The following is a 57,671-nucleotide window of genomic DNA, read 5'->3' as shown; positions in this document are numbered from 1 at the left end:
TTTCCCCGACCAGTGCCAGATCATGGGTAATAAATAACATCGACATCTGGTGACGTTGTCGTAATGACTCTAGCAAATCAATGATCTGTTTCTGAATAGTCACATCCAAAGCCGTGGTCGGTTCATCCGCAATCAAAAGCTTCGGTTCACAGGCAATAGCCATCGCAATCATGACCCGTTGCTGCTGTCCCCCCGAAAGCTGGCTGGGATAGGCATCAATCTTGGTTTCAGGTGCAGGAATACCAACCTCCCGGAGCAATTCCAATACCCGGGCTCTGGCCTCCTTGCGCCGCATGCCCAGATGAATACGCAGCACTTCGGCAATCTGATCACCGACCGTAAATACCGGATTTAATGAGGACATGGGTTCCTGAAAAATCATGGCAATGTCTTTACCACAAATTTTCCGGATTTCACCTGCTGATAGGTGTAGTAAATCCTTGCCTTCAAACTTGATCAGGCTGCGTTCTGCAATCTGGCTCTGACCTTTTGGCAATAGCCCCATCACCGCAAGAGAGGTCACTGATTTACCGCTGCCGGACTCCCCCACCAAAGCCACGGTTTTATTTTTAGGGATCGAAAATGAAATTCCTTTCACGGTTTCAATCCACTGTTTATTTTCGCCTTTAAAGCTGACCCGAAGATCTTGTACCTGTAATAGCGGTATTTCATTCTGATGTTGCATATTGTTCTCTCCGCTATTTCAACTTAGGATCTAGTGCATCACGTAAAGCATCGGTAAACATCGAGAATGCCGTGACCAGTATCGCCATTGCCATTGATGCGGCTGCCAGCTGCCACCATTTCCCCAGAATCAATTCACTTTGCGCTTCATTCAGCATACTGCCCCACGACACCACACCGACAGGCACACCAAAACCGAGGAAGCTCAGGATTACTTCCGATTTGATAAAAGACACCACCAGAATCGAAATCTGTACCAGTGCAATATGACTCACATTGGGAAAGATATGCACAAACATACGGCGTAAATGACTGACACCAATCGCCTTGGCAGCAAGCACATATTCACGCGACTTGTGTTTCATATACTCGGCACGAATCAGACGAAATACTCCAGTCCAGCCCGTCAAACCGAGAATAAGTACAATCGACAAAATGCCTTTTTGCTGGAGTACTGCGGCAATCGCCAGGACCAGCAACAAATAAGGAATCGAGGTAAAAATGTTGTAAAACCAGTTTAGAATATCATCGACCCAACCGCCAAAATAACCTGCAATCGCCCCCAAAAAAGTCCCGATCACCACGGCCAGCAGCGCCGACAACAAACCAACCAGAATCGACGTTTCCGCTCCTTTAATAGTTTTCAATAGGATATCCTGCCCCCATTTATCGGCCCCAAAGGGCAAGGTGGTTTTTAACTCCAGCTTTTGTTCAAGCAAATGCCCACCCAGTTGCTGATCAATTTGTTGCATATCTTCCGCCAAAGGATCCACCACGCCATAATGATCCACATAACCGCCTTGCTGTTCATTCTGGATCTCGCTGTTGAGCTGGCGGATGACATCTTTTAATGGGTCTACCGGATTTTCTGGTAGCGTTTCGTTAAGCTTCGCCGCTTCCCCAGTTGACGAGGCATCGGCATCTGCGCCTAAAAACGTTGGTGGTGCATAACTGACCGCCACTTCCTTATTCCAGTCCGATGCAATCACACCGGTCATGGATAAGGCCAGCAGGATGAAATAAAACAGCACCACAATAAAGGAAACCACCGCAATACGATCCGACTTCAATCGCTTTAATGCCAGTTGCCATAATCCTGTTGCAGCAGTGGATTCATCAGAAGATGCTTTGCTTTTAAAAATTGTACTTAGCATTGTGCTCTCCTCTACTTCAACTGAACACGAGGATCGAGGAGCTTATAAATCAGATCGGCGATCAGGTTAAAAATCATGGTCATCGCAGCGATATAGACCGTAATTGCCTTGATGACCGGAAAATCGCTACGCTCTACTGCGATAATGATTTCCCGTCCAATTCCCGGGATGCCAAAAAAACGCTCAATCAGGAAGGCACCAATTAACAAAGCCGGTAAACTTGCCATGACTTCGGTCACAATCGGGATGGACGCGTTACGCAGCACATGCACACCCAGTACACGCGATTCGCCCACACCTTTGGCACGTGCGGTACGCACATAATCCTGTTGAATCTCATCCAGCACAAAACTGCGATACAGCCGCAAGGTCGGTGCAATACTTACCACCAGCATAATTAGGATCGGTAATAAGGCGTATTGAAACAGGTTTTCACTGAAATGATCACTCCAGCCCTGCACCGGAAACCAGCTAAGCTGATAGGCCAAAACGTACTGGAAGACAATGATATACACCAGAATACTGATCGACATGCCAATGGTGCACAGCATCATCACCATACGGTCTGTCAGCGAGCCACGCACCGAAGCAACAGCCAGTGCCAAGATAATTGAAATTACGGTTTGTAAAATCGTCAGTGGAATCAATAACGTCAGTGATGGTCCTAAACGGGTCAGAATAATCTGTGAGACCGATTCACCGGTACTCCAGCTGACACCATAATCAAAGCTCAGAATCTGCTTGATAAAAATCCATAGCTGTACGTAGTAAGGTTGATCTACGCCCAACTGTTTACGGATGTTTTCGATTTGCTCCGGGTTAGACATCTTTCCTGCCAGAATGTATGCAGGATCACCCCCCACCCAGTTAAATAAAAAGAAAATCAGCAAAATAACACCCAACATGGTCGGGATCATTTGCCATAGTCTACGCACGACATAAGCAAGCATAATGGCAAATCCTTATTTGACCCGTTGACCGGTAATTTCATTAAAAAATGCTTTGTTATCAGGCTCTCGACCTAAAAAGTCTTTCACCAGTTGGGCTGCATCCTTTTGGCTGCCTTGTGACAGAATGGTTTGACGATAGCGTTGCCCGACGACCGGATTGTTCAGGTTGTCCCCAAAAGCAGATAACATGTCCAGCGCCAGTACTTCAGACCACATATAACCATAGTAGCCAGCCTGATAGCCCATCAAATGCCCGAACTGGCCTGGGAATTCGGTAGTAGGTACATAGCCTAATGCCGTGGCTGACTCCATTTTCTTCCAGACATCCATCGGCTGGACTTTCAAGGCATCGGCACCATGCAAAGCCATGTCGTATTGTGCATACAAGGTCTGACGTGCATAACGCATACCACGTCCATAATTATGGACCGATTTCAAACGGGCAATCAGGGCATCATCTACGCGTGGACAAGCTGGATCACAATAATCCGCCACTTTAGCTAAGGTCTCTTTGCGGCGAGCCCATTCTTCATACATTTGTGAAGGTGCTTCGACAAAATCACGCTCTACCGAGGTTCCTGACTGGCCTGAATAACGAGTTTTCGACAAGATGCCATGTAAGGCATGACCAAACTCATGCACAAAAGTTTCAAGCTCATCACTATTTAAACCTTTACGGTTAAAGTTGGTCACCAGTACAGAAATCGGTTTACGCTTGCTTAAAGTGCTGCCGCCATAGACGCCCCACACCGCTGCATGACCATATTTGCCTTCACGCGGGAATTTATCCATATACAGGCCACCCAGCACTTCGCCAGTTTTCTTGTCTGTCACATCGTAATATTCAACTTCATCCTGCCATGTATCAACTTTGGCGGGTTTAAACTCAATGCCATACAGATCTGAAGAAATCGCAAATAACCATTTTTGCGCGGCTAAAGTTGGAAAATAATCACGCAGTTTTTCCTGATCAATCTGGTATTTAGCTTTACGCAGCTTTTCACTCCAATAGCCCACATTCCAGCGATTGATGTCAGCCTTGTCCAAAGCGATGTTTAATGTTTTGGCTTTAAACGCCCGTAGTTCTTCTACTTCTTTTTGCTCGAGCGGAGCCACCACTTTATGTACATCCGTCAAGAAGCTATTCACGGTTTTTGGTGTTTTTGCCATGCGTTTTTTTAAGGCCAGATCAGCATAACTTGCCTGACCAAACAGCTGTGCCAGTTCATAACGCAAGTCGATAATCTGTTTCAGTAAAACCAGATTCTTTTCCGTACCACGACGAGTAAAGGCGGTTTGATAACGCTTACGGGCAGCATCGCTGTCTGCCAGTTCCATGAAAGGCTGATATTCAGGATATTCAAAGCCTAATAAATAATTACCTTTGTCATTTTTCTTTAACCCTGCAATATAACTGTCAGGTAAGCCCTTTAATTCCGCAGGGGTAAATTCCAGTTTTTCCGGATTATCACGGATATTGCGGGAAAACTCTTGCGAAAGTTTGGTTAGTTCATCAAAAATCGTTTTCACCCGAGCGCGCTTCTCAGGGGCTAATTGCACACCGGTATCTTCAAAGGCATCGAGGATGTCCTGACGATATTTGCGATCAATGGCATCTGCCGCCGTGGTATTTTTAATGCGCTGATACAGTTTCGGATTCTGATAAATTTCAGTTTGCAGCTGGTTCAATTTGACTTCACAATCTTCAGCAGCTTTACGCAGTTTTGCATCCGGATCAACATTACTATATAAGCTGATCGGTCCGGCAAAATCTTCAAAGCTTGCCATCAGTTGATCCCACTCAGCCAAGACTGGTGCGGCATCAGACTGCTGTTTTACTGTTTGTTTTTCAAGTTGAGCAATACGCTGTTGTAATTTTTCCAAGTTGGCATCACACCATTGCGCACTAGCCGCGGTTTTTAAAATAGGTAAGGTGGTTCTTTCAGCCCAGATATTCTGGCTCATGCCGACGGCCGTCATGGATAACAAAGCCAGACTCGATAATTTCAATATTTTTTTCGCCATTCTTTCTCTCCAATTTAATGTGTTGGTTATTTCTTGTCTTGAATATCAATATACATCCACTCTGCAGGCAATATAGGATGCTTTTTATAGCCCAGCACACGAGGCTGTGCGACCACAGTCCGATAACGGGTCGAGACGAATTGTACGGGTGAGTAAAACTCTAAAAGACGTGACATTTTGCGATATAACATATCGCGCTCAGGACCATCTTCCAGTTTCAGGGATTGTTCATATAAACGGTCATATTCTGGTAATTTAAAGCAGGTATGGTTAGTGGCATGAATATTATTACCATAGAACAACTGCATAAAATTATCGGCATCAGGATAGTCAGCAATCCAGGCAGAGGCTTTAAACATGGTCTTACACTGTTTTTCCGCCTTTAAACCTTCCGCGAAAGGAACGGGCTTGGACACCATATTAATTTTGATATTGGTCAGGTCTTTCTTTAATAGCTCGGCCATTTGCATACTACGGGCACTGCTGGTGGATGGCATAAACTCAATCACCAGCGGCTTGCCATCAGGCAGTCTGCGCCAGCCATCGGCCCCGACCTTATAGTGATACCGATCCAGCAACAGATTTGCGGCCTTTACCGAATAAGGAATACTGCTTTTATAATCAGGATCATGCCCCGCGACCCCATAAGGAATCGGTGTTTCCAGTTTTTTGGCATTTCCCTTGGCCAGAATCGCAATCATTTTGTCTTTGGAAATGGCCATTGACATGGCACGACGTAATGCAATTTTATCTTTGCCAAAACCACCAACAACAGGATTCTGGATATTCCAGTAAAGATAATCAATCGACGGATCCGGTATACGCGACAACTGGATTCCCTTCTTGGCCAGCTCGGGTTTTAAGCTGCCATCTTGCTGTAAGGCTTGTGCGGGCAACTCGCCGTCCAGTGTGAATAAATCCAGCCCGTCTTTCTGAAAAGCAAGCCATCCTGATTGTGATTCTTCAATGACACGGATATCAATGACCCCAATCTGCGGCATTTTTTTACCTTGCATCTGCTGGACGATTTTCTGCTCTTCTGGATTGCTGGCCTTAAAATTCCAGGTGAAACCGCGATAATCAGGGTTGGCTTTCAAAATAATCCGTGAACCTGGCGTCCAGTGTGCCAGCACATAAGGGCCTGTTCCGACGGGATGCGCCATGGCATAGCCTGTTGTTTTATCCCGATAATGTTCAATCACTTCACGGGCGACTGCCCCTGTCGGTTGATGGGCAAGCAGCATAGGGAAATTATGATTCGGTTCTTTCAGGCGAATCACTAAGGTATAACGATCCGGTGTCTGTAATCCGGTGATCGGCTGATCGTAGTTAAATTTTCCGGTTTTACTGGCCTGTTGAATTAAAGGATCAATCCCGGCAATTTTATCTTCAAATAACCAACTATTCGGTGAGCGTAAATTCGGGTCCAGTAAGCGCTTATAGGAATAGGCATAATCAGCTGCCGTGAGCTCTCGCGGTTTACCCTTAAAGACAGGATCAGGAGAAAAATAAATCCCTTTCTTCAGCCGTATGGTGTAGGTCAGTCCATCCGCACTCACTTCGGGTAAGGCAGCGGCAGTATTAGGTACCAATTGTGCTGGCGATGCCAGATAGTCATAGGTATAGAGGGTTTCAAAGACAGAATATAAAATATGGGCAGAATATAAATCTTGAGTCGCCACGGGATCAAAGCCCGTTTCTGCCACCGGAAAAGCATATCGCAAGACTTTTTTAGGATCGGCGGGGCTTTTGGCTTGTACTGAGCTGAAGCCTGAACCTAGGGTCGTCCCCAATACCAGTGCCAGTCCTGCACGCAAAATAGAAATTTTAAAATTTTGCTTCATCGTATACACATCACTTATTTTTGATTTGGTGAAGCAATATCAAGGTATTGCCAATTGGTATTCATAATAGGATGAGCCTTAAATCCCTGAACTTCTGGTTGAATCAACCAGTTGCGAATCCGTGTATCCTGTAAAATCCAGATATTATCCGCTTCAATTTGCCGACTCATTTTTTCATAGAATGGCATGCGTTTTTCAGGTGGTTGCTGCATGGCCTGCTTATATAAATTGTCATAAGCAGTAGATTGATAACAGGACTGATTACCGCGTCCAACATTGGGTCCATACAGTAACTGAGTGAAGTTTTCTCCTTCTGGATAGTCGGCATGCCATGCACCACTCCACATCATATATTGACACTGCGTGGCCGCTTTTAGGTTATCGGCAAAATTACTGACTTTAAAATCAGCACGTATCCCGATTGCGTCCAGATTTTTCTTCCATAATTCAGAGTACATCACTGAAGACGAGCCACTTTCAGTATTGATTTTTAAGGTTAAAGCTTTGCCATTAGGTAGGTTACGATAACCATCAGCACCCTTTTTATAACCGAAATGATCCAGTAATTTATTGGCCAATACAGGATTGTAGCCAATGCTACTGCGGTAATCGGGGTTATGCCCACTAATCCCTGCAGGAACCAGCATTTCAGCCTTCACTGCCTGGCCTTTTCGTAATATGCGAATATATTCATTCACATTAAACGACATTGCGATTGCTCGCCTTAAGGCAATTTTGTCTAGACTCTTCCCGCCGACTACCGGATCACGCATATTCAGCATCGAATAGGTAATCTCGGCCTCTTTATTGGCATACAGGCGAATCCCCTGTTTTTTTATGGCGGGCTTGAGTTGATTGTTGTGATCAAGCACTTTAGGAATCGCATTTGAGGTAACTTTGTCAAAATCGAGCTGCTTGGACTGAAATGCTAACCAGCGCGACTGTTCTTCTTCAATAATACTGATATTGACCTTGCCGATTTGTGGCATCTGCTTGCCGCTCATTTCCTTGACCAGTTGGTTGTCCCAGGCCGTGCCCGTCGATTTAAAGTTCCAGACAAAACCCCGGTAATCCGGATTGGCAACCAGTTCGATCTTGCTGCGAGGGACATATTTACTCAGCATATAAGGGCCCGTACCGACAGGATGCATAGCTAAACGATCTTTATAGTATTCAACCACTTCACGTGCAGTTGCCCCAAATGAACTATAAGCGAGAATATAAGGAAAGTTATAATCAGGTTGCGTCAGCGTAAATTGAATCGTATATTTATCGAGTGCCTTGATCCCTTCAATCTTGGCCTCATAATTAAAATTTCCAGTTTTCTTTGCCTGTTCAATCAGCGCATTGGCACCAACAATTTTATTATCAATAAAAGAAAATGATGAAGCATGATTTTTAGGATCTAAAATGCGTTTAATGGAATAAATATAGTCTTCAGCCACCAGCTCCCTGCGCTTACCTTTAAATGCGGGATCATCCGTAAAATAAATACCTGACTTTATTTTAAAGGTATACACCTGTCCATTTTTTTCAATGACTGGTAAGCTTTGTGCAGTTCCAGGCATCAGTTTAACGGGATCTGCCAGATAATCATATTGAACCAGTCTTTCAAAAATAACATCAGCGACATTTCCACTATAGTAGTTGAAGGTTTTAACCATATCAAAACCATCATCTGGCGCCTCAAAAGCAACACGGAGTACTTTGTCAGCTTGAGCTGGTGTTTTTGCATAAACCATGGGCATACATGCAACTACACTGGATAAAACAGTGACCGTAATAAAAATAGACTTCAACTTAATACTCACATCATCGTTTTTTAATAAATACTAGACTTTCGCATAGCATTCAACACCACAACCATTTCTCTTCTTTAGATTAATCTTGAAAAATTTTTATCATAAAATCATTTATTTAATAAAAATTTATCATTTGGAAAAAATTAACCCCAAGAAAGAATGCTTTATCACAAAAAATTAACTAGCGAATTTCGTGCCACTTTTCCAATAAAAAAATAATACTTATTTTTTAACCATAAATATTTTAATGCCATTCCGGTTTTCAGGCATCTTAAATAAAAGTAACTTTCTGCCAAATCATATTTTTTTATATTAATTCCCATTTCCATGAAATCATATTAATAAAATACATGTTTTCTGTGGATAGAGAAGCTTTTGCACTATAAAAAAGCAAAAATAAAACGTTATGATTCATTTTAATGCGTAGGAGAAGAACACATTAATTGGTACTTTATGACAAATACCCCACATTCTTTATTATTTTATGTTTTTAATAATTGGTAAAAATATGAAAAGCTTATAAATAAAAACTAAAACACTTTTACATAATTTATTCTACATTAAGCGAAATCTAAAAATAGGGCTTGGCACAGGTCTTGCTAAAACGGATTTATCTAATTTTAGAGTGGCAAACCATTAGGGGTTCAATAAACAATGAAAAAAGCCAACTTCGCTCAACCTAACGCTACGTCAAAAACGAGCAAAACCCTACTTAAACTGAGTACCTTGAGTTTAAGTATGCTGTGTCTAACCATGGCACATGCTGCCGACGCGGACTCAACAACTGAAGAAAAACCCACCAAGGTGGTTAAGGTCGCCGTGACGGGATCTTCCATCAAAGGCGTTGCAGCTCAAAGTGCCTCGCCGATTACCATTATCAAAGCCGACGACCTTGCTAAACAAGGCGTGACCACCGTTGAAGAAGCGTTAACCAAAGTGAGTGCTAACCAGGCTGGTTTCGCAACCGCCCAAAATGTGGGAGCAAGTAATACCGAAGGTTCATCAGCGAATTTACGTGCTTTAGGTACCGACAAGACTTTGATTTTATTGAATGGTCGCCGTTTAGCGTATAGCCCTTTTAGTACATCAACAACCAACTTGAATATTATTCCAATGGCGATGGTTGATCGTATCGAAATCCTCCGTGATGGCGCTTCTGCAATTTATGGGGCAGATGCGATTGCAGGCGTAATCAATTTTATTACCAAAAAGTCCTTTGAAGGATTAAATATTAGCGCGGGTTTAATCCAGCCTGAAGAAAGTGGCGGTGATAAGCAGGATGTCTCAATATTTGGAGGCTATGGAGATTTAGAGGAACAAGGTTTTAATGTGATGGGCGTCATTGATTACCGCCGTTCAAATGACATTATGGCAAGAGATCGTAAAGCCAGTAAACGAGGGGGGCTTCTTCCGGAATTAGGAATTGATGCAAGTTCAGCCAATGGTTTTCCAGCCAATTTTCGTGATCCGAAAACAGGAAAACTTGGCAACCCTTATGCAAGTACAGCATGTAATAATGCTCCAAATACCGTTTCAGATGGTGAACTGTGCTATCTAAATACTCAAGCATTGATCGGTATCGTTCCAAAATCAGAAACAATTTCTGCACTCGGACGCGGCACGTTCAAATTAAATGACAATTTTAATGCTATTGGTGAATATATTTATTCACGTAACGAAGTTACAACGTCTATTGCCCCTGATGTTTACAGCCGTTCGGTTACGCTTCCCTCAACAAGTCCTTATTACCCAGGAAATGGTATTACCCCTGCTGTCAGTGGTTTAAGTGGCGAACCTTTAGAACTTTATTTACGTTCGCAGGCAGGAAATCGTATATCTAATCCTGTCAATGAATCACATCGAGCACTACTTGCTTTGGAAGGTGAAGCGTATGGATGGGATATCAACACGGGGATTTCCTATGCACGCAGTGAAGCAACAGATGGTTTTGCTGGCGGTTACCTCAATCAGAGCCAAGTACAAGCTGCTTTAAATGCTGGGAAACTGAATCCATTTGGTCCAAGTGCGGATCAAAATATATGGCAATCATTTGAAGTTAAGGGAGATACCAATAAAGGCACCTTAACGGCAACGACATTTGACTTTAATGTCAGTCGTCCAATTTATACCCTTCCCGCTGGTGATGTTGGCTTTGCATTCGGGGGAAGCTTTAGTTCTCAAGACTGGAAAGCAAATGTTAACTCAGAAATTGTAAAACAAGTTCCAGGGAGCGGTATTGATCCAGACAAACCAGAAAGTAAAGGTAAACGCGATATCACAGCTGTTTTTACTGAGCTACATATACCCGTTACCAAAACACTAGAAGCCCAACTTGCTGCCCGTTATGACAAATACAGTGATTTTGGTGATACTTTCAATCCCAAAGTCGCCTTCCGTTGGGAACCTTTAAAACAGTTAATGTTCCGTACATCTTATAGTACAGGTTTCCGTGCACCAAGTCTGTATGACATCAATGCACCTCAGAGTAAGACCTATACTGGAGCGAAATACAATGATCCTGTGCTTTGCCCAAATGGCCAAGCCATCTCAGATCAATATAAGACCGAATGTAATACACAGTTTTATCGTACTCAAGGTGGAACTAAAGGTTTGCAACCGGAAGAATCTACCTCGATCACGGCTGGTTTCGTCGTAGAGCCGATTAAGAATCTTGTTTTCTCTGCCGACTATTACAACATCAAAATCGATGGACTGATTAATAGTATTGGTGAAGCCATGATCTTTGGTGATCCGGAAAAATATGCAGATCGCTTCATTCGTGGAGATGATGGTCGTCTCCAATATATCAATAGTGCATTAACCAATATGGGCGGGGTTAAAACTCAAGGGATTGACCTTGCCCTCAATTATCTCTCCCCAATGACCGTAACAGGTCGCTTTGGCTTTGGAATTGATGGTACCTATCTTATTAATTATGACAGACAAGAAGAAAAAGGCGGAACTTGGGATGGCTATGCAGGCAAGTACGATGATCCTGCAATTTTACGCTGGAAGCATGTTGCAAATGTAAATTGGAGCTACGAAAACTGGAAAATGGTATTCGAGCAAGAATTCTATCGAGGTTATAAAGACCAGAATGAAACGGGGGATGATAAATATGACAATCACCGTGTTAGTGACTACACCCTCTACAACATTTCAGGAACCTATAAAGGCTTTAAAAATCTAGAACTTACTGCAGGTATAAAAAATATATTTGATGCTGAACCATCTGCATCGAATGTATTAGACAACTTCCAATATGGTTATGACCCACGCTATAGCGATGTCACAGGTCGAGCATATTTCCTAAGAGGCACCTACAAATTTTAATACGTTTCGCCACTATGGCATGACTACTGTTCTGTCGTAGTGGTTCACCGTAATCCTCTGATTCATTGAACATTAAAGTGGTCAGTATCAATTTTAAATTGATGCTCTACGCCGAAAAAAGATGAATGCAAGATTACAATTTCAGGAGTAATTATGGGCATCCCCTTTTCTGAGAATGAAAATCAACCTGCCAAACGCCTTGTCGGTATTGGTCTGGTGTTATTTCTACATCTCATTATCGCCTATATTCTGATGACAAGTTTAGCGACTGACTTCATCAAGCCTGTCGATAAGCCTGTAGAACTACAGATTATTCAGGACATCAAACCACCACCTCCGCCAAAACCAGAGGAACCAAAACCTAAAGAAAAGCCACCCGAGCCACCAAAGATGGTTGAGAAAGTGGCCAAGATACCAGACCCACCTAAACAGGTGGAGAAAGTCACACCTGTACAAAAACCGGCACCTGCGCAACCGACCCAAACAGCAGTTGCAACACCGACACCGGCCCCTGCGACACCAAGTCCGAGTCCAGTGGCCGCGCCTGTAGCCCCATCTGCGCCTGCAGCTCCTGCCAAACCCGCAGGGATTTCACGTGGTGTTTCCGAAGGCGAAGCAGGTTGTCAAAAACCCGAATACCCGCGTGAAGCCTTGATGAATGAGGAAGAAGGCACAGTACGTATTCGTGTATTGGTCGATGCCTCAGGCAAGGTGATTGACTCGAAAGTTAAAAAATCGAGTGGCAGTAAAAGCTTAGATAAAGCAGCAATCAAAGCTTACAGCCTGTGTACTTTTAAAGCAGCGATGAAAGACGGTGTACCACAACAAGAATGGTACGAAATCGAATATCCATTCACGATTTCCTAAATAAATGCATTGAACAAACAAATTTTTGGAGAATTTAAAGATGACAAACACAGCAAAACGTATTTCTCGAATCGCAGCAATTGGCCTGATTGCAGGAAGTACCTTACTGCCCGTTGCAACGGTGTGGGCCGATGAAACCACGCAAACCACAGCGGTAACGGCGGTCACGACTGATGCCACGGCACAAGCAAATCCAACACCGCCCCCATTACCGGCAACTGTTGAAAAAGTCCATAATCCTTATGGCCTGGAAGCCCTATGGCGCGAAGGTGACTTAGTCGCGAAATCAACCTTGTTTATCTTGGTGCTGATGTCGATTGGGACATGGTACATCATTCTGTCTAAAGTATTTCAACAAAGTAAAATCAAGCGCCATGCTACAGAAGCTGAACGTAATTTCTGGGAAGCTGAATCATTAAATAGCGCAGCTGAAAGCCTCAATACCAATAGCAGTTATCGCTATATCGCAGAAAAAGGCATTCGTTCAACCAAACACCATGACGGCACCTTATTAGAACGGATCGACTTCAATACCTGGGTGACCATTTCAATTCAACGGGCTATTGAAAAAGTTCAAAGCCATCTGAGCAATGGCCTGGCCTTTTTGGCGACTGTTGGTTCAACCGCACCATTCGTTGGTTTATTTGGAACCGTTTGGGGGATTTACCATGCACTCACTGCGATTGGCATTTCAGGTCAGGCATCGATTGATAAAGTGGCCGGCCCTGTCGGTGAAGCCTTGATTATGACAGCGATTGGTCTTGCGGTCGCAGTACCGGCAGTACTGGGCTACAACTGGTTAACCCGTCGCAATAAAGCAGTCATGGACAATGTTCGTTCTTTTGGCTCAGACCTACATGCCGTACTTCTCAGCGGTGACTTAAACAGTAATCACCCAAACCGTGATTCTAAATAAGGAACACCATTATGGGCATGATGATTAATTCAGATCAAAATGATGATGATGTGATCGGAACGATTAACACCACCCCCTTAGTCGACATCATGCTGGTCCTGCTGATTATCTTTTTAATTACAGTGCCAGTGGTCACACACACCGTTCCGGTAAAACTGCCTGAAGAAAAAAATACACCTTATGCCACCACACCACAAAATATCCAGCTTTCAGTGAATGAAACCGGTGATATTTTCTGGAATGAACAACATGTTGCAAATAAGGAAACCTTACTTGCACGCTTACAGGCTGAAGCACAAGAACGTCCTCAGCCTGAGGTTCATATTCGTGGCGATCAACTGACACATTACGACGCGATTGATCAGGTAATCAGTACAACTCAGCAAGCGGGTATTGGCAAAATTGCATTTGTCACGACCCCACCTGCGACGACACCATAACAGGAGGACTCACCTATGGGTATGAATGTAGGTTCAAAAAATGATGAAGAAGATGTCATGCTCGACGTCAACATGACACCGCTGATTGATGTCATGTTGGTGTTGTTGATTATGTTCATCATCACCATTCCAATTCCAAACAATGCGATTAACATTAATTTGCCAAATGGCACACCACCACCGCCAACGGACCAGAAACCACCTGAGACCATCAATCTGCGGGTCGATGCACAAGGGCATATTTTCTGGAATGATCAGGCAGTGGCTGATCGTCAGGCACTAAAGGTTTTATTTGAATCAGTTGCCCAAAAAGCCGATCAGGATCAAATCAAGTTTAAGCCTGATGCCCAGGCAGAATATAAAAATATCGCCATGGTGATGGCACTCGCTCAACAGAGCAATGTCACCAAAATTAGCATCGTCAGTAATAACTAAAGAATAAAAATAAGAAATTTATCCAATAATGACAAGTTTGCTCCTACGCTAACAAGTTCGCTTGTTAGCTTTTTTTATTTTATTTCACTAATTACAATCGGAATCAGCTTACTACTCACTTTATAGCCTTGAGGTTTATTGTTGCAGGCATCCCCTGTCACGGTGGTTCGAATGACATAAGGTGAATAAGGCATCACATTTAAATAGCCTGAATTATCTCGACCAGTATGACAATCTTCTGCACCTGATTTTTCATCATAACGTCCTTCGTAAGAAGATTCTTCGACTTCTGCAATCAGCTTACTGGTCCATTGATTTAAATAAATCAGACTTTTACTCGATTCAACCGTGCCCTGTCCTGAGCCTGCGCTTTCAATTTCGATCAGTTGAATCGGTTTACCTTTATAAACAGTTGGATGTACTTTAAAACTATTCGATTGACCACCAAACGCTTTCAAGATTCGTGCCTGCTTTAATTTTGGACGGGTTAACACATAGCCAGCCCAAAAATTACGTCCTGCATTTTCAAAACTCACGCCCGATAAATAAGCTTCTTCTCCTGAGATCAGTTTTACGGCTTCAGTCGAGTCAATCTGAATGGCTTGGGGTGGATTGGCATTTGAATCTTGTAAGTTAGTGATCCAACTGATGATGGTTTTATCTGTTGGCACAGCAGCATGAGTTGTCGAAATTAGACCTGACAAGCAGAGGGTTATAAAAATAAAATTCTTTTTATTCATTATGATTTTCCTTTAGAAATAAAACCTGAAAGTAATCTTAGCGGAGTCTTCTCGATCTCTCATCTAATCACAGGAATATCATCTTACTTTTCAAAGATGAAAAGTAACAAAAATCTTTTGTTAGACTGACGGTACGTCCTTGCTACCGCAGTCTAACTTGGCGGCATCCTTGCCGCCCTCCACGATCTCAGATATTTACTAGACCATAAATACCTAAAATTATTTAAACTTTTCCAACTCAATCCATTCTGCTTCAGGAAAATACTTTGCCAAATAAGCTTTTAGATAATCAGCGGTATCTTTTGAAATCACCGGATCTTTCGACTCATCCTTTAAGTTATACACCAAAGCATGCAAACTCAAACCACGTTGCTTTAATGCCTCTAAACTCAACAAAGTATGGTTAATACTTCCCAAACGTCCTGAAGTCACTAAAATCACAGGAAATTGATGCTGAGCGATATAATCAATCGTTAACAATTCTGTTGTTAACGGTACCATCAAACCGCCTGCACCCTCCAATAGCACCACCTCAAACCGCTGAGCCAGTTCTTTGGTCGCTGCTTCAATCTTGGCAAAATCCAGATCACGCCCATCCAGTCGTGTGGCTAAATGCGGCGAGGCAGGATAAGTAAAAATTTCAGGCATGGTCAGCTTTTCATAGTCTTCCTGAAACCAGCCACTGCCCATAATTTCACGGTGTTTTTCGATATCTTCCGAGACATCCACATTCCCCGTCTGCACCAGCTTCTGGGTAATCACACGTCGCCCTTGTTCGGTCCAAAGCTTGGCGAGATAACCTGTGGCATAGGTTTTACCAATTTCGGTATCAATGCCGCTGACAAAATAAATTGCTGCACTCATGCTATTCTCCGTGCAATCACATAAATCGGATGATAAGTCAGGCAGAAACCCTGCTCATCATAAAACTGTTGATAATCTGCATAAAACTTCTGCAAGGATTGCTTGGTCCAGCGATGTGATTTTGCTGTTGCGGTTACCCCAGTCGCTTTCAAATGCTGCAATACCGATTTGGGATGATCAAAATAAACCTGCTTCAGTTCTTGCGCGATGCATAGCACTTCAAAGCCTTGCTGCTGCAACTGCTGTTGCAGCACATCACGATCGATATAATTTAAACCCTGACCTGTCAGCTGCTTAATTTCAGTGAGATTATCAGGCCCAAAGGTAGAAAAGCCGAAATATCCATGAGGGTTTAACGCCACTTGAATCCGTTGTAATAACGCGGGCAGGTCCATCATCCATTGCAAAGCAGAACTGGAAATCACTGCATCCAGACATTGCGGTAACGCCAGTTGCTCAATATCACCGATCAACCAATTAATCTTGTCGACGCTTGAAAAATGCTGCTCGACATCCTCATATAAATCGTTTAAAAACAGCTGTTCAACCTGAAAATGGGGCTGAAACAAATGAGTAAGATTACCCGAACCACAACCAATCTCAAGGACTGAGTCCAAGTTGTGTGGATAATATGCTTTCAGATATTCAAATAATTGCGCACTAATCTGTTTCTGTACCACAGCATGCTCGACATAGCTTTGCCCTGCTTTGGCAAAACGTTGCGCAACCAGTGCTTTATTGATGCTCACAAACACTCCACCAATTGCTCCAATTCATTTTTTTGCACCAAAGAGGTTAAAGAAATGCGTAGGCGTGAACTATTCTGTGGCACTGTTGGTGGACGTACTGGCATGGCATAAAAACCTTGTTGTTGTACATAGCGTGCTTTTTCAATCGCAGCTTGGCTTTCACCTACGATAATTGGAATGATATGACTGCTGGAAGGACTGGAGAAACCTTTTGCAATCACTGCCTGTTGTAAATACTGACTGATCTCAGCCAAGTGCTGACGCTGTGATTGCATGCTCAATACTTTATTAAACATGAAATCTGACCACGCCATCGAGATCGGCGGTAAAGCTGTACTAAAAATCAGTGGGCGCATTTTATTGACCAGATAATCACGGATGATTGAATCACAAATGATATAGCCGCCTACCGAGGCAATTGCTTTACCAAAGGTCCCAACCAAGAAATCAATCTGATCCAACACGCCATATTGTTCAGCACAACCCAGACCTTGCTCACCCCTGACGCCAATTGCATGGGCTTCATCGACATACAACATGGTTTTGGCAAAACGCTGTTTTAACTGCGCCAAAGCAGCTAAATCCGTCTCGTCGCCATCCATACTAAAAATACTTTCGGTCACCACAATAATGCGTTCAACTTGCTCATCTTGATGATACTTTTGCAATAACTGTTCCAGATGCTGCAAATCATTATGTCGATAACGCACATATTGAGCGGTTGATAATCGAATGCCATCAATCATACTGGCATGCACCAGTTTATCGGCCAGAATCACGGCTTTGCTATCACACAAGGCTGGCAAAATACCGATATTCATGTGGTAGCCACTATTAAAGAGTAAGGCCGCACGGCCAAAAGCTTTGCTTAGGCTATTTTCAAATTGTTCATATTCAGCAAAATTACCCGTCAGTAAGCGTGACGAAGATGAACTAAAAAGCGCTCGTTCGATTTTCAGCGTATCAAGAAACTCTTCTCTTAAAGTTAAATCAGCGGCAAGACCTAAATAATCATTGGATGCCAGATTCAACATAGTTCGATCTTGAATGGTGATCCATCGTCCAGATTGCTCATTTGAAGTGAATTGGCGGAAATTACCTTGCTGTTTGAGTTGCTCAAGCTGCTCGGCATAGTGATCAAGCAAGGACATTGCTATTTACTCCTTGCATATTTCTTACCACTTCACTCATCTGTGCTAATAAATAATGGAGTTCATTATCGCTAATCACATACGGTGGCATCACGTAGACCAGTTTCCCAAATGGCCGCACCCAGATACCACGCTCCACAAACTGTTGCTGTAGAGTTTTCATATCTACATTGCGGGTCAGTTCAACCACGCCAATTGCCCCTAAAACCCGTACATCCGCAACGTGGTCAAGCTGTGCCAAACCTGTTAATTGTTCAGCCAGAATCTTTTCAATCCGTTGAATATTGGTTTGCCAGTCCTGTTCCAGCAATAATTGAGTACTTCTTAAAGCAACTGCGCAGGCCAAGGGATTGGCCATAAAGGTTGGGCCATGCATAAATACGCCTGCTTCCCCTCGACTAATGGTTTCAGCCACCTGTTTGGTGGTTAAGGTTGCAGACAGTGTCATATATCCGCCTGTTAAGCCCTTACCCATACACATGATATCGGGTTCAACCTGTGCATGTTCCCAAGCAAACATTTTACCTGTGCGGCCAAAGCCGGTGGCAATCTCATCAAAGATCAACAGCACGTTGTACTGTTCACATAATGCTTTGGCCTGACGTAAATATTCAGGATGATAAAAACGCATGCCGCCTGCACCTTGTACAACTGGCTCGATAATCAGGGCTGCAATACTGTGATGATGCTGTTCAATCTGTTGCTTGAGTTGCTGAATATCCTCAGGATTCCATTCTCCGTCAAAGCGACTTTGTGGCGCAGGTACGAAAATGCGATTGGGTAAACTGGTACCAAAAATCTGATGCATTCCCGTGACTGGATCACACACTGACATTGCATTCCAGGTATCGCCATGATAGCCAGAACGGGTAGTAATAAAATTGGTTTTCTCGGGTTGGTTTAATGCAGTCCAATATTGCACGGCCATTTTTAAGGCGACTTCTACAGCAACAGAACCTGAATCGGCATAGAAAATCTTGTCCAGGCCCGGTGGCGTAATTTTTAATAAGAGTTTGCCCAATTCAATTGCCGGTGCGTGCGTCAGACCGCCAAACATGATATGTGCCATGTTCTGCAATTGATCTGCAACCGCCTGGTTCAGTTCGGGATGGTTATACCCGTGAATCGCACACCACCATGACGACATGCCATCCACCAGAGTCCGACCATCTTCCAGTTCAATAGTTGCACCATAGGCACGTTTCACTTTAAAAGTTGGCAGTGGATTTAACATCGAAGTATAGGGATGCCATATATGTTCTAAATCAAATAAATCGGTCATCCTTTACCTCATTTGCTGCTGTTTCAAAATTTACCATTTGCCTGATCACACTTTTCGATACTCGGAAATGTCATCTGCAACCTGCGTGGTATAAATAAAATACAAGGCTTCGTACACTTGATCAAAAGAAAAAATGAAAGAAGTGAACAGGTTTTGCAGATGACAAATGGTTTTGCCTACTTTTCCCGAAAGAAAAGTGGGTCGCCGAAGGCATATCCTGAAAATGGATGAGTACTCGGCACGATTCCGTTAGATCTATAAAATAGGTTTTATCTTAAACTTGTCAAAATCTAAAATATATTGCGAGAACTTTCAATTCAAGCAAGATTAAACTGTCTACTGAATAAAATCTTCAATTATTTGCACAGTCTGCTCTACCATAAAGCACGGAAAACCATGCGAGGCTCCTTCAATAGAAATAACAGATAAATTTTTTGCAGCTAAATCATCAATATTTCGGATAACTTGGTAAGGAACTAAAGCATCATGCTCTGCAAAGACATGCAACTGCTTACCTTGATAATTTTCATACAACTCAACCAAGTTCAATTGCTCCAGTAACTGTAATCCCTGCCGAAGCAAGGCAATCGACTGTGGACGAATCAATTTTTGCATCCCCACAAAATCTTTCTTTGCAGAATTTGCACCTTGACAGACCAACAACCCAAAACGCTTTAAAGTACTAATCGCATCCTGTTCAAATGACTTTTTGAACTGCATAAAGGTTTCCACAGGCATAGCAGTGCTCCAATCTGCTTGTGCTACAAAACATGGATTTGACGCTAAAGTAATTAAAACTTTCTGCTCAGCATATTGTTGTTGGATCTGATCGACCAGTAAAGTCGCCAGTTGTCCGCCAAGCGACCACCCAACAATCACATCGAACTTCACTGCATGTTCGACCTGCTGTTGTAAAATATCCTCATCCAGCGCATTAAAGATATTGATTCGCTCAACGCGATGTCCCTTTTGTTCTAAAGCCTCATGTAAGGGTTTTAATAATTCGGTACCACCACCCCAGCCGGTAATCAATAAAATCTTATAGGTCACGCGCTTGCTCAATTCCAAAAACTTCAACGCAGTATACCCCGATTAATACTGCTCATTATTTTCCAAATCTACCAAAAGCTGCGCTGGAATCACCTGCGCCCAATGCTGCTTAAACTGTCGATGGACTTGATCAATCTCAAAGGTACTGTTTCTTGCAACCTGTTGTGCATGCGCAATATCTTTAGCTCGCGTGTAGGCAAGTAAATAATCGTCGCCATTCAGTTCAAGTTGAAACCAAGATTCAACGGTTACCCCTTCAGCTTGCAGTGTTTGAATCGCTTCGGCTTTACGTTGTTGAATTTCACGTTGCCAGACTTCGACATCGGCCATGCTATTGGCTTTTAATTTAATCAGGACTGCACCAACCTCCATTAATTTTCCTTTTCTTTTTTAATCATCATTCGGTTTAAATATATAAAGCAGATCAAAATCCTGTAAAGAATTTTCTACCACATCCAATCTCTAAATTTGCTAAAGTAGGTTCTATTACACTTTGAGATCAACATGATGAATACGATAAAGTCCAAAGTTCTCGTTATATGTAGCTCACTTTTTTTACTCAGCGCACCGATGCTCAGTAGTGCACAAAGTACCTTATTTTCAAAACAAGATACTGCACAAAAAGAATGGGTTGGGAAATCTGCACCGGATTTCAAACTGCAGGACCAGAGTGGTAAATGGCATACATTGAGCCAATATAAAGGCAAATGGGTGGTGCTCTATTTCTATCCAAAAGATAATACGGCGGGTTGTACCCAAGAAGCCAATCAATTTAAATCACTCTATCCTCAATTTACCAAATCAAATGCTGTGGTGCTGGGTGTCAGTCTGGATGATGTTGCCTCACATCAAAAATTCTCGGAAAAACTCGGCCTGCCCTTCCCGATTCTTGCCGATGATCAGGGTGAACTGGCAACTAAATTTGGCATCGTCCGAAACCTGGGTATTACTAAAATTGCCAAACGCGAGAGTTTTTTGATTAATCCCCAAGGTGCCGTGATGTATCACTACACCAGCGTGAATACGCAAACTCATGCCGATCAGGTCTTGAAAGATCTCAAAACTTTACAAAGCAAATAATTGCGTTGAAGATTCTGAGTCAGCTTAATGAGTAATAATATGCCTAGCTATTTAAAGTCTAGGCATTTTTATACTCACTTAAAAATCAATGCCATTGGAATCATCAATCGGATTCTGATCCAGTGTAAATACAGTACGCTGATAAGGAATGCCTTCCAGATCATAGACCTGATAAACACAATCAAATAACAGCTGTAGGTCTTCACTACGATCCATTGCCCGTGCGGTCAGAAAGATTGGGCTGACAGCTCCATTATCCAGAATCGGAATGTAATTGAGATGGGGAAAACGAATAGTATCGGCACTGGCAGGAATCACACACAAACCTTCACCTGCCGCTACTAGACCTAAAGCCAGTTGGATTTCCCGTATCTCATGCATATTTTTGGGGACCAGGCTATGCTCGGCAAAAATATTCAGCAGTTGAGTCGAAAAATTAGGCTTTGGAGATGTGGGATACATAAACATCTTTTCATCAATCAGATCAGCCAGATAGACTCCTTCCGTCCGCTGCGCAATCGGATGGCTGGTATGCGCCGCCACCACCAGACGTTCCTTACGCAATAAAATTCGCCTAACCGCAGGATCACTAATCCGCAATCGCCCAAAGCCCACATCAATGCGACCTTCCTTTAAGGCTTGCACTTGTTCTGTGGTGCTCATTTCCACCAGTTGAATATTAAGATGCGGCTGCTGTTGCCTGAATAAATAAATGATCCGTGGCAATAGGCCATATAGCAACGACCCGACAAAACCAATGGTAACACTGCGTTCAATCAGTCCAATCCGTTTCGCCATACTTTTAATTTCTTCAGCATTAGACAAAAGTTTAATCGCATGCTGATAAAAGAAATGTCCGGCAGGTGTGGTTTGTAGAGGTCGACTACCGCGCTCAAACAGTTGAATACCCAACTCACTTTCCAGATTTTGAATCTGCCGGCTCAAAGGAGGTTGAGCAATAAATAGTTTTTCTGCAGCTTTAGTGAAGCTTTGCTCTTCAACGACTGCAACAAAATACCGTAAATGACGTAATTCCATGAGGTTTCCATACCTTTAAGATATATAAAAATATAAATTCAGTCTTAGACAGAGTTTACTCATTCTTTTAAGGTATAGACAAGAGATAAACCGATGAAGTTATGAATCGCTTCCGCTAGATTCCAGCTGCCCATATTCATTCTTATCGGTTCAAGCCACCACACTCGCTACATTCAACTTATTAGGATATCGAGACGCTTTAAGCGCAACTCGATGACTTCCGCAGTTTTGGAAAGTCGGAGAACGGACATGCCACGTATTCCTGTAATCAATACCAGCCATCTAGACCGCATTGATGAGTTACTGGTCGATAATATCGACACGGGTGAATTTAAACTTCATCGTTCAGTGTTTACCGATCAAGCCCTATTTGATCTTGAAATGAAATACATTTTCGAAGGCAATTGGGTGTATCTGGCCCATGAAAGCCAAATTCCCAATAACAACGATTTCTACACCACACACATTGGTCGTCAACCTGTCATCATCGCCCGCAACCGTAACGGCGAACTGAATGCCATGATCAATGCCTGTTCGCATCGTGGTGCCCAACTTTGCCGCCATAAGCGCGGTAACAAAGCCACTTACACTTGCCCTTTCCATGGTTGGACCTTTAACAACTCAGGCAAACTCCTCAAAGTCAAAGACCCAAGTGAAGCAGGTTATTCGGACTGCTTTAATCAAGATGGTTCACATGACCTGAAAAAAGTCGCACGTTTTGAAAACTACAAAGGCTTCTTGTTTGGCAGTCTCAATCCAGATGTACCCTCACTTGAAGAATTCTTGGGTGAAACCAGCAAAATCATCGACATGATTGTTGATCAATCCGAACATGGTCTGGAGGTACTACGTGGCACATCATCCTATACCTATGAAGGTAATTGGAAACTCACCGCTGAAAATGGGGCTGATGGCTATCACGTTTCAGCGGTACACTGGAACTATGCTGCCACCACACAACACCGCAAAGAGACGCAAGCTGCCGATAATATTCGGGCCATGAGCGCGGGTTCTTGGGGCAAGCAAGGTGGCGGTTCTTATGGTTTTGAAAATGGTCATATGTTGCTGTGGACACAATGGGCCAATCCAGAAGACCGTCCGAACTTCCCGAAAGCAGATGAATATACCGAGAAATACGGTGCAGCCATGTCGAAATGGATGATCGAACGCTCGCGTAATCTGTGCCTGTATCCAAACGTATATTTAATGGATCAGTTCGGTTCGCAAATTCGGGTATTACGTCCTATCTCAGTCGATCGCACTGAAGTCACGATTTACTGTATTGCGCCAAAAGGTGAAGCCCCAGAGGCACGTGCGCGTCGTATTCGTCAATACGAAGATTTCTTTAATGCCTCAGGCATGGCCACTCCCGATGACCTGGAAGAATTCCGTGCCTGTCAGGCCGGTTATGCCGGGATCGCACTGGAATGGAATGACATGTGTCGTGGTTCCAAACACTGGATTTATGGTCCTGATGAGGCTGCCAATGAAATTGGTTTAAAACCCATGCTCAGTGGGATTAAAACCGAAGATGAAGGACTTTATCTTGCCCAGCATCAATATTGGTTAAAAACCATGAAACATGCGATTGCATCAGAGAAACAAATTGCTGATCAGGGAGAAACAGCATGAGTGGCCAAGACAACCTAACTTTAGAAAATATTGCTCAGTTTCTCTATCGTGAGGCGCGCTTTTTAGATGATGAACAATGGGATGACTGGCTGAATTGCTATGCAACTGAGGCCAGTTTCTGGATGCCGGCATGGGATGACAATGACCAGCTCACGCAGGATCCACAGTCTGAAATTTCCCTGATTTATTACCCGGATCGTCAAGGACTGGAAGACCGTGTGTTCCGGATCAAGACCGAACGCTCTTCTGCCACCATGCCTGATACGCGTACTTGCCACAATATTGCCAATGTTGAAATCGTAGAACGCGACGGCGATAAAGTCACCGTCCGCTTCAACTGGAATACCTTGAGCTTCCGCTATAAAAGCACCTATAGCTACTTTGGCATGTCACGTTATGTGATCGATTGTTCTGGTGATCAGCCCAAAATCTTGAGCAAGTATGTCGTTTTGAAAAATGACTATATCAATCAAGTGATTGATATCTACCACCTGTAAAAATAGCTCTCCTCAGCCAAACGGACTGTTGGCTGAGGATAAAAGTTTCAAATATTTTGTAGGATACATGCCATGTCAAACCACAATATCGCACTTCAATTTGAAGATGGTGTGACACGTTTTATCAGTGTCGCTCAAGGTGAAACCCTGTCCGATGCTGCTTATCGCCAAAAAATTAATATCCCGTTGGACTGCCGTGACGGTGCCTGTGGTACTTGCCGTGCATTCTGCGAATCTGGCAGTTATGACATGCCGGAAGAAAGCTATATCGAAGATGCCCTCACCCCAGAAGAAGCAGAGCAAGGCTATATTCTGGCGTGCCAATGCCGCCCAAGTTCAGATGCCGTATTCCAGATTCAGGCTTCATCTGATGTCTGTAAAACCGAAATTCATGCTTTCCAAGGCACATTGGCTCGGGTCGAAAATCTTTCTGACTCGACCATTACTTTTGATATCCAGCTGGATGAAGGTCAGCCCGATATTCATTTCCTTGCAGGACAATATGTCAATGTCGCTATTCCTGAAACAGGTGAAACCCGTTCATATTCATTTAGCTCAAAGCCGGGCAATCGCTTAACAGGTTTTGTGGTGCGTAATGTCCCAAATGGTAAAATGAGCGATTTCTTAAGCAAGACCGCACAAGCGGGCGATAAAATGACCTTTACCGGTCCTTTCGGTAGCTTTTATCTACGCAATGTAACGCGACCTGTGCTGATGCTGGCAGGTGGTACTGGTATTGCGCCTTTTATGTCGATGCTACAGGTGCTGGAAGAAAAAGGTTCTAACCAACCTGTACGTTTAGTGTTTGGCGTGACCAACGACTTTGATCTGGTGGCTTTAGAAAAACTGAATGAGTTGCAGGCGAAATCTCCCTGGTTTGAATATCGGACCGTGGTTGCTCATCCTGACAGTCAGCATGCGCGTAAAGGTTATGTCACAGGCCATATCGAATCTGAATGGCTAAACAGTGGCGATGTTGATGTGTATCTGTGTGGTCCTGTACCGATGGTCGAAGCCGTCCGTGGCTGGTTAGATGCTGAACAGATCAAACCTGCCAACTTCCTGTTTGAGAAATTCTCAGCAAACTAATTCAAGGTGAGAAAGTTATCCATGTCAAACCTGCAAAGATTTAGCGATAAAGTGGTGATTGTCACAGGTAGTGCTCAAGGCATTGGTCGTGGGGTGGCGCTACAACTGGCGGCGGAAGGTGCACAACTGGTTCTGGCCGACCTTTCCAATTATGTGCAGGAGGTACTGAACGAAGTCAAAGCCATAGGTGCTGAGGCCATTACGGTTCAAGCCGATCTGGAAAGCTTTGCAGGTGCACAAAGCGTCGTTAGCAGAGCCATTGAATATTTTGGCCGGGTCGATGTGCTGATCAACAATGTCGGTGGTGCAATCTGGATGAAACCTTTTCAGGAATTCTCTGAAGAGGAAATTATCAAGGAAGTGAATCGCTCGTTGTTTCCAACGTTATGGTGCTGCCGAGCGGTCTTGCCTGCAATGATTCAGCAACAGGCTGGTGTGATCGTCAATGTTTCATCGATTGCGACTCGCGGCATTAACAGAATTCCCTACTCTGCCGCTAAAGGTGGCGTCAACGCACTGACAGCGTCGCTGGCCTTTGAACATGCCAAAGATAGAATTCGTGTCAATGCCATCGCTACAGGTGGCACCGAAGCCCCACCACGTAAAGTGCCACGCAATAACAATCCACTCAGTCAAAATGAAAAAGACTGGATGCAACAAGTGGTGGATCAAACCATAGATCGCACCTTCATGGGCCGTTATGGCAGTATTGAGGAACAAGTCAAAGCCATTGTCTTCGTTGCCTCCGATGATGCCTCTTATATCACCGGCAGCGTCATTCCCGTGGGAGGTGGAGATCAGGGTTAAGCCTGATCTTTTGTATTTCAGATAAAGTACCGGATGTGCATGGAGGCCATCACCCAATGACAACTTTACTCAAAACATTAAAACGAGATTGGTCCATTTCAGCTACGGTTGCTGGTTTTCTTGCAGTTCTGATTTCTTATTCAGGACCACTCATTATCTTTTTTCAGGCGGCGCAACGTGCCCATGTCTCAACCGAGATGATGGTGTCATGGATCTGGGGCATTTCGATTGGTGCTGCGGTAGCGGGGATTTATCTCTCGATAAAATATAAAACCCCAGTCATTACCGCATGGTCTGCACCCGGTACCGCCTTATTGGTAACGCTATTTCCTGACATTTCACTGAATGAAGCGGTTGCTGCCTATATCACCTCCGCCATCGTGATTTTTCTGATTGGGATTACAGGCTGTTTCGACAAACTACTGAAATGGATTCCGCAAGATGTTGCTGCAGGGATGATGGCGGGAATCCTGTTCCAGTTTGGCATCAATCTGTTTACGGCTTCAGATCATATGCCGCTGATTGTGTTTAGCATGCTGATTGTGTTCTTGGTCGCTAAAAGGCTGATGCCGCGCTACACCATGATTTGGGTGTTAGCTGCTGGAGTTTTATTAAGCCTCATTTTAGGCAAAATGAATCCGGTTGATGTGAGTTTTAGTTTAGCTATTCCGCAGTGGATTAGCCCAGAATGGACATGGAACTCAACACTCAACCTCGCTGTTCCTCTCATTTTAGTCAGTCTAACCGGCCAGTTTTTACCAGGTATGGCGATCATGAAACTGAGTGGCTATGACACGCCTGCCAAACCCATTATCAGTGCTACCAGTATTGCCTCTCTTGCTGTGGCTTGTGTTGGTGGAATTACCATCGTCCTCGCTTCGATTACAGCGGCCTTGTGTATGGGCAAAGATGCACATGAACTGAAAGAAAAACGCTATATCGCAGGGATTGCCAACGGGATTTTTTATATTCTCGGCGGACTGTTTGCAGGCAGTCTTGTGATGCTGTTTAGTTTGCTGCCTAAAGAGCTGGTTGCGGCTTTGGCTGGTCTCGCCTTACTCGGCGCAATTGCAACCAATATCACCGCTGCCATGCAGAATCCTCAACACCGTGATGCTGCACTGATTACTTTTCTGGCAACCGCTTCTGGCATGCATTTTCTAGGCTTAAGTTCAGTCTTCTGGGGGATTTGTATTGGCGTTATTGCTCATCTTATTCTCACACCAAGTAAACAGCCTGTTGCGTCTTAACAACTTCCATATCTCCTCTTTTTACGACTTCCCCCCTCATGTGATTAGAAAACCTGAGCAATATTCAGGTTTTCTTTTTTGTATTTTAAAATACCCACGACCCAATAAATGCCTGAATGATAAATCCGCAATTATTCGGCCTTTTAAACCTGACTAAAATAAGCCATTTTTTTAATAAGAACCTTATTTATTCACTTATGATTATTCATCCAAAAATATTTAAAAACGCCCCTTTAAAATAACTATTATTCTCGTATTTTAATATTTAACACTAATTCACCCTTTTATGCCGCAGCATAAAAACATAAATTAAAAATAATATTTTTCAAATATTTAAGCAGCAAAAATCACAATACCTTAAAGACATAAAGATATATCAATTAGGTTTTTGACTCTACCCCGATAACAAAATAGCTTAATAAAAAATAACTCGATACTTCACAAATTGGAGGTGAAGCAATGGACACAAACAAGGTCAATATTAATGACATTATTGATAAAGCCCGTTTTACGGCATTTCACTGGAAGGTTTTAATCTGGTGCCTGATCATTATTATTTTTGACGGTTATGATCTGGTTATTTACGGCGTCGCCTTACCCCTGCTGATGCAGCAATGGTCACTGACTGCCGTGCAAGCAGGATTGCTTGCCAGTGCAGCGTTGTTCGGAATGATGTTTGGTGCCATGATTTTTGGCACACTCTCAGACAAACTCGGTCGTAAAAAAACCATTCTGATCTGTGTCACTTTATTTAGTGGCTTTACTTTCTTAGGTGCTTTTGCGAAAAGCCCCACTGAATTTGCCATTTTACGTTTTATCGCAGGGCTTGGCATTGGTGGTGTGATGCCAAACGTTGTCGCATTGATGACCGAATATGCGCCGAAAAAAATCCGCAGTACCTTAGTCGCACTGATGTTTAGCGGCTATGCCATTGGCGGCATGAGTTCTGCCTTACTGGGTGCATGGTTAGTCAAAGATATGGGCTGGCAGATCATGTTTTTAATTGCGGGCATTCCGCTGTTACTGTTGCCTGTAATCTGGAAATTCCTGCCTGAATCTCTGGCATTTTTAGTGAAATCGAACCATCATGATCAGGCCAAAATGATTGTCACTAAAATTTCACCTGAAACTGAATTAACCGACAACTCAGCGCTGGTTCTAAATGAAAGTACCAGCACTGATGCCCCTGTTCGTGCCCTATTCCAGCAAGGTCGTAGCTTTAGCACCTTTATGTTCTGGATTGCCTTCTTTATGTGTCTGTTGATGGTCTATGCGCTAGGTAGCTGGTTACCAAAACTGATGCTACAGGCGGGCTATTCATTAGGTGCCAGTATGCTGTTCCTGTTTGCACTGAATATTGGCGGCATGGTCGGTGCAATTGGCGGGGGCGCATTAGCGGATAAATTCCATTTAAAACCCGTGATTACCAGCATGTTTGTGATCGGTGCTGCTGCCCTGATCTTACTGGGTTTCAATAGCCCACAATTTATCTTGTATAGCCTGATTGCAATTGCTGGTGCCGCAACCATTGGCTCACAAATTTTGCTCTATACCTTTGTGGCCCAATTCTACCCTACCGCAGTACGTTCAACCGGTATGGGTTGGGCCTCAGGCATTGGTCGAATTGGTGCCATCATCGGTCCTGTGTTAACCGGTGCTTTACTCACCTTTGAATTGCCCCATCAAATGAATTTTCTCGCCATCGCGATTCCCGGCATTATCGCGGCACTCGCCATCTTCCTGGTGAATTTAAAAGTCTCTGTTGCAGCTCAACCCGCGACCCGTTTTAACTCCCAACCTTCATTGACTCAGCAATAAAACTACGTGCACCGAGGACGGGTGCACTGACTTCGGATATGGATTATGAAATTATTACAGTACTTTTCCCCTTCGCACTTAACGATTGCAACCTTATTGGCAATGGGCGGCCTGGCTTGCCCAATGGTTTTTGCTGCCGAGATGACCCAGCCCGCTCAGGATGAATGGAAATTTACCCTGAAAAATGCCTATATCAATCGCAACTATGACAACCCAAGCCTGAAAGATACCGGAAGCTGGTCACAAGCGGCGTCTTTATTCTACAAATCCAATATGCAGGATACGCCACTGCAAATCGCAGACAAAGCCATCACCATTGGGGCGGATGCTTCGGTACAATATGCAGTCCGTTTAAGCAAGGATAAGCATGTGGCGGATACGGTGTTGCCCTTTGACACCCAAACCCAATCACAAGCCTCTGATTATTTAAAATATGGTGCGACCCTGAAACTGGGCTATGACAAAACACTGCTCAGTGTCGGTGAACTCTGGCTGGATTTGCCTGTAACCGCAGTAGATGCCAGTCGTCAGTTATTGGCTTCCTATTGGGGCACCAATTTAAAGTCACAGCTTTCTGATCAGCTCTATACCGAAATAGGCCGAGTCACCAAAGTATCGCCACGCAACGAAGAAGATTTTAAAAAGTTCTCCTTTACCGCGAATGGCAAAACCGTTTATTCGGATGGTCTAAATTATCTGGATCTGCGTTATCAACTGACACCTTCATTGAAGGCCGAATACTACTTCGGTAATTTAGAAGACCTCTACAATAAACACTATGTCGGGCTAGAGCATACCTGGAAACAACCCGGCTTCACCCTGAACTCCAAGTTTAAATACTTCAATGCCAAAAATGACGGTAGCAACTTTGATATTGATGCGCAAAATATTGGTGTTCTGGAAATGCTAAAAGTGAATCATCAGTCTTTTGGTTTGGGCTATCAACAGATTATCGGGGAGTCTGCTTATCCTTTACCTGATGGTTTCCTGCCTGAAACCTATTTTATCAACTGGAATGCCACAGGTTTCTTTAAAAAGAATGAAAAGTCTTATCACTTGATGTATGGCTATGATTTTAACGACTATGTGCCTGGGCTGAATGCGATGGTGAAATATGTCTATGGACATGACTTTAAGGCAGCCAATGGTGAGAAAAACCATGAGACCGAGTCCAATCTTATTGTGAATTATGCCTTTCAGCAGCCGTATCTCAAAGGCTTTGCTTTGCAATACATCCGCATTGACTATGATGTGAAACATGGTAATGACTTTGGTGAAGACCGCTTATTTGTGAACTATAGTAAAAAATTCTAAGTCTTATATTTCTTCCTCACAAAAAAAGAGAACTTCAGATGAAGTTCTCTTTTGCAGCACACATTCAAACGGCTCAATTAGATTTGTGATTGAATATAATTCTGCAAACCGATCAATTCAATTAAACGTAATTGCTTTTCTAACCAGTAGGTATGATCTTCTTCTGTATCAGAAAGCTGCTGACGCAACATATCACGGCTAATGTAATCGCCTTTATCTTCACACAGTTTAATACCCACTGCCAGTTTTTCACGGACATGGTATTCAAGTGCCAAATCCGCCTTTAAGCAGCTGACAACATCCGTACCGACATTAATGTCTTCACGGTTCATATTCGGTTGAGCACCAAGGAACAGAACACGACGAATAATGGCATCGGCATGAGATGCTTCTTCCTGCATTTCATGGTCAATACGCTCATAGATCTTGTTCAGGCCCCAATCTTCGTACATTCTTGAATGAATTAAATATTGATCACGAGCAGCCAATTCACCGCCAATGAGCATATTTAAATAGTCGATGACTTCTGGATTGCCACGCATAATACTTACTCCTATCGAATGACAATATTATGGCCAAGTTATAATGGAATTGCAAAAATAAAAGTGTGTAAGTTTATGATTTTTATAAAATTAAAATGAGAAACATACGCATTTACAGTTCTGGTTAGCCGAATTTATCTAAATAAAATAAGCCTTTGCATATCATTTATTGCTTTAAAAATGGATAATTCTATTGAAAATCATTTGTTTGATTTTTTGTAACGATTAGCAATGCTTCTTATTTCGCCGAAGTTTTGATCAAAAAAGCCTAAAAAATGACTGCCCAGCAGTTGTTTGTTTAAGCAAAATTCGGTAAATAACAGCAATCACAAAAACATAATGTGGAAACCACAATGGATAAAAGTAAACCGATTTTGGTCACTGGCGCGACGGGTTATATTGCAGGCTGGATTATTGAACGCCTGCTCAAGCAAGGTTATACGGTTCATGCCACAGTGCGTGATCCATCAAAGAAAAACAAGATCCAGCATCTCTATGATCTGGCAGAGCAATCTTCCGGGCACATCCAGTTTTTCAAAGCAGATTTGCTTGAATCAGGTTCATTTGATGAAGCGATGAAAGATTGCGAGATCGTGATTCATACCGCATCACCTTTCGTTGTCACCAATTATAAAGATGCCGTTAAAGATATCATTGAGCCTGCGGTGAAAGGCACAGAAAATGTTTTGAACAGTGTTAATCGCACTGAATCGGTTAAACGTGTCGTACTCACTTCAAGCATTGCCTCAACCTATGGCGATGCAGTTGAGATTCAAGACACTGCCAATAATGAATTTGATGAAAATCACTGGAACACCACCAGTAGCGAAACACATCAGCCTTATCCTTATTCCAAAGTCATGGCCGAACGCAAAGCCTGGGAAATGGTAGAACAGCAAGATCGTTGGGATCTGGTGTGCATTAACCCCGCTTTAGTGATGGGACCATCCCTCACCGATGCCAGCCAGTCAGGCAGTATTGAAGTGTTACAACAGTTTGGTAATGGTACCACCTTGTTTGGTGTACCACCGATGTGGAATGGCATTGTTGATGTCCGTGATGTGGCAGATGCCCATGTCGCCGCTGCATTGAATCCGGAAGCACACGGTCGTTATATCATTTGTGGTGGCACACTCAGCTTATTGGACATGGGCAAAGCACTTACTCAGAAGTTTGGCTATAAGTTTCCCTTCCCGCATTTTACTGTGCCAAAAACTGCCTTTGCTTTTGTCGCGCCAGTCCTCGGCCATTCACGTGAATTTGTAAAATTGAATATGGGCTATCCGATTTATTTTAATGCGCAACGCAGTGTCAAAGAGCTGGGCATTGAATATCGCGATGTGCGAGAAAGTGTCTGTGAACATTTCCAGCAATTGCTGGATGATGGCATTGTAAAAAAATATATTTAATACAAGAAAAAGGCGGCATTGATGCCGCCTTTTTATCAATTCGCACTGATTCAAAATTTAAATCAAGAATCTATGCTTCATACTGTTGCAAGAACTCTAAAAACTCTTGTTCATTCATTACCCGAATTTCCAGTTTCTGCGCTTTATCCAGCTTACTACCGGCTTTCTCACCCGCAACCACACATTTGGTTTTGCTAGACACACTGCCACTGACACGGGCACCTAAAGCTTGCAGCTTTTGTGTCGCCTCATCACGTCCCATGCTTTCCAGCGTTCCAGTCACCACCCAGCTCTCACCATTCAATGGTTGACGCGTTGGTGCACTCGGTGCATCCCAATGAATACCCGCAGCCATTAAACGATCCAGTACCTCAATGTTATGCGGTGCCTGAAAGAAATCAGCAATCCATTCTGCGGTAATATCCCCCACATCAGGCGTTTTCTTGAGTGCTTCAATATCTGCTGATTTCAGAGCCTCAAGCGTCTGAAAGGTATTCGCCAGCATACGCGCTGTGGTCTCACCCACCCCACGAATCCCCAAGGCATAAATAAAGCGTGCCAATGTAGTCTTCTTGCTGGCTTCAACCGCATCAATCAGGTTCTGAACCGATTTCTCACCCATTTTCTCGATGGTCAATAAGGTCGCGCGATGTTCATGTAAATGATAAATATCAGCCACATCTTTGAGCAAGTCGAGATGCAAAAGTGATTCCACCCAACGATCGCCTAAACCTTCAATATCCAGTGCTTTACGTGAAACAAAATGACGAATCGCTTCAATACGTTGCGCTGCACAATACAAACCACCCGAACAACGTGCCAAGGCCTCACCTTCCGGCATCACCACTGGTGAATCACAGACGGGACAATTTTCTGGAAGATGTACAACTTCTGCTTCAACAGGACGGAACTCCGCCCAGACTTTCTCGACCTTCGGAATCACATCACCAGTACGGTAGACACTGACGGTATCGCCAACGCGTACATCTAAACGATGAATTTCACCAATATTGTGTAAGGTCACATTCGATACCGTTACCCCACCCACAAAGACAGGTGCTAAACGTGCAACCGGTGTCAATGTTCCTGTACGTCCCACTTGCCAGTCAATATTTTCAACTTTGGTCAGTGCGGCCTGTGCAGGGAATTTATAAGCCGTGGCCCAACGCGGTTCACGACTCAAAAAGCCGAGTTGCTGCTGCTGTTTAAGGCTGTCCACCTTAATCACCATACCATCAATTTCAACCTTGAGGTCTGGGCGTTCTTGTTGAATCTGTTCATAGCGCTGTTGTACCTCTTCAATTGAAGCACACAAGAATTGACGTTCTGCAATTTCAAAACCAAATCGGGTTAACCAATGCAAACTGTCATGCATGGTCTCAAGTCCATGATTCGGTACACACTGCGCAATCCCATAGGCATAAAACGCCAATGGGCGTGAGGCTGCAATATTCGGATCAAGCTGTCTTAAGCTACCTGCTGCAGCATTACGTGGATTGGCAAAGGTTTTATCACCTTTGGCTTCCTGATCGGCATTGAGCTTTTCAAAGCCCTGCTTCGGCATCAATACTTCACCACGAACCTCAAGAAACTGTGGAATGGCCTGATGCTGACTTGATAGTACTTTTGGCAAGTTGCGAATGGTTTTAACATTCTGGGTAATGTCTTCACCAGTCTCGCCATCACCACGGGTCACACCACGAACCAGGACACCATTTTCGTACCACAGTGAAATTGCTAAACCATCCAGTTTCAGCTCTACTTCATACTGGACTTTCTGATTCGGTAAACGTTCATCAATACGGCGGGCAAAAGCAAACAGGTCTTCCTGATTAAACACATTACCCAATGACAGCATCGGTACTGCATGGGTAACACTTTCAAATTTCGATAAAGCTTGCCCCCCCACTTTATTGGTTGGGGTATCTGCCTGAATACAGTCTGGATATTGTTGTTCGAGTGCTTTCAGTTGATGAAATAAATGGTCATATTCACTATCTGAGATGGAAGGCTGATCCATCACATAGTAAGCATGATTATGTTTTGCAATCAGTTGAATCAACTGACGCATTTGCTCAATAACTGAGTTGTGTTCCATTTAAATTTCACCATATAAAAGGGCGGAAAAACCGCCCTATAATTTTTACTAAATTTAGTATATCGAACCTGAGTTAGACATGAAATATGATACTCAGAAATGTCATCTGCAACCTGCGTGGTTTAAGCAAAATAATGTTTTTGCAATAAAAGAATTTTGATGAAAGAAGTAAACAGGTTTTGCAGATGACAATGGTTTTGCTTACTTTTGCCGAAACAAAAGTAAGTCGAACCGAAGGTTATCCAGAAATAGGATGAGAACCCAACATGACTCCGTTAAGTTCTTTATTTTTAAAATTTAAAAATATGTTAATCAGTTTATGAAGAAACAACTAATTAAACTGCCGCCTGATTTGGACGGTAATCAATCACGTGATGACGCCAATGTTCTTTTAACTGCGGGGTAAATTCCAGATTATTTTCATCATAAACCTTACCATCCACTTCACGCGCAATTAAACCGGCAATACTGGTCATCATGTCATAACCCGTAACAGCTTTGCTATTGGGTAAAGCCAGGAAGAATGCAAGACCTTGCACCTGTTCGCCAGATAAGGTTTCCAGATCAAAACCCGCTGGGCCATTATCGGTCATACGCAATACCGAGAACATCAAGGCACTTGGTTCATCGGTATTTTCATAACGGTGGAAGCACGACATTTCACCGAAACGTAAACCGTATTTCAATAATACTTTGAGTGCTTTATCACCTGACAAGGCACGGCGCGGATTCGGATAAACATTCAGGGCAATGATCTGCTCTGCGGTGGCTAAAGCACTCTCATCGTCGTAGCGTTGCTGCTCATGTAAATGCACATCCAGAATATTACTTTCGCCATCGAACTCTTCAATGGCGACCGTTTCGATATTCGGATTCAAGCTCAGTTCTGCTTCGGTTTTATTTTCCTCAGCTTTCTCTGTAGTCTCTGCATTTTCAGGGACGACTGTTGTTTCTGCTTCAGCAGTCACGGTCTCATCTTTTTGAACAGTTTCAGTGTCTACAACTGCTTCAACAGCTTCTTCTTTAGCAACTTCTGCTGTTGAAACTACAGCTTCTGTTTTTTCTACAGTATTTGCAGTCTCACCTGTTGTTTGCACCGGCGCCTCTGCCGCAACCGCATCTGTATATAAGCTTGGTTCAACACGTTCAGTTGTGGTGACCACTTCGTCTGGTAAAACTTGATCTCGTACATGACGAGGAATAACAGGCTGCTGACTTTCAGGATTAATATATAAATCCGCTTCTAATGACGGCTCGACCGGTTTTGGTTTTCTAAACAGCATCATTAAACCAACGAGCATAATCACAACGGCGATAACAATGCCTATTATTGTATTCATTTCCATACTATGACTCCGCAACTAACCCGTATTCTTTTGCCTGCTCTAAATCGACAGTCACTAATTTTGATGTGCCTGGCTCTGGCATGGTCACTCCCAGTAAATCAGTTGCCATTGTCATCGCCAATTTATTATGTGTAATGTAAATGAATTGCACCTGTTCAGAAAGCTCTTTTACCAAATTACAATATCGCTGCACGTTAGCATCATCCAGAGGTGCATCAACTTCATCCAGGACACAGAATGGTGCAGGGTTTAATCTAAAGATCGCAAACACCAGCGCCAATGCGGTCAAGGTTTTTTCACCACCAGACAACAGCGCCAATGAACTATTGCGTTTACCAGGTGGACGCGCCATCAATTTCACCCCAGATTGCCAGTCATCTTCAAGGCTTAAGCTCGCTTCTCCGCCATTAAAGACTTTAGGAAAGAGGACTTGCATTTCCTGATTGACCTGATCAAAAGTGCTCATAAATAACTTACGGGTTTCCTGATCAATGCTTTTCATGGCATCTTTCAGTTGATCAACCGTATTTTGCAAATCCTGCATCTGGTGACTCAGTTCATCAAAACGCTGCGACACCTCCTCATATTCTTGTGAGGCTGCCAGATTGACCGCACCAATTTTTTCGAACTGCTGCTGGGCCTTTTCCAGTTTCTGCTGATGATCTTTGATTTCAATCGACAGATCGGATAAAGCGTCTGCATTCAACTCTTTCAGTTGTTCCAGATAGTGCTCACGATCCGATTTGGCTGCCTGCCAAGCCAAACGCTTTTGCTCTAACTGTTCACGCACCTGCTCATCTTTTTGCTGGGCTTGATGACGCTGTTCAGTCAATTGCTGCTGTTTCTCTTGAATCTGATTCAGTTCCAGTTGCCATTCATTCCAGTTTTTTTGCAATTTTTCGGTTTGCTGAAATTGCTGCTGAAATTGTGACTCTAAATTTGGCAACTCCAGCTGAATCGGATCAACAAATTTTTTCGCCTGCTCAATTTGTTCAATGATCTGATGATATTGCGTTTTCAAGAACGAAATATCTTTCTCTAACAGTTCAATTTGCTGATTGGCCTGAGAGGTCTGGCGACGCAGACTTTCACGTTGCTGTTGCTGCTGAAGCAGTTGTTGCTGTTGCTCATCCAGTTGCTCATTCAGGTTTTCCACCTGAAACTGCAAGGTTTTATAATTTGGCAATACTGCTTCGAGTTTGAGTGCAAGAGCATGCAAATCTATTTCCAGATCATCACGCTGCATCGCATCTTCTTCAAGCTGTAAATCCAGCTGTTTGAGCTGATCTGCCAATTGCTGTTGCTGCAACACAAAAGCCTGCGCGGTACTTTGCAATTTAGCAATTTGCACATCCAGCTGTTGCAACTCTTTCTGTTTTTGTTTCAGGCTGTGCTGTTGTTGCTGTAAGTGCTGTTGTTGCTGTTGCAAGGTTTGCTGCTGTTGAGAAAATTGCTGTTCCAGTTCAAGCAGCTTAGGCTGTTTCTGCGCAAGTTGCAGCGCTATTTCATCTAAACGCACCTGATGACTGAGCATACCTTGTGCGCTTTGGCTATCTTCATCGTAATGCAGACCAATCACCCAATCTGCACCGACATGATAACCATCCAGCGTTAAAATTGACTGCGTCTGTTGGAGCTGTGCTTGATGCGCTAAGGCAATTGCCAGATTTTCGGCCACAGCCACACTGGCCCAGAGTGAAGATTGCGGGGTTTCGATCCAGTCGCTTAAACAGTTCAAATGTTGAATTTGAATAGGTTGTTGCATCGCTGACTTTAACTGACGCGCTACACCGTCCTGAAATGACTGTTCATCCTCTAGTAAATGCGCTTGTAACCATTTGGCTAAGAACTTCTCAATGATACTGGCATGGCTTTTACCTTGCGCGGTTAAACGCAGGCTTTGCATCAAACGGAGCGTATCCTGCTGCTGTTTCGGACTTTGCTTTGCCACCAGTTGATTCAAATTCTTTTGTTCAGCCAGTAAAACCTGTATTTCGGTTTTAAGCGTTTGCACATCCGCCTTATCCAGCTGTTGTTGTTCTTGTTGTGCCTGTAAATTTTGCTGTAGTTCTTCAATGGCTGCTTCCAGCTCAACCATCTCTTGATGCAGTTGTTGCTGCAATTGCTCAAGCTGCTCCTGTTCTTCATCTTGAACCTGCGCACGGATCTGACCACTTTGCGATTGTAGTGTTTGCTTTTGCTGTTCAATTCGCAGCACATTTTTGGCAAGCTGCTCAATTTGTGCAGCCATCTGCAATTTTTGCTGTTGCTGTTTGTCAACCTGTGCTTTCAGTTGCTCAAACTGCTGCAATGCCTGCTTGTGCTGGGCCTGCACATCACTCACATTTTGTTCAGCCGTTTGTGTTTGCTGTTCTAATGCCAACAATGTTCCATTTTGCTCATCAAACTGGGCAGATAAAGTTTCGATCTGGAGTTCAGACAACTGTAAACGTTCTTTGGTCTGGACTTTTTGCTGCTCAAGCTGTACCAAGCTACTGCTATTCTGCTGGTACAGGCTCTGCTTCTGTTCCAGTGTCATTTTCAGCTCAGCCAGTTTTTTCTCGGCCTGTTGCCACTCCTGTTGCAACGGTGAGGACTGCTGAATCAGACGCTGGAATAAAGCACTGGTTGCTTCCAGATCATGTTCAATGGTCTGTGACTCGGAACGCACCAGCTTAAAATTTTCACCCAATGCCGTCATTTCAACGGTATATTCTTGCTGTAATTTTTGACTTTGATTGGCTTGAAAAGACAGGATTTCAATTTTTAAAGTACGGATCTGGCCTTCTAAGGTTTTGTATTGAATCGCAGCTTCAGCTTGACGCTTCAAACTTCTCAGCTGTGATTTCAGTTCTGCAGCAATGTCATCTAAACGCGCCAGATTCTGTTCAGTATGTTCTAAATGCTGCAAAGTCTCGCGACGACGCGCCTGATAACGAGATACGCCAGCCGCTTCTTCAATAAAGACCCGCATTTCTTCAGGCTTGGCATCCACCAGACGGTTGATCATTCCTTGCTCAATCACTGCATATGAGCGCGGTCCTAAACCGGTCCCCAAGAAAATATCGGTGATATCACGACGACGGCAACGTGTGCCATTCAAAAAGTATTCAGACTTGCCTTCACGCGTCACCTGACGACGGACGGCCAGCTCATTATAGGCGTTATATGCCCCACCCAATTTGCCATAGGTATTATCAAAACGAAGTTCGACACTGGCGACACCAACAGGTTTACGCTTGGCGGTCCCGGTAAAGATGACATCCTGCATGCTACCGCCACGCAATTGACGTGCGTTGGACTCGCCCATAACCCAGCGAATCGCATCAATGACATTGGATTTACCGCAACCGTTCGGCCCCACAACCGCAGTTCGGTTCGCCTTGAAATTTAATGTTGTACTATCGGCGAAAGATTTAAAGCCTGAAAGTTTTAAACTACTTAAACGCATACTGCCCTAACTAGCGGCGTGAGCGTCTAGCCCAGGCCAATTCAATCTGTTTCATACGTGTCAGAGATTCCAACACAAGGTTACGCAAGTGTCGACAAAAATCTTCCATAAATAAAGCGGCTTGTTGTGATTTTCGGATCAAAATAGCATCAATCACCAGCTTAAACAGGGTAAATGACTCTTGCAGCTCCCGACGCGAGGTATTCAGGGTGAGAAAATAGCTACGACGCAAGGACGGCAACAGTTCCTTATAAAATTGCATCAGGTATGGATTTGCCACCATTTCATGTTGTTCGGCTAAATATTTAAAAATCGCATCGTAAAATTTTTCAATGTCACCAGCGCGTACGAACTCCACCAATTGATCCAGTAAAGCTTGTAAATGCTCTGCTTCATTGACACGCCAGGTTTCGCTAATCCGTTGCACGATATGCCCGAGTACCATCACATTGGTATCAAACAACGCTTTGACCTGTTGTGCCGACATTTCCGAGACAATCGCACCACGTCGTGGAAAAATCTCGATTAAATAGGTACGTTCCAGTAATAACAATGCTTCACGGACAGAACCGCGACTGACATCCAGTTCTTTTGCAATGCGCAACTCTTGAATACGTTCGCCTTCAACCAGCTCGCCGCTAATAATTTGTTCACTAATATATTTTGCAATCTGTTCAGAAAGACTATCAGCCTCTTCGAGATTCATGAGCGCCTCACTATCTTTGTTATACGCATTGTCCAATGCTATTTACGCTTTTTTGTTTTAACTGATCTCACCCTATAAATTCTATATCATTGTCTGACAATTTTATTGCTTTTTAAGCCAATCGTCTTGAAAAAACACCGATCCATTCTCAAAATAGACTAAAAAATCATTTTTTCTCTGTTAAGTATCAAATATTTATCTTTTTGATGAGTCGTGAACCATTCATCTGATCCAGCATTAGTTTCATGAAATAAATCACAAAAAATATTATTTATATTAAATCAATCGCAATTTAATCATGGATGAATACCCACATAAGCGTGTTCATCCATTCTTGAAGTTCATAACCAAAGAGATAAATTAAAACCTACATCAGCCCTTTGTAGATGAAATAACACCCTACCACCACCAGTAAGCCGGCAAAGCATTTTTTCAACATGGCTGGCGATAAGCGATGAGCAACTTTGGCACCAAATTTCGCGGTGATAAAGCTCATGACGCTAATACCAAAAAAGGCGTATACATGGACATAACCAATGGTATTGGGAACGTCAATCTGCTCTTTGGCTCCAAACCACATAAAGCCCAGAGCACCCGCCACAGCAATCGGTAATCCACAAGCAGCAGAGGTTGCAACGGCTTTTTGCATCACCACCCCATGACGATTTAGATAAGGAACGGTTAAGCTGCCACCGCCAATGCCAAAGATCGCCGATGCCACACCAATGCCACCACCTGCAGCCAGCTGTAACGCTGCGGATGGCAAGTGTCGATTTGGATCAACCACAGCATGGGCCCCTTTAAACATCTTATAAGCCATCCAGACCGCAAATACGCCAATTACCAGTTGCAAATGCTGCCCTGACATCAAGTCGGCAATACCGGCGCCTAAGAATGAACCCGCTACCAGTCCCGGTGCCAGATTACGGAACACGGACCACAGCACCGCACCTTTCTTATGATGGGCTGTTACCGAACTGATTGAGGTCACAATAATGGTGGCTAATGATGTGCCCACTGCAATATGCATAATGACATTCGGGTCATAATTCATTTGCGTGAACACAATATATAAAATTGGCACAATAATTAGGCCACCGCCCACGCCAAACAGCCCCGCAGCAAATCCGGCAATTGCACCAATCAGCAAATATATGATTAACTCCATAAACACATGACCACGCTACTTGTAAAAATGATGGATGATTTCGCAACCCGCCAGCTTCAACAGTTATTGAACGCAAAAAATCAGTTTCCCGAAGTGGTCTTACTCAAGACCACCACGACATCAACCAATGATGATATGCGTGAGATTGCAGAAAAAGGGATTACTACAGGACTGGTGTGTAGTGCACAGCAGACACAAGGTCGTGGTCAACATCAACGACCATGGTCCTCTCCTGAAGGAAACATTTATTTAAGCACACTGATCCAGACCAAGACAGCACTCGACGGTCGTCTGGCATTGGAAATTGCGTTAAATATTCTACAGATGCCGAGCTTACACGGTCTTCACCTACAAGTGAAATGGCCCAACGATTTATATAGCCCTCAAGGCAAATGGGGTGGCATTCTGGTCGAACCGCTGTCGGCCCATCAAGCGATTATTGGGGTGGGTATCAACCTCACCACACCACCAGTAGAAAATCCAGACCAGCAAATTAGCTCATTACAAATGCTCGGTTTAGATCCGATTGACCGAATCGGCTTAATTGCCGAGCTCTACACAGCAATCCAGCAGGCTGCCCAGTGGTTTGAGCATGGCAGTTATAATCTGGCAGAGCGTTTTAACCACCATGCTATCTGGCTCAATCAGCAAGTTGAATTTGAACACACTCTAGGCAAGGTGCAAGGGCTATTCCAAGGGATTTCCAATGAAGGGGCGGTATTGATCAAGACCGATCAGACCCAGCAATTTTATCAAGGCCGTTTACGTCTCGCATCGATCTGAGGAAGTGAAAATTCTATGAAAAGTTTATGGCTTGATATTGGTAATACCCGCCTAAAATACTGGATTACGCAAAACGATCAGGTGCTTGAACATGCAGCCGAATTACACCTGCAATCCCCTGCTGATCTGTTGCTCGGTTTAATCCAGCATTTTCGTCATCAAAAGCTAACCCAGGTCGGTATTTCTTCAGTTCTGGACTCAGAGAATAATCAGCGGATTCAGATGATTCTGGATATTCTGGATATCCCGATCATCTTTGCCAAAGTGCATGCCGAGTATGCCGGCCTGAGATGCGGTTACGATGTGCCAAGCCAGCTCGGGATTGACCGTTGGCTGCAAGTATTGGCCGTGGCCAAAGCTGACGAAAACTTTTGTGTGATTGGTTGCGGGACAGCGCTGACCATCGATCTGGTGGAAGGATTACAGCATTTGGGCGGTTATATTCTGCCAAATTTATATCTGCAACGGGATTCACTGATCCAGAATACCAAAGGGATCAAAATTCCAGATTCAGCCTTCGATAATTTAAAACCGGGTCATAACACGGTCGATGCAGTCCATCACGGTATTCTGCTGGGTCTGATCAGTACCATTGAGCAAATCATGCAGCAATCCCCGAAAAAGTTGATCTTAACCGGTGGCGATGCCGCTTTGTTTGCCAAGTTCCTTGGTCATTATCAGCCTCAAGTTGAATCCGATTTACTGTTGCAAGGTTTAAAACACTATGCTCAGCTCAATTCAGCTTTGAGCAAGGTCTGAAGTGCCTGCAACAACTGTGGAAATTCCTTAAAACCATCTTCCGCACGGAAATGCCCTGCCTGAGTGACCTCAATCAGTTGGGCATTCAGCAGGTTTGAAAATTTAAAGGTCAATGGCACAGGAATCACGGGATCATTACTGGAAAAGAACACCAGTCTTCGCTGAATATTCGCCCTCAGCATGCCGCTCTCAAACTGGGCCTGCTGAATAAAAGTATTAAATTCTGGACGTTGAGCAATCGGGTCATTAAAACCCGCAATAAAAATCCCCGCCTTAATGCTCATGTGCTGCAATTTCTTAGCTAAAAATCTTGAGAGTGCCACACAGGACAGCCCATGTGCTACGATAATACTCCGCTCATTCAGTCCTTTTAATTGCGCTTCCAGACAGGTTTGCCAAATCTCGGCTTCAGGGTGACTGGCATCGGCAAGAAATACACGCTCGACGATCAGATCATCGCTTTTTAGTTGTTGTTCTAACCAAGCATACCAATGCTGGTCGGGATCGGCATGTTCACAATGCAGAATAAATACGCTATTTTTTGAATTATGTGACATATTTAACACTATTTTTCAATAAAAACATAAACTTAGGAATATATATTGCTCTTTTTTAATCACGCTTAACATTGCTATTTTGTATCAATTTTATACAACACCACTCACAACATGAGCATAAAAAAAAGGCGCATTACGCGCCTTTTCAGGAAGTCGATAGAACTTACTTTTTCTGGTCATTACTGCCAAATAAAGGGCCCATTCCACCACCACCGCCGAATTGTTTTTGCATATTGCCCAATGATTTCAGCATTTTGCTCATACCTGATGGATTCGCAAATTTCTTCATCATTTTCGCCATTTGTGCCTGTTGCTTGATCAGTTTATTCACTTCAGCAACGTCCATACCACAGCCTGCAGCAATACGTTTTTTACGACTTGGGTTAATCAGATCAGGATTACGACGTTCTTTGATCGTCATGGACTGAATGATGGCTTCCATACGCTTGACTTGCTTTTCAGGGTTGGCTTTTTCAATTGCGTCCTGAATACCCGCATTGCTCATGCCTGGTAATTTATCCAGGAAGCCCATCATGCCGCCCATTTTGCTCATTTGCTCAAACTGCATCAGCATATCTTCAAAGTTGAAGTTACCGCCTTTTTGCAGTTTTTTCGCCATTTTCTCGGCTTTTTCTTTGTCGATTTTGCGTTCAACTTCTTCGACCAAAGAAAGGACGTCACCCATCCCCAAGATACGTTGTGCAACACGATCCGGATGGAATGGCTCAAGCGCATCCAGTTTTTCACCAATACCCAAGAACTTGATTGGTTTACCGGTAATGGCACGAACCGAAAGTGCTGCACCACCGCGTGCATCACCATCGGTCTTGGTCAGAATCACACCTGTTAAAGCTAAAGCATCATTAAAGGCTTTGGCAGTATTGGCAGCATCCTGACCGGTCATTGCATCGACAACGAATAAAGTCTCGGTTGGTTTCACCGCCGCATGTAATTCTTTGATCTCGTCCATCATGTCTTCATCGACATGTAAACGACCTGCTGTATCGACAATCAGAACATCAGCAAACTGGATTTTAGCCTGTTCAATCGCACGATTGACAATATCAATCGGCTTTTCAGACGCTTCAGATGGAATAAAACCGACACCGACTTCATTCGATACTGTTTCTAACTGCTTGATCGCTGCTGGACGGTATACGTCGGCAGACACCGTCATCACTTTTTTCTTTTGGCGTTCTTTTAAGAAACGTGCCAATTTTGCAGCAGTCGTGGTTTTTCCCGCGCCCTGCAAACCGGCAAGTAGAACAACCACCGGTGGTTTTGCACTTAAATCTAATGTTTCATTAGCCTCACCCATCATCTTGGTGAGTTCATCATAGACAATCTTTACAAATGCCTGACCAGGAGAAAGCTGAGTCATGACTTCCTGACCGAGCGCTTCTTCCTTAACTTTCGCGATAAATTCACGAGTTACAGGTAACGCGACATCGGCTTCAAGAAGTGCCATACGTACTTCACGCAGGGTATCTTTAATATTGTCTTCGGTCAGCTGCCCTGAGCCAGTAACATTTCTTAAACTCTGTGTGAGTCGTTCTGTTAAGGTATCAAACATTGCGAAATCCGCTTAAAATGGCTAGTTGCAAAAAAATCTTTCTTAAAATAGAAAATTTATGCATAAGATGCTATAGGATACTGTAGTTCGAAGCGAATTTATATCTTATATGGCGAATATTATTCATCCTCCTAAAAAAGGTTTGACATGATCAGTCTCCCCTTGGTTTACACAATTTTGGCACTTATCGCCTATACCAGTTCATTTTGGTATTTGTTTATTCGATTGATGTCAAAACGTACTCCAAATCTTTGGTGTTATAGCCTGATGGTCGGTTTAGGACTGGTGCTACATGCGACCGTTCTTTCCCAGGACATGCTGACATCTATTGGGGTGAACTATGATGTATTCAACCTGATGTCCTTCACTTCCGGACTGATGTTGGCACTGAGCCTGATCCTGAGCCTGATTCGCCCGATCCTGCCTCTCAACCTGATTGGCACCCCTGTAGCTGCCTTTGGTTTAATTCTGGGCTTCGCATTTAGCCAACCCAATCAGGTGATTGAACAACATAGCTTTGGTCTGGACCTACATATCATTCTGTCGCTGGCGGCTTATGCCGTACTGCTGATGGCGACCATCCATGCGGTGCTTTTATGGTTTCAGGACCGTGAACTAAAAAAGAAACAAAAACGACGCATCTGGGTGAATTTACTTCCGCCCTTTCAGGTCATGGAATCTGTTTTATTTGATCTGATCATTACTGGATTTGGCCTACTCACTGCCGCATTATTGTTCGGTTTCTTTACCATTGATAACTTTTTTGCCCAACATCTCGCACATAAAACTGCATTTAGTATCATTTCATGGTTCTTATACGGCGCGTTATTGATCGGACATTACAAATTTGGCTGGCGTGGGCGCAAAGCAATTCGTTTTACCATTAGCGGCTTTGTCCTGCTTGCGATTGGTTTTATGGGAAGCAAATTTGTTTTAGAAATGATATTAGGACGTTAGTTTTTAGATTTTAATAAAAACTAGACAGCCTATCTGAAAATGCGTATAACGCTGTTTTCGCTTCGCTAGGTAAAAATCGTGAAACTTGTACTCGCTCCAATGGAAGGTCTGACTGATCCGATCATGCGTGATGTGCTCACCCATGTTGGCAGTTTTGATTGGTGCGTGACCGAGTTTATCCGTATTACCGATAGCATTCAGCCCGATCATATCTACTACAGCTTTTGTCCAGAACTCAAAAATGGCGGCAAGACTGCGGCTGGCACCCCGGTACATGTACAGTTTCTAGGTAACAATCCAGAGATGCTCGCGGCCAATGCAGCCAAAGTGGTTGAACTGGGTGCACCTGCAATTGACCTGAATTTTGGTTGTCCGGCCAAAACTGTAAACCGCCATCGTGGTGGTTCTGTATTACTGGATGAACCGGAAACCGTACACCTGCTGGTCAAAGCCGTTCGTGATGCCGTACCAGCACATATCCCAGTCTCAGCCAAAATGCGTTTGGGCTATCTTGATGAAAATCATACCTTAGACAATGCCCATGCCATTGAAGATGCAGGCGCTAGCTGGCTCACCGTACATGCACGTACAAAAGCGGATGGCTATACCCCGCCAGCCTACTGGGAAAAGATTCAACCGATTACCGAAGCATTAAAAATTAATGTTATTGCCAATGGTGAAATCTGGAACAATACCCATGCAAAAGCCTGTCTGGAACAGTCTCACTGCAAGGATTTAATGATTGGTCGCGGTGCGGTGACTACACCAGATTTAACCTTATGCATTCGTCAGGATATGGATCATGCGCTGCTGTCTTGGCAAGACTTGGTGGAACTGCAGCTACGCTTCTTGAGTGGTCAATACAAGACCGAAATTGGCATGGTCGGACGTTATAAGCAATGGTTAGGGATGATGACCAAGGCCTATCCTGAAGCCCAGCAACTGTGGGCACACGTGAAGAAGATCAAACAGCTTGAAGATATCCTTCAATATTTAAAACAGAGCTGAGGCTTGTACTTAAGATTTAAATAAAAAAAAGCGGCCTAAGCCGCTTTGGAAAACCCAAAAACACTTCATTACATGCCACTGACTTTCATTTTTAGATTTGTGATCGAAGCACCTGTCATGCCAATATTACCAATTGAAGCATTTGGTAAATTATTAAAAACTCCTGACTGTTGAGCTGCATTTGAACCTAACAGGACATTGTTTAGCTGTAAATCAAACTTGTCTGTTGTGCCGGCATTGCCAAAAATAAGCCCCCCCTTATCAGTCCCTTCAGGGCCATAAACGCCAGCATAAAAACCTTTAAGCCCAAAGGGATTACCATTATTTCCTGTCAATTTAAAATTAAAACTTGCGCCAACCGCCGGCGTTGCAGAGTTTCCTGGTGTTGCATAATCAGATACCAGCATGATATTACAACCATTTCCTGATCCACAAATGGACTCAATTGCTCCATCAAACATAATCATATGGCCTTGCGGTGCTGCACCCAGCTGGATATTCATACTCGGTTTATTCGCTGCAAAAACAATATCGATTCCTCCAACCCGCAACAGCTCTTTGACATCACTTTTCAGTAAAGTCCCTGCGGTAAAAATGGAGTTACGTGTATAGCTACTTCCATTTAAATTAGAAAGTGAACTTGATCCTGCGGTATAGATAGAGAAAGGTGAGATTCGAAGACCTGTAATACTATTATCAAAAGTTAAACCAATATTAGCAAAAGCGCCCTTTGCTGAAGCATTACCTTTATCGGTATCGATCGTTGCTTTTAAACCGAAAGTGGTCTCAGTACTACCATTCAATCCCGTTACTTTAACTGGACTGGCAACAGCTTGACCCGCTACGCCTGCAATTACCAGACCAGCACGTCCCGTATAGCCACCACTCGGTAGACCGTCATTATCAATGATTGCCAATTGATTAAACTGGACATTGGACTGTACGCCAATAGTCAAACCGTCTTGTCCAGTTGTTGCTGAAAGACTCTGATCATCCATCGGTTGCATCGCCATTGTTAATGGGCTTAACAATACTAATGACAAACACGCTAGTTTCTTGTTTTTATTCATTGTCCTCATCCATAGACAAATGTTTAAAATATATACTACAGCTTAACATAACCGACTCGCTACACAATCAATTTATCATTTGATAGATAAGTAGAAGCATCTACTGTTACGCCATCAAATATCTTAGTTTCGAGGCATGATTGAAAATTGACTGGTTAAGCGTCCACCCGTAATTGCCATTTCACCTAAACGCTGAGCCCCACCACTCGGCCCATAAAGGTTAATATCTCGAGTTCTAAAGACACCGTCAGTGGTACGATTCGGGTTAAAGGTCAGCCCGGCATTAAAGCTTGCTACCCCTTCTCCTGAACTATCTCGACTAATCTTAATGGCGTTATTAAACGCAATATCACCCTGAATATTATCTAGGCCTAAAGTTGAACCATCCACAGGATCACTAATTTGTATCGTGTTATTGCTTGCTGCATTTAATTTAAGATCCCCGACAATATTCAAGGCATTGCCTGTACCATCCGCTTTATATTCGTTATTTGGAATAAGAGACAGATTCATATCTCCTCCAATACGAAGTTTTAAACCAAATAGCACATCATTACTCAGTGCAAAGTTATTATTAGGTGATACACCACCTGTATAGGTTGCACCAGGTAAATAACCCGCAGCAACTTCTGCCGCCATCACGATGAGCATATCTTTAAGTGTTGCATTGAAACTGCCATTTTCAAGACCGAGGCTTCCCGTTCCTTTTAACAACATATCAATATTGCGCAAGCCCATGTAATAGTTTCGAGCACCGTCAATTACCAGAATAGAAGTGGTTTTATTTCCCAAAGCCTTATAGGCGCTATCTCGATCTACACCTGTGGTACTGAGACCCAATGAAAAACCTAATCTCGGTGTTTCACCACTGGTTCCAACACTACGCTTCACACCATTTTTGTCAAAATAGAATGCCTCATTGGCATTTACTTTTGTACCATACATGGCCATATTGGCATTCAGGTTATAAAAAGGTAATGCTAGCCCCCAGTTATTATCTGTATGATTGGTAATTGCTGCATATCCACTTTCAGGATTACTGGTTGCACTGTTGGTGAAACGTCCGCGTCGAGAAATTGCCTGAAACTCTGCGCCACGAATAGCCACAAGCAGACTATAAGGGTTTGTAGTTCCTGTTTGGGTATGCAGACTTTGTGTATAGTCCACATCTCGGGTTAAGAAACTGCCATTACCAAATTTAGAAGTCTGAAAAACATAGTTTGCTGGCAAATAGACTGAACGGGCATCCACCAGATTGAGATAGACATTACCCGTATCAAAGGAGCCTCGGGTGCCTAACTGTAAACCCGTTAAATTGCCGAATTCAAAACCATAGGTATTTAATCCTGCACCACCTATTTCTAAGGTTGTGGCCTTTCCATCAGTCCCCAACATCGAGTCATTATCTTTGGTAAATTCAGCCTTCATACGGAATGCGACACCCGTTTTCCCCATGATGGCATTTCCGCCAGTGGTGCTACCGAGGATATTGGTTCCCTCAGGATTGCCATAACTGCTTCCATAAGCAGGATTCGCGGCATTACTTGCATTAATACCACGCAACTGTAGAGAACCATTGATCATACGACCATTGGCTCCGACACGAATTAAACCTTTAGCCTTATTATCAGGACTGGCTTGCTGATTTAACGGTGTGTTGGTTGCATCCAGTGTATAAGGAGAAGCTGGATTTGCTTTTTTATTCAACAAAAACTCTAAATTTAATCCAGCATTGGTCGCTACGCCGCCATCTGCGTAGGTTCCAGCTGTAACATTGCCGGTATCTTTAACTCGGGTAAAATCGACATAACCATAATCAGTCGTCGGCGTCTGGGTCAATGAAGCATTTGCTGCATTTCCAGTAAGTAATGCATTATTGGTTTGTAGCTTGATTCCTTCAACAGAATCAACAAACATCACGCCCTTGCCTAAGAAGTTAAAATTCAGGTTTTTCAGGACGAGTTGATTTAACTCATTATTTGAGGTCTGCCCCAAATAAATATTGGCATTTTTAAGACCTAACTCTAAAGAGGCTTGACTGCTTTTACTAAAAAGCCCATCTGTCGTTTTAAACTTTAAATCTAATGGTGAAGTGGTCTGAATTGCTAAATTACCAATATCACTACTACATCTGTTGGTGTCACAAATCTGAAATGAATCAATGGTGATGAGAGATGGATTTGAGGAAAGTTCGATGTCCAATCCCGTTTTATTAGCATTGCTTCCTGTATTTAGCTTATAGGTTGTTCCAAGCGGATTGCCTAAAGCATTTTGCTGAATATTAAAATTGTTAGCGACTGCTTTTAAAGTAGTACCCGCCGCATCAGAACTGCCTCGGCCAGCATCATCTTGCCAAAAAAACTGGTCCACATGTATCTTGTCATAGGTGGTTTCAATATGGACACCATCTTGTCCATTCACACTACGTAGAGCACTATCATCCAAAGCTTGTAATGCATAAGCAGAATGACTAATGAAAAATATACTTGCAGCTAAGGTATTGAGTGCAAAACCTATATTCCGACTATTTTCATTATTTTTTTTCATCGCTTCAATCCTTTGAAATTTAGACCAGCTTAGCAACGCGGATGGCTTGCATCACAAGAAAACATCATGACATTTCCCTGAATCGCCAAATTACCATTCATTTTTAACCCCATAAATCCGGTTTCTTTATTACGGTCATACACGGAAGGATGATCAGCAGCGTATGTCGGTGCTTTTAAATAGCCATAACCGCTTGCTGGCGGTGTAGTCGGATTATTTCCTTCGACCAATTTTCCATTACTATCATAGTAACTGGTAAAATCATCTTGCTCGATGGCAAGCGCATTAAAACCAAAATTACGGATCAAAATTGGCTTGGTTGGGTCAAAGCTTAATTGCATTGCAGGTTTAGTTCTTGCAACTCCACCGTCATCGTTATAAATCAGGTCAACGCCATCTAGACCTAGCTTTTGCAGATCAATCGTGCCTTGTATGCCTTTAAAGACTAACCAGACTTTATTTGCCGGATTGGCTTGGGTCGGATCACTGACAGGCTGATTGCCATTTCGGACAAAACGTTTATTCACTGAAATCCCAAGATGACAAAAGGCCAAGTTTTCACACACGCCACCCAGACCATTATCAAACTCATATTTTCCAGTGGTACTGTTATAAATCTGGTTTAATGATAGCTTGAGGGATAAATCTGCTCCTGCCTGACCTTCAACAGCCTGTAAAGCTTCATTATCCAGACTCTGTAATTCGGCATGCGTTAACGTTGTGGCTAATACAAGAAGTAAAGTTGTAATTTTTTTCATCGCTCTACTCCTTTTACAGTCCAGTTGTCGTAATTTTAAGATGCTGAATCAAGACGCCATCAATTACAGCCGAACCCATATTATTGATTGGTGAACCAGATCTATAAGTATTGATATCTGCATTTGGTGTGGTTGTATACCAACGTCCACCTTCAAAACGGGCATCCGGTAATGCTCCTGCCGTTGGAACCACAAATTTTTGACTGCTATTTCCGGCATCTTGACGTATATAACCAGAATTTAAAACAGTTGGGTCATACAGTGCCGTACTATCAATATTGATCCAGTTTACACCGCTGGTAGAATCAAATCTCAGACCGTAATCTCTATTACTTCCTGTAGTACTACCGTTACTGTTACTGGTCCGGTATTGCCAACGATAACCACTACAGAACAAACCTGAGCAATCTACACTTGTTCGTTGCTGATTTTGTAGTTGATAAAAATAACGATCTCTTGAGACGGCGCCTGATTTTAAAGAACCAAAAGAAATACCCACCGCATCCTGTGTGTCAGTTCCCTTGAAAGCCTGAAGGGTTTTACCGCCATCATCACTATAAACAGTACCGATACCAATACTGCTATGTGTTGCATTTGAGCCTTGATAAGTTTTACCGCCCAAACTGATGTTACTGCCACATTGATAAACGTTACAGGTAGATCCTTTATAGCTTGTATCAGCACCTGTATAATCGGTATAGATCTTTTTATAAATACTTTCTTTATTTGGGATACGTGCAACTTCCAGACTAAAGTTCTTGCCATCTGAACCTAAAATTACAGGCTGATACAAATTACCTAATACAAGATTGGTATTCAGGTTATAGATAAAAATCCCTTCATTGGCATCAAAATTAGGCGCATTGCCACCTTGGATCGCAGGTGTTGATAAATTCGCTGTATCTGTTGTTTCTCTGGTACTTAGACGGAGTACGCGATCATTTAAACCTGTAGGTGCGGTCCAGTTACCTGTTGAAGTTATTTTAGTGGTCTGACTACGAATACGATATTCGGTCACACCGGCAGCACCAGGATCACTGGTTTGTCCCGGGCTATAACGAGGTGTCCAGATGTCCGTTCCGGATCCACAGGCTGTACAAGTTTCACCCGCATTTAGTGCAGGCAGAGTATCTGTCTTTGTGGAGGTAGGTGTATTTATAACCATACCCGCTTTTAAATTGGCACCATCCCCGCTATTGAAACGAAAAACCCCTGCCAGACCTAATGTGTTGTTATAAAAAGGGCTTAAGCCTCCCGTGCTTCCTGCACCATTCAAAGTCTGGAATATTTTTAAATTACTGCCATTTAAACTAAAACCATTCCATATCCCTTGTAAACGCAGCCGATTTGCACGGGTAGGATCAATACTGGTACCAACTAAGCCAACATTATTTCCATATTGAAACTGATCCGCTGCGCCATCAGCCTTATTGGGATTACGTACAAATGCATCAGCCCATAGTCCAAGTTTTAAGTTATAAGCATTTACACCGACTGGATCTGCCCCTGTTTTAATAACCGTGGGAGCACCGACACCTGTCGTATTATCATTATAATATTCATACAAAGGCGCTTCTAAAGCCATGTAGGTGATTTGTCCAGTATCGGTATTCGGCGTACTTCCATCTGGTGTAAAGGTAGGAACATTGGCTTCCGACTGAACTTTTACAATCCATGGGTTACTCGTTGAACCCCAGCTACTAATTGCATTAATTGCTGTACCCGCAGTATTCAAACCCACCCGTTCATTATTATTGCTTGTACGACCTGGATTTGAGGCAGAGAGCGCCAATCCGTATAAAAATAAATCTGCTTTACCGACTGCACGGTCTCCCGCATCTACACCACCACTTTTATTAGTATCTGTTGCAGCAAGTGATAATGGTCCAACTGGAACATAGTTAATATAGCCGGTATCTAATTGCCGATTCAGTAAATCTGCCCCTGTCGTGGTATTTTTTTCTCCCTGAAAAATCATATAGGTGTTTTGTGGGAGTAATGCGATCCCTTCACCTGTGGTTTGGCTTAAACCTTCATCTGAGAGTTCTTGTAACGCAAAAGTAGATTGACTGATACATAGTCCAATAAAACTTGCTAAAACAGTCTTTTGAAATGAATCCATATGGAGTATAGCCATCTTGACCTTCCTAATCACCCGATGCTCCGCACCTACGTTATATTTTTTCTTTCATCCTTCTGAGTGATTTTAAAAACTGCTTCCTAGCATCACTCAAGCTATAGACGAATCATGTCTATCTCATCACAATTTATTATGCCGAATAATTACACAAATGCAAAACAAACTGGCTAAATGTTACATTTTTCCGATGAGTGCATAAAGCAAAAGCAGCCGAAGCTGCTTAATTCATTATTCGTATTAAACTAGCAGAACTTTAAAGTTCCATAACAATTCGGTGTGAATTTTTGAGTCGCTAACTCCAAATTCGTCAAGGCCATTTGTGGACGAGTTGCATTGATTAAATCTACTGTACCAACTGGAATAGCACTACCAAGCAAACAATTCTCTGCAATAATTCCGCCACATTTGACAGGCGTATCATACAAGAAATCACTTACTTGCTTAAACGCTTCATTTAATGTGGCTTTAGGAATATCTACCGCCAGCGTAGGCTGAATAAATCCAATATCGATCGGATTGGTAAACTCAAGCCACCAGCCATTTTGAGAAATAGAGGTGTTCTTGGTCCATTGGATATTCTGTGACTGTAAAGACAATGAGGCAGCTGTACCATTGAGGTTGGCTTTGTGGAAATAACCTAGATCTTCATTAATCGCCACATCGACGGTCAAGTTTTTGATGAGACCACTCGCATCTTTATTATCTAGATTAATGATTCCTGCTGCTTTTGCACTCAGTTTACCGCTCAGGTCAATGTCACGGACCTTGGCCGTAGCAGTCAGATTGGCACTGGTAATACGTTTACCAGTAATCGGTTGCTGCCCTAAAATCAAATCTCCTTTTAAGATATTACTCCCTGTCGCTTTATCTCTTAAATTAAGCGCATAAGCCGTTGTCGTAAAACCAATCGGAATACCTAAAACACAGCAAGCCCTCCCCGTAATCGCATTATAACCATCTGACTGGTTTAACGTGCCTTTCGCGGCCTCGCCTGCGACTAGGCTTGTTCCAAACCCGTTTACATTGGCAATACCTGTTGTTGCGGCAATCTGCATATATCCGCTCAATGAGTTAATCCCACTTTTAGCCGGACCATTTTCCAGACCAAAAGTAATCAGACCTAAGGCCTTTTCTGCACTTAGATTCAACCCGACAATTTGACGTGTCGATGCTTTATCTGGATTCTTGATCGCAAACTCGATAAATGGATTGGTTAAAACCGCCGAAGAACCTGCCCGGGCAGCTCTGTCGCCAGCACTGTCCGTATTGGAAGTTGCAGAGTTACCCAGTCCACTTAAACTCAGGTAATCAATATCAATATCACAACCGCCAGGTCCATTACTCCCGCCACAACCCAATTGAAGCTTTTTAATATTGACGTTCAGTTCCATTTCAGCTTCTAAACCAAGTTTATAAAAGCCAATGGTATTATCTCCACCAAAACGCTTTGCTTCCTGATTGGCCGAATCAGTGGGTGCCACATAAGACAAACTCATCAATGCCTGTCCTGTTGTTGCAGACATTTCACTATCCGTCATACTTTGCAACGTATGCGGAACTGCATAAGTCACATTGCAACACCAACTCATTACCCCTAGAAAAAATATAGATGAATATCTATTTTTCATTATAGAAATCCCTTTAAGTTCTAAAACTTAGATGAAGTCATGATCACCACAAGTTTTATTAATAGGTATAATCGACAGATCTACCTTTCCCCTCGAGCAATATAAATCAATCTATTGTTAAATAATAAGTAACTTCCGATGAAACTCTCCAATATTTAAGTTTTGGGTTATCAACGGATCTATCTATTTTTATTATTTTTTTCTTTAGACCAACACGTAGAATATACGTGCGATAAATCATTAGACCAATAAAAAGCAGCCGAAGCTGCTTAATGTTTTCAGGTTAAATTAGCAAAATTTTAAAGTACCATAACAGTTTGGGGTAAATTTTTGAGTCGCTAGCTCTAAATTCGTTAGGGCCATTTGTGGTCGGGTTGCATTGATTAAATTCACCGTCCCTGTTGGGATCGTATCACCAAAAAGACAATTCAATACCCCAAATGTTCCACAATTAATCGGATGATCGGTCAAATATTGAGATACTTGTGAAAATGCTTCATTAAGTGTTGCTTTAGGAATATCAACATTCAATGTAGGTTGAATAAACCCAATATCGATTGGATTACTAAACTCGAGCCACCAGCCATTTTGCGAAACAGATTTGTTATTGGTCCACTGGATATTCTGTGACTGTAAAGAAAGTGACGCCGCTGTACCATTTAGATTCGCCTTGTGGAAATAACCTAAATCTTCACTGATTGCAACATCTACAATAAGATTTTGAATCGTACCAGTGACCTGTCTATCCAAATTCAATCCAATTGCCTTCGCTACAATGTTTCCGCTTAAATCAATATCACGGACTGCGGCTGTAGCAGTTAAATTGGCACTGGTAATCCGCTTTCCAGTAATCGGTTGTTGGCCCAAGACCAAGTCACCTTTTAAAATATTACTTCCTGTGGCTTTATCCCGAAGGTTGAGCGCATAAGATGAGGTTTCAAAGTTGATTGTAGGAACACAGAGAGCGGGAAGACTACATACCTTACCTGTAATCGGATTATAGCCGTCGGATTGATTCAAGGTACCTTTGGCCGCTTCTCCTGAGACCAGACTTGTTCCAAATCCATTTACATTGGCCAGACCAGTCGTAGCCGCAATTTCCATATAACCACTGAGTGAGTTAATACCTGTCTTAGTGGGGCCATTCTCAAGACCAAAGGTAATTAAACCCAAAGCCTTCTCGGCACTTAAATTTAGTCCAACAATTTGACGGGTTGAAGCTTTATCTGGATTCTTGACTGCAAATTCAATGAATGGATTGGTTAAAACCGCTGATGAGCCAGCACGTGCTGCGCGATCAGCCGCACTATCGGTATTAGAGGTTTCAGAATTACCTAAACCACTCAGACTGAGGTAATCAATATCGATATCACAGCCACCTGCTCCATTGGTACCACCACAACCTAACTGAAGCTTTTTAATATTGACGTTCAACTCCATTTCAGCTTCCAGTCCCAACTTATAGAAACCGATGGTTTTGTCTCCCCCAAAACGTTGTGCTTCCTTATTAGCCAAATCAGTAGGAGCAATATACGACAGGCTCATCAATGCCTGACCTGTGGTTGCAGACAGTTCCGTATCCGTCATACTTTTCAACGTACTGGTTGTCGCATAAGCAGGATGAACAAAAACTCCGATCATCCCCAAAAAGATTGTAGATAATCCTTTCTTTTTCATTATAAAAATCCTTTTTTTTGATTCTAAATCTTAGCTCTAAACAATTTTCCGCCCTAAAATTAAGGGACAGAAAAATTAGTAAGCTAATAATTACTTTTATAACTACACCTACTATAACCCTGAAAAGTGTTAAATAATATACAATATATGACAAAAATGACCCATAAAGGTAAAAAAATATCACAAAAAAAATAATCATATTAAATTTCAAATAGATCATTTCTCATACAGCAAATTAAAGTTGAAATATTGCAATGTAAAATAAAGTGTTGTTTCATACGCTCATCCTTCCACATCACCATAAGGAGAGTTTTAGACATACTTTAGATGTGACAGAAGAAACATGAAGGCTTGTTCCTTGTTTTAGAGGCGTCCTAAGCTACTGCGATTTTTGACAAGAAAGGGTGAATCAAGTGGAATAACGTGAAAAAAATCAAATATAAAGATTTAAGTTCTATATATCCGTTCAACTCATCATCTAATGAATTGTATTTTAAAGATAATTAATTGATATCTCTTAGTTAAGCTATCAAAATATATAAACAAAAAGCAGCCAAAGCTGCTTAGTTTTTTAGGTTAAATTAGCAAAATTTTAAAGTACCATAACAGTTTGGGGTAAATTTTTGAGTCGCTAGCTCTAAATTCGTCAGGGCCATTTGTGGTCGGGTTGCATTGATTAAATT

The 57,671-nt window shown here is 43.0% G+C and carries 47 protein-coding genes (2 of these 47 cut by a window edge); 18 read left to right on the top strand and 29 right to left on the bottom strand.

Features of this window, described 5'->3' with window-relative positions; genetic code table 11:
• The 6 genes in view from JO943_RS15775 to JO943_RS15750 are tightly spaced (at most 26 nt apart) and all read right to left on the bottom strand, a layout consistent with a single transcriptional unit that may run on beyond the window.
• Positions 1-685 carry the start of an ABC transporter ATP-binding protein gene (locus tag JO943_RS15775; protein WP_202741280.1) on the bottom strand. It extends 1,043 nt beyond the left edge of the window, so only the first 685 of its 1,728 coding nucleotides appear in the window; it begins with the start codon at positions 683-685; its stop codon lies beyond the left edge, outside the window.
• A gap of 13 nt (positions 686-698) precedes the next feature.
• The gene (locus JO943_RS15770) at positions 699-1,838 is read right to left on the bottom strand and encodes an ABC transporter permease (RefSeq protein ID WP_202741279.1); all 1,140 of its coding nucleotides are present in this window, start codon (positions 1,836-1,838) and stop codon (positions 699-701) included.
• Between the two features lie 11 nt (positions 1,839-1,849).
• Positions 1,850-2,788 (bottom strand): ABC transporter permease, encoded by a 939-nt coding sequence (locus tag JO943_RS15765; RefSeq protein WP_202741278.1) that lies wholly within the window; start codon positions 2,786-2,788, stop codon positions 1,850-1,852.
• Between the two features lie 12 nt (positions 2,789-2,800).
• Positions 2,801-4,813, bottom strand: a complete 2,013-nt coding sequence (locus JO943_RS15760; protein WP_199974347.1) for a M3 family metallopeptidase — start codon at positions 4,811-4,813, stop codon at positions 2,801-2,803.
• 26 nt (positions 4,814-4,839) lie between these two features.
• Positions 4,840-6,657, bottom strand: a complete 1,818-nt coding sequence (locus tag JO943_RS15755; protein WP_202741277.1) for an ABC transporter substrate-binding protein — start codon at positions 6,655-6,657, stop codon at positions 4,840-4,842.
• A 14-nt stretch (positions 6,658-6,671) separates the two neighbouring features.
• Positions 6,672-8,456: an ABC transporter substrate-binding protein gene (locus JO943_RS15750; RefSeq protein WP_202741276.1), complete on the bottom strand. Its 1,785-nt coding sequence runs from the start codon at positions 8,454-8,456 to the stop codon at positions 6,672-6,674.
• Between the two features lie 657 nt (positions 8,457-9,113).
• Between JO943_RS15750 and JO943_RS15745 the strand changes: the two genes are divergently transcribed.
• The 5 genes from JO943_RS15745 (at position 9,114) to JO943_RS15725 (ending at position 14,450) form a co-directional block, all read left to right on the top strand.
• Complete coding sequence (locus tag JO943_RS15745) at positions 9,114-11,792, top strand: TonB-dependent receptor (protein WP_202741275.1); 2,679 nt, start codon at positions 9,114-9,116, stop codon at positions 11,790-11,792.
• A gap of 153 nt (positions 11,793-11,945) precedes the next feature.
• Positions 11,946-12,659: an energy transducer TonB gene (locus JO943_RS15740; RefSeq protein WP_199974355.1), complete on the top strand. Its 714-nt coding sequence runs from the start codon at positions 11,946-11,948 to the stop codon at positions 12,657-12,659.
• 40 nt (positions 12,660-12,699) lie between these two features.
• Positions 12,700-13,575, top strand: a complete 876-nt coding sequence (locus tag JO943_RS15735; protein ID WP_202741274.1) for a MotA/TolQ/ExbB proton channel family protein — start codon at positions 12,700-12,702, stop codon at positions 13,573-13,575.
• A gap of 11 nt (positions 13,576-13,586) precedes the next feature.
• Complete coding sequence (locus JO943_RS15730) at positions 13,587-14,015, top strand: ExbD/TolR family protein (protein ID WP_202741273.1); 429 nt, start codon at positions 13,587-13,589, stop codon at positions 14,013-14,015.
• A gap of 15 nt (positions 14,016-14,030) precedes the next feature.
• Complete coding sequence (locus tag JO943_RS15725) at positions 14,031-14,450, top strand: ExbD/TolR family protein (protein WP_005228998.1); 420 nt, start codon at positions 14,031-14,033, stop codon at positions 14,448-14,450.
• A gap of 74 nt (positions 14,451-14,524) precedes the next feature.
• On the opposite strand, the gene JO943_RS15720 is transcribed toward JO943_RS15725, so the two are convergent.
• The 7 genes from JO943_RS15720 to JO943_RS15690 form a co-directional block, all read right to left on the bottom strand.
• Positions 14,525-15,190, bottom strand: coding sequence for a hypothetical protein (locus JO943_RS15720; protein WP_005228997.1), 666 nt, complete (start codon positions 15,188-15,190; stop codon positions 14,525-14,527).
• 219 nt (positions 15,191-15,409) lie between these two features.
• Positions 15,410-16,054, bottom strand: coding sequence for a dethiobiotin synthase (bioD, locus tag JO943_RS15715; RefSeq protein ID WP_202741272.1), 645 nt, complete (start codon positions 16,052-16,054; stop codon positions 15,410-15,412).
• Positions 16,051-16,803, bottom strand: a complete 753-nt coding sequence (gene bioC, locus JO943_RS15710; protein WP_202741271.1) for a malonyl-ACP O-methyltransferase BioC — start codon at positions 16,801-16,803, stop codon at positions 16,051-16,053. The genes bioD and bioC overlap by 4 nt, the downstream gene beginning before the upstream one ends.
• The gene (locus JO943_RS15705; protein ID WP_202741270.1) at positions 16,800-17,954 is read right to left on the bottom strand and encodes an 8-amino-7-oxononanoate synthase; all 1,155 of its coding nucleotides are present in this window, start codon (positions 17,952-17,954) and stop codon (positions 16,800-16,802) included. Before JO943_RS15705 ends, bioC begins: the two co-directional genes overlap by 4 nt.
• Positions 17,941-19,236: an adenosylmethionine--8-amino-7-oxononanoate transaminase gene (gene bioA, locus JO943_RS15700; RefSeq protein ID WP_202741269.1), complete on the bottom strand. Its 1,296-nt coding sequence runs from the start codon at positions 19,234-19,236 to the stop codon at positions 17,941-17,943. Before bioA ends, JO943_RS15705 begins: the two co-directional genes overlap by 14 nt.
• Before the next feature lie 336 nt (positions 19,237-19,572).
• Positions 19,573-20,286 (bottom strand): hydrolase, encoded by a 714-nt coding sequence (locus JO943_RS15695; RefSeq protein ID WP_202741268.1) that lies wholly within the window; start codon positions 20,284-20,286, stop codon positions 19,573-19,575.
• Positions 20,287-20,328: 42 nt separating this feature from the next.
• Positions 20,329-20,658: a DUF6176 family protein gene (locus JO943_RS15690; protein ID WP_202741267.1), complete on the bottom strand. Its 330-nt coding sequence runs from the start codon at positions 20,656-20,658 to the stop codon at positions 20,329-20,331.
• Positions 20,659-20,790: 132 nt separating this feature from the next.
• Between JO943_RS15690 and JO943_RS15685 the strand changes: the two genes are divergently transcribed.
• Complete coding sequence (locus JO943_RS15685) at positions 20,791-21,366, top strand: peroxiredoxin (RefSeq protein WP_202741266.1); 576 nt, start codon at positions 20,791-20,793, stop codon at positions 21,364-21,366.
• Positions 21,367-21,444: 78 nt separating this feature from the next.
• Here the strand turns inward: JO943_RS15685 and JO943_RS15680 are convergent, their stop codons facing one another.
• Positions 21,445-22,404, bottom strand: coding sequence for a LysR family transcriptional regulator (locus tag JO943_RS15680; protein ID WP_005283809.1), 960 nt, complete (start codon positions 22,402-22,404; stop codon positions 21,445-21,447).
• Positions 22,405-22,653: 249 nt separating this feature from the next.
• Here JO943_RS15680 and benA point away from each other — a divergent pair, with 249 nt between their 5' ends.
• The 7 genes from benA to JO943_RS15645 all read left to right on the top strand — a co-directional run bounded on the left by benA (position 22,654) and on the right by JO943_RS15645 (position 30,811).
• Complete coding sequence (gene benA / locus JO943_RS15675; RefSeq protein WP_032874766.1) at positions 22,654-24,036, top strand: benzoate 1,2-dioxygenase large subunit; 1,383 nt, start codon at positions 22,654-22,656, stop codon at positions 24,034-24,036.
• Positions 24,033-24,533, top strand: coding sequence for a benzoate 1,2-dioxygenase small subunit (gene benB, locus JO943_RS15670; RefSeq protein WP_202741265.1), 501 nt, complete (start codon positions 24,033-24,035; stop codon positions 24,531-24,533). Before benA ends, benB begins: the two co-directional genes overlap by 4 nt.
• A 72-nt stretch (positions 24,534-24,605) precedes the next feature.
• A complete protein-coding gene (gene benC / locus JO943_RS15665) occupies positions 24,606-25,622 on the top strand; it encodes a benzoate 1,2-dioxygenase electron transfer component BenC (RefSeq protein WP_199974382.1) in 1,017 nt (338 codons plus the stop codon).
• Positions 25,623-25,643: 21 nt separating this feature from the next.
• A complete protein-coding gene (gene benD, locus JO943_RS15660; RefSeq protein ID WP_199974384.1) occupies positions 25,644-26,429 on the top strand; it encodes a benzoate diol dehydrogenase BenD in 786 nt (261 codons plus the stop codon).
• Positions 26,430-26,485: 56 nt separating this feature from the next.
• The gene (benE, locus tag JO943_RS15655) at positions 26,486-27,679 is read left to right on the top strand and encodes a benzoate/H(+) symporter BenE (RefSeq protein WP_202741264.1); all 1,194 of its coding nucleotides are present in this window, start codon (positions 26,486-26,488) and stop codon (positions 27,677-27,679) included.
• Between the two features lie 459 nt (positions 27,680-28,138).
• Complete coding sequence (locus JO943_RS15650; RefSeq protein WP_005228982.1) at positions 28,139-29,497, top strand: aromatic acid/H+ symport family MFS transporter; 1,359 nt, start codon at positions 28,139-28,141, stop codon at positions 29,495-29,497.
• A gap of 45 nt (positions 29,498-29,542) precedes the next feature.
• Positions 29,543-30,811, top strand: a complete 1,269-nt coding sequence (locus tag JO943_RS15645) for an OprD family outer membrane porin (protein ID WP_202741263.1) — start codon at positions 29,543-29,545, stop codon at positions 30,809-30,811.
• Positions 30,812-30,888: 77 nt separating this feature from the next.
• On the opposite strand, the gene ftn is transcribed toward JO943_RS15645, so the two are convergent.
• Positions 30,889-31,353 carry a heteropolymeric bacterioferritin subunit Ftn gene (gene ftn, locus JO943_RS15640; protein WP_009516307.1) on the bottom strand — a complete coding sequence of 155 codons (465 nt, stop codon included), beginning with the start codon at positions 31,351-31,353 and terminating at the stop codon, positions 30,889-30,891.
• Positions 31,354-31,706: 353 nt separating this feature from the next.
• Between ftn and JO943_RS15635 the strand changes: the two genes are divergently transcribed.
• Complete coding sequence (locus JO943_RS15635) at positions 31,707-32,762, top strand: SDR family oxidoreductase (protein ID WP_202741262.1); 1,056 nt, start codon at positions 31,707-31,709, stop codon at positions 32,760-32,762.
• A 70-nt stretch (positions 32,763-32,832) separates the two neighbouring features.
• On the opposite strand, the gene ligA is transcribed toward JO943_RS15635, so the two are convergent.
• From ligA to JO943_RS15610, 5 genes are all read right to left on the bottom strand, one after another.
• The gene (gene ligA / locus JO943_RS15630) at positions 32,833-34,860 is read right to left on the bottom strand and encodes an NAD-dependent DNA ligase LigA (RefSeq protein WP_202741261.1); all 2,028 of its coding nucleotides are present in this window, start codon (positions 34,858-34,860) and stop codon (positions 32,833-32,835) included.
• A 335-nt stretch (positions 34,861-35,195) separates the two neighbouring features.
• Positions 35,196-36,206 (bottom strand): cell division protein ZipA C-terminal FtsZ-binding domain-containing protein, encoded by a 1,011-nt coding sequence (locus tag JO943_RS15625; protein WP_202741260.1) that lies wholly within the window; start codon positions 36,204-36,206, stop codon positions 35,196-35,198.
• Position 36,207: 1 nt separating this feature from the next.
• Positions 36,208-39,657, bottom strand: coding sequence for a chromosome segregation protein SMC (gene smc / locus JO943_RS15620; protein ID WP_199974395.1), 3,450 nt, complete (start codon positions 39,655-39,657; stop codon positions 36,208-36,210).
• A 10-nt stretch (positions 39,658-39,667) separates the two neighbouring features.
• A complete protein-coding gene (locus tag JO943_RS15615) occupies positions 39,668-40,363 on the bottom strand; it encodes a GntR family transcriptional regulator (RefSeq protein ID WP_004770835.1) in 696 nt (231 codons plus the stop codon).
• Positions 40,364-40,730: 367 nt separating this feature from the next.
• Positions 40,731-41,531 (bottom strand): sulfite exporter TauE/SafE family protein, encoded by an 801-nt coding sequence (locus tag JO943_RS15610; protein ID WP_032874784.1) that lies wholly within the window; start codon positions 41,529-41,531, stop codon positions 40,731-40,733.
• Positions 41,532-41,537: 6 nt separating this feature from the next.
• On the opposite strand from JO943_RS15610, the gene JO943_RS15605 reads away from it, so the two are divergent.
• On the top strand, positions 41,538-42,314 hold the full coding sequence (locus tag JO943_RS15605; protein WP_202741259.1) for a biotin--[acetyl-CoA-carboxylase] ligase: 777 nt from the start codon (positions 41,538-41,540) through the stop codon (positions 42,312-42,314).
• 15 nt (positions 42,315-42,329) lie between these two features.
• Positions 42,330-43,073, top strand: a complete 744-nt coding sequence (locus JO943_RS15600) for a pantothenate kinase (protein WP_202741258.1) — start codon at positions 42,330-42,332, stop codon at positions 43,071-43,073.
• Here JO943_RS15600 and JO943_RS15595 read toward each other — a convergent pair.
• Positions 43,043-43,630: an RBBP9/YdeN family alpha/beta hydrolase gene (locus JO943_RS15595; RefSeq protein WP_202741257.1), complete on the bottom strand. Its 588-nt coding sequence runs from the start codon at positions 43,628-43,630 to the stop codon at positions 43,043-43,045. The two genes, JO943_RS15600 and JO943_RS15595, sit on opposite strands and share 31 nt — an antisense overlap.
• A 163-nt stretch (positions 43,631-43,793) precedes the next feature.
• A complete protein-coding gene (ffh, locus tag JO943_RS15590) occupies positions 43,794-45,203 on the bottom strand; it encodes a signal recognition particle protein (RefSeq protein ID WP_004770827.1) in 1,410 nt (469 codons plus the stop codon).
• A gap of 147 nt (positions 45,204-45,350) precedes the next feature.
• Here ffh and JO943_RS15585 point away from each other — a divergent pair, with 147 nt between their 5' ends.
• Both JO943_RS15585 and JO943_RS15580 read left to right on the top strand, forming a co-directional pair.
• Positions 45,351-46,160, top strand: a complete 810-nt coding sequence (locus JO943_RS15585) for an inner membrane protein YpjD (protein WP_032874794.1) — start codon at positions 45,351-45,353, stop codon at positions 46,158-46,160.
• Positions 46,161-46,238: 78 nt separating this feature from the next.
• The gene (locus JO943_RS15580) at positions 46,239-47,168 is read left to right on the top strand and encodes a tRNA dihydrouridine synthase (RefSeq protein WP_202741256.1); all 930 of its coding nucleotides are present in this window, start codon (positions 46,239-46,241) and stop codon (positions 47,166-47,168) included.
• A 68-nt stretch (positions 47,169-47,236) separates the two neighbouring features.
• On the opposite strand, the gene JO943_RS15575 is transcribed toward JO943_RS15580, so the two are convergent.
• The 7 genes from JO943_RS15575 to JO943_RS15545 all read right to left on the bottom strand — a co-directional run.
• Positions 47,237-48,238, bottom strand: coding sequence for a DUF6160 family protein (locus JO943_RS15575; RefSeq protein ID WP_150955274.1), 1,002 nt, complete (start codon positions 48,236-48,238; stop codon positions 47,237-47,239).
• Between the two features lie 123 nt (positions 48,239-48,361).
• Positions 48,362-50,785, bottom strand: coding sequence for a DUF6160 family protein (locus JO943_RS15570; RefSeq protein WP_202741255.1), 2,424 nt, complete (start codon positions 50,783-50,785; stop codon positions 48,362-48,364).
• 29 nt (positions 50,786-50,814) lie between these two features.
• Positions 50,815-51,543 (bottom strand): DUF6160 family protein, encoded by a 729-nt coding sequence (locus JO943_RS15565; RefSeq protein WP_199949680.1) that lies wholly within the window; start codon positions 51,541-51,543, stop codon positions 50,815-50,817.
• A 13-nt stretch (positions 51,544-51,556) separates the two neighbouring features.
• Positions 51,557-53,680 carry a hypothetical protein gene (locus JO943_RS15560; protein ID WP_202741254.1) on the bottom strand — a complete coding sequence of 708 codons (2,124 nt, stop codon included), beginning with the start codon at positions 53,678-53,680 and terminating at the stop codon, positions 51,557-51,559.
• A 245-nt stretch (positions 53,681-53,925) separates the two neighbouring features.
• The gene (locus tag JO943_RS15555) at positions 53,926-55,272 is read right to left on the bottom strand and encodes a DUF1667 domain-containing protein (RefSeq protein WP_227554527.1); all 1,347 of its coding nucleotides are present in this window, start codon (positions 55,270-55,272) and stop codon (positions 53,926-53,928) included.
• 327 nt (positions 55,273-55,599) lie between these two features.
• Positions 55,600-56,988, bottom strand: coding sequence for a hypothetical protein (locus JO943_RS15550; RefSeq protein ID WP_202741253.1), 1,389 nt, complete (start codon positions 56,986-56,988; stop codon positions 55,600-55,602).
• 581 nt (positions 56,989-57,569) lie between these two features.
• Positions 57,570-57,671, bottom strand: partial view of a hypothetical protein gene (locus JO943_RS15545; protein WP_202741252.1) — the end only. The gene runs 1,290 nt beyond the window's last position; 102 of the gene's 1,392 nt are visible here — the last part of the coding sequence; the start codon falls outside the window, past its right edge — the gene reads right to left on this strand; its stop codon occupies positions 57,570-57,572.

It is taken from the genome of Acinetobacter sp. 'aerobic (ED)', from assembly GCF_904886855.1.
GTDB lineage: Bacteria > Pseudomonadota > Gammaproteobacteria > Pseudomonadales > Moraxellaceae > Acinetobacter > Acinetobacter courvalinii.
Note: the sequence above shows the minus strand (reverse complement) of the source record. Positions and strands in the feature narration are given on the sequence as shown.

Bases quoted from the DNA above. Each gene is read 5' to 3' on its own strand.
- JO943_RS15770 (WP_202741279.1), bottom strand. From the start codon at position 1,838: ATGCTAAGTACAATTTTTAAAAGCAAAGCATCTTCTGATGAATCCACT.
- JO943_RS15765 (WP_202741278.1), bottom strand. From the start codon at position 2,788: ATGCTTGCTTATGTCGTGCGTAGACTATGGCAAATGATCCCGACCATG.
- JO943_RS15760 (WP_199974347.1), bottom strand. From the start codon at position 4,813: ATGGCGAAAAAAATATTGAAATTATCGAGTCTGGCTTTGTTATCCATG.
- JO943_RS15755 (WP_202741277.1), bottom strand. From the start codon at position 6,657: ATGAAGCAAAATTTTAAAATTTCTATTTTGCGTGCAGGACTGGCACTG.
- JO943_RS15745 (WP_202741275.1), top strand. From the start codon at position 9,114: ATGAAAAAAGCCAACTTCGCTCAACCTAACGCTACGTCAAAAACGAGC.
- JO943_RS15740 (WP_199974355.1), top strand. From the start codon at position 11,946: ATGGGCATCCCCTTTTCTGAGAATGAAAATCAACCTGCCAAACGCCTT.
- JO943_RS15735 (WP_202741274.1), top strand. From the start codon at position 12,700: ATGACAAACACAGCAAAACGTATTTCTCGAATCGCAGCAATTGGCCTG.
- JO943_RS15730 (WP_202741273.1), top strand. From the start codon at position 13,587: ATGGGCATGATGATTAATTCAGATCAAAATGATGATGATGTGATCGGA.
- JO943_RS15725 (WP_005228998.1), top strand. From the start codon at position 14,031: ATGGGTATGAATGTAGGTTCAAAAAATGATGAAGAAGATGTCATGCTC.
- JO943_RS15720 (WP_005228997.1), bottom strand. From the start codon at position 15,190: ATGAATAAAAAGAATTTTATTTTTATAACCCTCTGCTTGTCAGGTCTA.
- bioD (WP_202741272.1), bottom strand. From the start codon at position 16,054: ATGAGTGCAGCAATTTATTTTGTCAGCGGCATTGATACCGAAATTGGT.
- JO943_RS15705 (WP_202741270.1), bottom strand. From the start codon at position 17,954: ATGTCCTTGCTTGATCACTATGCCGAGCAGCTTGAGCAACTCAAACAG.
- bioA (WP_202741269.1), bottom strand. From the start codon at position 19,236: ATGACCGATTTATTTGATTTAGAACATATATGGCATCCCTATACTTCG.
- JO943_RS15690 (WP_202741267.1), bottom strand. From the start codon at position 20,658: ATGGAGGTTGGTGCAGTCCTGATTAAATTAAAAGCCAATAGCATGGCC.
- JO943_RS15685 (WP_202741266.1), top strand. From the start codon at position 20,791: ATGATGAATACGATAAAGTCCAAAGTTCTCGTTATATGTAGCTCACTT.
- JO943_RS15680 (WP_005283809.1), bottom strand. From the start codon at position 22,404: ATGGAATTACGTCATTTACGGTATTTTGTTGCAGTCGTTGAAGAGCAA.
- benA (WP_032874766.1), top strand. From the start codon at position 22,654: ATGCCACGTATTCCTGTAATCAATACCAGCCATCTAGACCGCATTGAT.
- benB (WP_202741265.1), top strand. From the start codon at position 24,033: ATGAGTGGCCAAGACAACCTAACTTTAGAAAATATTGCTCAGTTTCTC.
- benC (WP_199974382.1), top strand. From the start codon at position 24,606: ATGTCAAACCACAATATCGCACTTCAATTTGAAGATGGTGTGACACGT.
- benD (WP_199974384.1), top strand. From the start codon at position 25,644: ATGTCAAACCTGCAAAGATTTAGCGATAAAGTGGTGATTGTCACAGGT.
- benE (WP_202741264.1), top strand. From the start codon at position 26,486: ATGACAACTTTACTCAAAACATTAAAACGAGATTGGTCCATTTCAGCT.
- JO943_RS15650 (WP_005228982.1), top strand. From the start codon at position 28,139: ATGGACACAAACAAGGTCAATATTAATGACATTATTGATAAAGCCCGT.
- JO943_RS15645 (WP_202741263.1), top strand. From the start codon at position 29,543: ATGAAATTATTACAGTACTTTTCCCCTTCGCACTTAACGATTGCAACC.
- ftn (WP_009516307.1), bottom strand. From the start codon at position 31,353: ATGCGTGGCAATCCAGAAGTCATCGACTATTTAAATATGCTCATTGGC.
- JO943_RS15635 (WP_202741262.1), top strand. From the start codon at position 31,707: ATGGATAAAAGTAAACCGATTTTGGTCACTGGCGCGACGGGTTATATT.
- ligA (WP_202741261.1), bottom strand. From the start codon at position 34,860: ATGGAACACAACTCAGTTATTGAGCAAATGCGTCAGTTGATTCAACTG.
- JO943_RS15625 (WP_202741260.1), bottom strand. From the start codon at position 36,206: ATGGAAATGAATACAATAATAGGCATTGTTATCGCCGTTGTGATTATG.
- smc (WP_199974395.1), bottom strand. From the start codon at position 39,657: ATGCGTTTAAGTAGTTTAAAACTTTCAGGCTTTAAATCTTTCGCCGAT.
- JO943_RS15615 (WP_004770835.1), bottom strand. From the start codon at position 40,363: ATGAATCTCGAAGAGGCTGATAGTCTTTCTGAACAGATTGCAAAATAT.
- JO943_RS15610 (WP_032874784.1), bottom strand. From the start codon at position 41,531: ATGGAGTTAATCATATATTTGCTGATTGGTGCAATTGCCGGATTTGCT.
- JO943_RS15605 (WP_202741259.1), top strand. From the start codon at position 41,538: ATGACCACGCTACTTGTAAAAATGATGGATGATTTCGCAACCCGCCAG.
- JO943_RS15600 (WP_202741258.1), top strand. From the start codon at position 42,330: ATGAAAAGTTTATGGCTTGATATTGGTAATACCCGCCTAAAATACTGG.
- JO943_RS15595 (WP_202741257.1), bottom strand. From the start codon at position 43,630: ATGTCACATAATTCAAAAAATAGCGTATTTATTCTGCATTGTGAACAT.
- ffh (WP_004770827.1), bottom strand. From the start codon at position 45,203: ATGTTTGATACCTTAACAGAACGACTCACACAGAGTTTAAGAAATGTT.
- JO943_RS15585 (WP_032874794.1), top strand. From the start codon at position 45,351: ATGATCAGTCTCCCCTTGGTTTACACAATTTTGGCACTTATCGCCTAT.
- JO943_RS15575 (WP_150955274.1), bottom strand. From the start codon at position 48,238: ATGAATAAAAACAAGAAACTAGCGTGTTTGTCATTAGTATTGTTAAGC.
- JO943_RS15570 (WP_202741255.1), bottom strand. From the start codon at position 50,785: ATGAAAAAAAATAATGAAAATAGTCGGAATATAGGTTTTGCACTCAAT.
- JO943_RS15565 (WP_199949680.1), bottom strand. From the start codon at position 51,543: ATGAAAAAAATTACAACTTTACTTCTTGTATTAGCCACAACGTTAACG.
- JO943_RS15560 (WP_202741254.1), bottom strand. From the start codon at position 53,680: ATGGCTATACTCCATATGGATTCATTTCAAAAGACTGTTTTAGCAAGT.
- JO943_RS15555 (WP_227554527.1), bottom strand. From the start codon at position 55,272: ATGAGTTGGTGTTGCAATGTGACTTATGCAGTTCCGCATACGTTGCAA.
- JO943_RS15550 (WP_202741253.1), bottom strand. From the start codon at position 56,988: ATGAAAAAGAAAGGATTATCTACAATCTTTTTGGGGATGATCGGAGTT.